General features: G+C 69.1%; 32 protein-coding genes and 8 pseudogenes (2 of these 40 only partly in view). 18 read left to right on the top strand and 22 right to left on the bottom strand.

What is annotated here, in order from left to right:
- The 6 genes from ACODT5_RS11175 to ACODT5_RS11150 all read left to right on the top strand — a co-directional run.
- On the top strand, window positions 1-1,313 hold the 3' end of the coding sequence (locus tag ACODT5_RS11175; protein ID WP_422519006.1) for an amino acid adenylation domain-containing protein. Its footprint begins 1,864 nt before the window's first position; only the last 1,313 of its 3,177 coding nucleotides appear in the window; its start codon lies off the left edge, out of view; the stop codon is at window positions 1,311-1,313.
- Between the two features lie 27 nt (window positions 1,314-1,340).
- Window positions 1,341-6,548, top strand: a complete 5,208-nt coding sequence (locus ACODT5_RS11170; protein ID WP_422519005.1) for an amino acid adenylation domain-containing protein — start codon at window positions 1,341-1,343, stop codon at window positions 6,546-6,548.
- Complete coding sequence (locus tag ACODT5_RS11165; RefSeq protein WP_422519004.1) at window positions 6,545-7,810, top strand: cytochrome P450; 1,266 nt, start codon at window positions 6,545-6,547, stop codon at window positions 7,808-7,810. The genes ACODT5_RS11170 and ACODT5_RS11165 overlap by 4 nt, the downstream gene beginning before the upstream one ends.
- Window positions 7,811-7,907: 97 nt before the next feature.
- Window positions 7,908-9,173 (top strand): ATP-grasp domain-containing protein, encoded by a 1,266-nt coding sequence (locus ACODT5_RS11160; RefSeq protein WP_422519003.1) that lies wholly within the window; start codon window positions 7,908-7,910, stop codon window positions 9,171-9,173.
- Window positions 9,170-10,489, top strand: coding sequence for an MFS transporter (locus tag ACODT5_RS11155; protein WP_422519002.1), 1,320 nt, complete (start codon window positions 9,170-9,172; stop codon window positions 10,487-10,489). The genes ACODT5_RS11160 and ACODT5_RS11155 overlap by 4 nt, the downstream gene beginning before the upstream one ends.
- Window positions 10,490-10,557: 68 nt before the next feature.
- Window positions 10,558-11,328, top strand: a complete 771-nt coding sequence (locus tag ACODT5_RS11150; protein WP_422519001.1) for a thioesterase II family protein — start codon at window positions 10,558-10,560, stop codon at window positions 11,326-11,328.
- Window positions 11,329-11,632: 304 nt separating this feature from the next.
- Here ACODT5_RS11150 and ACODT5_RS11145 read toward each other — a convergent pair whose 3' ends face one another.
- Window positions 11,633-12,079: a hypothetical protein gene (locus ACODT5_RS11145; RefSeq protein WP_479685662.1), complete on the bottom strand. Its 447-nt coding sequence runs from the start codon at window positions 12,077-12,079 to the stop codon at window positions 11,633-11,635.
- A 19-nt stretch (window positions 12,080-12,098) separates the two neighbouring features.
- Here ACODT5_RS11145 and ACODT5_RS46985 point away from each other — a divergent pair.
- Window positions 12,099-12,220, top strand: a pseudogene (locus tag ACODT5_RS46985) (RHS repeat-associated core domain-containing protein); the annotation flags it as partial.
- 257 nt (window positions 12,221-12,477) lie between these two features.
- On the opposite strand, the gene ACODT5_RS11140 reads toward ACODT5_RS46985, so the two are convergent.
- Both ACODT5_RS11140 and ACODT5_RS11135 read right to left on the bottom strand, forming a co-directional pair.
- Window positions 12,478-13,239 carry an enoyl-CoA hydratase/isomerase family protein gene (locus ACODT5_RS11140; RefSeq protein ID WP_422519000.1) on the bottom strand — a complete coding sequence of 254 codons (762 nt, stop codon included), beginning with the start codon at window positions 13,237-13,239 and terminating at the stop codon, window positions 12,478-12,480.
- A gap of 31 nt (window positions 13,240-13,270) precedes the next feature.
- Window positions 13,271-14,140 (bottom strand): cytochrome P450, encoded by an 870-nt coding sequence (locus ACODT5_RS11135; protein ID WP_422518999.1) that lies wholly within the window; start codon window positions 14,138-14,140, stop codon window positions 13,271-13,273.
- 1,395 nt (window positions 14,141-15,535) lie between these two features.
- On the opposite strand from ACODT5_RS11135, the gene ACODT5_RS11130 reads away from it, so the two are divergent.
- Window positions 15,536-15,982 carry a hypothetical protein gene (locus ACODT5_RS11130; protein ID WP_422518998.1) on the top strand — a complete coding sequence of 149 codons (447 nt, stop codon included), beginning with the start codon at window positions 15,536-15,538 and terminating at the stop codon, window positions 15,980-15,982.
- A 240-nt stretch (window positions 15,983-16,222) separates the two neighbouring features.
- On the opposite strand, the pseudogene ACODT5_RS11125 reads toward ACODT5_RS11130, so the two are convergent.
- A pseudogene (locus tag ACODT5_RS11125) lies at window positions 16,223-16,357 on the bottom strand (CorA family divalent cation transporter); the annotation flags it as partial.
- Between the two features lie 745 nt (window positions 16,358-17,102).
- Between ACODT5_RS11125 and ACODT5_RS11120 the strand changes: the two are divergent.
- From ACODT5_RS11120 to ACODT5_RS11105, 4 genes are read left to right on the top strand one after another with little or no spacing between them, the layout of a single operon-like run.
- The gene (locus ACODT5_RS11120) at window positions 17,103-17,501 is read left to right on the top strand and encodes an SseB family protein (protein ID WP_422519627.1); all 399 of its coding nucleotides are present in this window, start codon (window positions 17,103-17,105) and stop codon (window positions 17,499-17,501) included.
- Complete coding sequence (locus ACODT5_RS11115) at window positions 17,498-18,142, top strand: hypothetical protein (protein ID WP_243339077.1); 645 nt, start codon at window positions 17,498-17,500, stop codon at window positions 18,140-18,142. The genes ACODT5_RS11120 and ACODT5_RS11115 overlap by 4 nt, the downstream gene beginning before the upstream one ends.
- Window positions 18,143-22,888 carry a putative T7SS-secreted protein gene (locus ACODT5_RS11110; RefSeq protein WP_422518997.1) on the top strand — a complete coding sequence of 1,582 codons (4,746 nt, stop codon included), beginning with the start codon at window positions 18,143-18,145 and terminating at the stop codon, window positions 22,886-22,888.
- Window positions 22,885-23,313, top strand: coding sequence for a ribosomal biogenesis LAS1 family protein (locus ACODT5_RS11105; protein ID WP_422518996.1), 429 nt, complete (start codon window positions 22,885-22,887; stop codon window positions 23,311-23,313). Before ACODT5_RS11110 ends, ACODT5_RS11105 begins: the two co-directional genes overlap by 4 nt.
- A gap of 249 nt (window positions 23,314-23,562) precedes the next feature.
- On the opposite strand, the pseudogene ACODT5_RS11100 reads toward ACODT5_RS11105, so the two are convergent.
- Window positions 23,563-23,748, bottom strand: a pseudogene (locus ACODT5_RS11100) (CorA family divalent cation transporter); the annotation flags it as partial.
- 1,289 nt (window positions 23,749-25,037) lie between these two features.
- Here ACODT5_RS11100 and ACODT5_RS11095 point away from each other — a divergent pair.
- From ACODT5_RS11095 to ACODT5_RS11085, 3 genes are read left to right on the top strand one after another with little or no spacing between them, the layout of a single operon-like run.
- Window positions 25,038-26,021, top strand: coding sequence for a thioesterase II family protein (locus ACODT5_RS11095; RefSeq protein WP_422518995.1), 984 nt, complete (start codon window positions 25,038-25,040; stop codon window positions 26,019-26,021).
- A 54-nt stretch (window positions 26,022-26,075) separates the two neighbouring features.
- Window positions 26,076-26,837, top strand: coding sequence for a class I SAM-dependent methyltransferase (locus ACODT5_RS11090; RefSeq protein ID WP_422518994.1), 762 nt, complete (start codon window positions 26,076-26,078; stop codon window positions 26,835-26,837).
- Window positions 26,834-32,881 carry an amino acid adenylation domain-containing protein gene (locus ACODT5_RS11085; protein ID WP_422518993.1) on the top strand — a complete coding sequence of 2,016 codons (6,048 nt, stop codon included), beginning with the start codon at window positions 26,834-26,836 and terminating at the stop codon, window positions 32,879-32,881. The genes ACODT5_RS11090 and ACODT5_RS11085 overlap by 4 nt, the downstream gene beginning before the upstream one ends.
- Window positions 32,882-33,177: 296 nt before the next feature.
- Here the strand turns inward: ACODT5_RS11085 and ACODT5_RS11080 are convergent, their stop codons facing one another.
- The 4 genes and pseudogenes from ACODT5_RS11080 to ACODT5_RS11065 all read right to left on the bottom strand — a co-directional run.
- Window positions 33,178-33,378, bottom strand: coding sequence for a hypothetical protein (locus tag ACODT5_RS11080; protein WP_422518992.1), 201 nt, complete (start codon window positions 33,376-33,378; stop codon window positions 33,178-33,180).
- A gap of 206 nt (window positions 33,379-33,584) precedes the next feature.
- Window positions 33,585-33,770: pseudogene (locus ACODT5_RS11075) on the bottom strand (CorA family divalent cation transporter); the annotation flags it as partial.
- A 335-nt stretch (window positions 33,771-34,105) separates the two neighbouring features.
- Window positions 34,106-34,321 carry a hypothetical protein gene (locus tag ACODT5_RS11070; RefSeq protein ID WP_422519668.1) on the bottom strand — a complete coding sequence of 72 codons (216 nt, stop codon included), beginning with the start codon at window positions 34,319-34,321 and terminating at the stop codon, window positions 34,106-34,108.
- Window positions 34,296-34,433, bottom strand: a pseudogene (locus ACODT5_RS11065) (helix-turn-helix domain-containing protein); the annotation flags it as partial. The pseudogene ACODT5_RS11065 and the gene ACODT5_RS11070, both read right to left, overlap by 26 nt.
- A gap of 200 nt (window positions 34,434-34,633) precedes the next feature.
- On the opposite strand from ACODT5_RS11065, the gene ACODT5_RS11060 reads away from it, so the two are divergent.
- Window positions 34,634-35,062, top strand: a complete 429-nt coding sequence (locus ACODT5_RS11060; protein WP_422518991.1) for an ester cyclase — start codon at window positions 34,634-34,636, stop codon at window positions 35,060-35,062.
- A gap of 373 nt (window positions 35,063-35,435) precedes the next feature.
- On the opposite strand, the gene ACODT5_RS11055 is transcribed toward ACODT5_RS11060, so the two are convergent.
- Window positions 35,436-36,371 (bottom strand): alpha/beta hydrolase, encoded by a 936-nt coding sequence (locus tag ACODT5_RS11055; RefSeq protein WP_422518990.1) that lies wholly within the window; start codon window positions 36,369-36,371, stop codon window positions 35,436-35,438.
- Between the two features lie 152 nt (window positions 36,372-36,523).
- Complete coding sequence (locus ACODT5_RS11050; RefSeq protein ID WP_422518989.1) at window positions 36,524-37,534, bottom strand: zinc-binding dehydrogenase; 1,011 nt, start codon at window positions 37,532-37,534, stop codon at window positions 36,524-36,526.
- Window positions 37,535-37,645: 111 nt separating this feature from the next.
- Between ACODT5_RS11050 and ACODT5_RS11045 the strand changes: the two genes are divergently transcribed.
- Entirely contained in the window at window positions 37,646-38,236 is a 591-nt protein-coding gene (locus ACODT5_RS11045) for a TetR-like C-terminal domain-containing protein (protein WP_422518988.1), read from the top strand.
- 54 nt (window positions 38,237-38,290) lie between these two features.
- Here the strand turns inward: ACODT5_RS11045 and ACODT5_RS11040 are convergent, their stop codons facing one another.
- The 3 genes and pseudogenes from ACODT5_RS11040 to ACODT5_RS11030 form a co-directional block, all read right to left on the bottom strand.
- Entirely contained in the window at window positions 38,291-41,071 is a 2,781-nt protein-coding gene (locus ACODT5_RS11040; protein WP_422518987.1) for a SpoIIE family protein phosphatase, read from the bottom strand.
- 51 nt (window positions 41,072-41,122) lie between these two features.
- Window positions 41,123-42,550 (bottom strand): helix-turn-helix domain-containing protein, encoded by a 1,428-nt coding sequence (locus tag ACODT5_RS11035; protein WP_422519626.1) that lies wholly within the window; start codon window positions 42,548-42,550, stop codon window positions 41,123-41,125.
- A 222-nt stretch (window positions 42,551-42,772) separates the two neighbouring features.
- Window positions 42,773-42,958 (bottom strand): annotated as a pseudogene (locus ACODT5_RS11030) (CorA family divalent cation transporter); the annotation flags it as partial.
- 716 nt (window positions 42,959-43,674) lie between these two features.
- On the opposite strand from ACODT5_RS11030, the gene ACODT5_RS11025 reads away from it, so the two are divergent.
- Window positions 43,675-44,292 (top strand): hypothetical protein, encoded by a 618-nt coding sequence (locus ACODT5_RS11025; RefSeq protein ID WP_422518986.1) that lies wholly within the window; start codon window positions 43,675-43,677, stop codon window positions 44,290-44,292.
- A 19-nt stretch (window positions 44,293-44,311) separates the two neighbouring features.
- Here the strand turns inward: ACODT5_RS11025 and ACODT5_RS11020 are convergent, their stop codons facing one another.
- The 8 genes and pseudogenes from ACODT5_RS11020 to ACODT5_RS10985 form a co-directional block, all read right to left on the bottom strand.
- Window positions 44,312-45,472, bottom strand: a complete 1,161-nt coding sequence (locus ACODT5_RS11020; protein ID WP_422518985.1) for a hypothetical protein — start codon at window positions 45,470-45,472, stop codon at window positions 44,312-44,314.
- Between the two features lie 3 nt (window positions 45,473-45,475).
- On the bottom strand, window positions 45,476-46,588 hold the full coding sequence (locus tag ACODT5_RS11015) for an ImmA/IrrE family metallo-endopeptidase (RefSeq protein ID WP_422518984.1): 1,113 nt from the start codon (window positions 46,586-46,588) through the stop codon (window positions 45,476-45,478).
- A gap of 356 nt (window positions 46,589-46,944) precedes the next feature.
- Window positions 46,945-47,271 (bottom strand): thioredoxin, encoded by a 327-nt coding sequence (gene trxA / locus ACODT5_RS11010; protein WP_422518983.1) that lies wholly within the window; start codon window positions 47,269-47,271, stop codon window positions 46,945-46,947.
- 27 nt (window positions 47,272-47,298) lie between these two features.
- Window positions 47,299-48,232, bottom strand: a pseudogene (gene trxB / locus ACODT5_RS11005) (thioredoxin-disulfide reductase).
- A gap of 40 nt (window positions 48,233-48,272) precedes the next feature.
- Window positions 48,273-48,431, bottom strand: a pseudogene (locus ACODT5_RS11000) (phosphotyrosine protein phosphatase); the annotation flags it as partial.
- 323 nt (window positions 48,432-48,754) lie between these two features.
- Window positions 48,755-49,177 (bottom strand): hypothetical protein, encoded by a 423-nt coding sequence (locus ACODT5_RS10995; RefSeq protein ID WP_422518982.1) that lies wholly within the window; start codon window positions 49,175-49,177, stop codon window positions 48,755-48,757.
- Between the two features lie 17 nt (window positions 49,178-49,194).
- Window positions 49,195-56,409 (bottom strand): polymorphic toxin-type HINT domain-containing protein, encoded by a 7,215-nt coding sequence (locus ACODT5_RS10990; protein WP_422518981.1) that lies wholly within the window; start codon window positions 56,407-56,409, stop codon window positions 49,195-49,197.
- 282 nt (window positions 56,410-56,691) lie between these two features.
- Window positions 56,692-57,671, bottom strand: the 3' end of a protein-coding gene (locus ACODT5_RS10985) for an RICIN domain-containing protein (RefSeq protein WP_422518980.1). Its footprint extends 2,656 nt past the window's final position; the window shows 980 of its 3,636 coding nt (coding positions 2,657-3,636); the start codon falls outside the window, past its right edge — the gene reads right to left on this strand; it ends in the stop codon at window positions 56,692-56,694.

Here is a 57,671-nt window from a genome sequence, read left to right as displayed (position 1 = left end):
ACCACTACCCGCTCGCGCCGCAGCAGTACCCGCTGTTCGTGGCGCAGCACCGGGACGAGGCCTCGGTCCAGTACAACGTGCCGCTGCTGCTGGACCTGCCGGCCGACGTGGACGAGGCACGGCTCGCGGAGGCCTGGCGCGCACTGGTCCGCCGTCACGAGGTGCTGCGCACCGCGTTCCTGCTGAAGGACGAACCGGTACAGGTGGTGCACGCCGAGGTCGTATCGGAGCTGCGCGTCACCGAGGGGGAGCCGCGGCTCGACGAGCTGGTGCGCCCCTTCGACCTGGCGGCCGCGCCGCTGGCCCGGGCGGGCCTGCACCGGTCGGGCGGCCGGGCCGTGCTGTTCGTGGACCTGCACCACCTGGTGGTCGACGGACTGTCCCTGGGACACCTCTTCGGCGATCTCGACGCCCTGTACCACGGCCGGGAACTGCCGCCGGTCGCGCACCCCTACCGGGACTACGCCCACTGGGCGGCCGCCGGGGAGGGCAAGGGGATCGCCGAGGAGCAGCGCGCGTACTGGACCTCCACGTTCCGGGGCAGGCCCGCCCCGGCCGAGCTGCCCACCGACCGCCCCCGGCCCGCCCTGCGGACCCACGCGGGCGACTTGCTGCCGTTCGGGCTCGGGACCGGACGCACCGCCGCGCTGCGCACCTTCGCCGCGCAGCGCTCCGTCACGCTCTTCGCGCCGCTGGCGGCCGCGTACGCGGTCTTCCTGTCCGTGGTGACGGGGCAGGACGACATCACCGTCGGGGTGCCGGCATCCGGCCGTACCGCCCCCGGCCTTGACACCGCGGTCGGCATGTTCGTCAACACGGTGTCCCTGCGGCTGCGGCCCTCGGGGGACAAGCCGTTCGGCGCGCTCGTCGAGGAGGCGGCCACCACCGCCCGCGAGGCGTTCGCCCACCAGGACTTCCCGTACGGCGAACTCGTCCGCGAGGCCGGGGAGCCCACGCCCGGCCGCAACCCCCTCTTCGACACCCTGCTCGCGCTCCAGGCGAGCGCCCTGCAGGCCGCCGACTTCCTCGGGGAGCGCGTCCTGCTGAGGCCCCGTCACACAGGACAGGGCATGGCCGACCTGAACATGCAGGTCTTCGAGGAGCAGGACGACCTGCACATCGAGTGGGAGTACTCGACGGAGCTCTTCGACCGTGCCACGGTCGCCGCGTTCCGCGACACCCTCCTTGGCATCCTCGACCGGGCGCTCGCGCACCCGGACACGACGGTCGCCGCGCTGGGACGGCCGGCCGGCCCCGCCGCCACCGACACCACGGCCGCGCCGGAACTTCCCGGCATCGCATTCGACTTCTGATCCACACGCCGAGGAGCACCACCTTTCATGAGTTCTCACCTGACCGTCGGGCAGCGAAAGATCGCCGCCTCGCAGCGGCCCGCCTCGGCGGCGTTCTGGGCCGGCTTCCTCGACGGGTCCCGCGCCACCGGGTTCCCGGCCGACCGCCCCGCCGCCGCCCGTACCGGACGCACCCGCCCGGCCGCGGTGCTCGACCTCGATCCCGCGCTGGCCGAGCGGCTGACCGCCGTCAGCCGTGGCGACGACACCACGCTCCACACGCTGTTCACCGCGGCCGCGATCGCGCTGCTGAACGCGTACACCGGTGAGCGCGACCTGGTGGTCGGCCAGCCTCCGACCGTGCCCCAGCCCCTGGCCCGGGTCCTTCCGACCCGCCTCGAACTGCTCGCCGAGGACACCCTCAAGACCCTCCTGGGCCGACTGCGCCGGGCGACCCTGGACGTGCTCGCCCACCAGGACTACCCGGTCGAGCTGGCCGGCGCCGAGGTCGAGGTGGCCGTAGCGCTGGAGGGCCTGCACGCCGCGGAGGCGGTCGACGCGGTCGCCACCGACGTGCTGTTCCACGTACGGCGCACCGAGACCGGTTTCGCCGTCGAGGTACGGACCGAGGCGGAACGATTCTCCCCGCAGAACGCCGACCGCCTCGCCGCCCACTACGCCCGGCTGCTCACCGCCGCCCTGGCAGCGCCCGACACCGCGCTCTCGGAGCTGGACCTGAGTACCGAGGCGGATGCGGCCGTGGTCGCCGCGGCCAACGACACCACCGCTCCGTTCCCCGGCGACGTGACCCTCCCGGAGCTCTTCGCCCGCACGGTGGCGGCGACCCCCGACGCCGTCGCCGTCGTGTCCGGCGAGGTCTCCCTGACGTTCGCCGAGCTCGACCGCGCCACCACACGGCTGGCCCGCACGCTCCGGGAGCAGGGCGTGGGCCGCGAGGCCATCGTCGGTGTCCTCGCCGAGCGGTCGGTCGAGATGCTCGTCGCCATCCTCGCCGTCCTGAAGGCCGGAGCCGCCTACCTGCCCCTCGACGTCTCCCTGCCGGCCGCGCGCATGACGTACATGCTCGAGGACAGCAAGGCGGCGATCGTCCTGGCGCAGCGCGATCGCGCCGACCTGGTGCCGTCCTCCGTCACCGTGCTGGAGCTGTCCGCGGACACCTCCCAGGACGCCGGCGAGCCCCTGGAGACGGGGTCCGCGACCGACGCCGCGTACGTCATCTACACCTCCGGCTCCACGGGCGCCCCCAAGGGCGTGGTGGTGGAACACCGCAGCGTCGTCAACCGGCTCCACTGGATGCAGCGCGCGTACGCGATCGGCGCCGCGGACACGATCCTGCAGAAGACGCCCGTCTCCTTCGACGTCTCGGTGTGGGAACTGTTCTGGTGGCACATCGAGGGCGCCCGCGTCGCCCTGCTGGCGCCGGGCGGCGAGCGCGAGCCGGAGGCCATCGTGGCCGCCGTCGAGCAACACCGGGTCACCACCCTGCACTTCGTGCCGACGATGCTCGGCGCGTTCCTCGACTACGTGGCGGCCACCGGAGCCCAGGGGCGCCTCTCCTCGCTGCGCCGGGTCTTCGCCAGTGGCGAGGCCCTGGGCGTGCACCACGTGCGCCGCTTCGCCGAACTGCTCGGCCACGCCGAGCTGGTGAACCTCTACGGGCCCACCGAGGCGACCGTGGACGTCAGCCACCACCGCACCTCGGCCGACGACACCGTGGTGCCGATCGGTCTGCCCATCGACAACATCCGGCTCCACGTGCTCGACGGGCAGCGCCGCGAGCGGCCGGTCGGCCTGCCGGGCGAGCTGTACATCGCCGGCGACGGCCTGGCCCGCGGCTACCTCCACCGCGCGGAACTCACCGCGGAGCGGTTCGTGGAGAACCCCTTCGAGGGCGGGGCCCGCGCCTACCGCACCGGTGACCTCGTCCGGCGCCTGCCGGACGGGTCCCTGGAGTACCTGGGCCGCAACGACTCCCAGGTCAAGCTCCGCGGCTATCGCATCGAGCTGGGCGAGATCGAGCGCCGCCTCCTCGACCACCAGGGCGTCGGCGACGCGGTGGTCGTGGTGCGCACCGGGACGGACGGGCACCAGCGCCTCGTCGGGTACGCCGTGGCCGCCGAGACCACCGAGGACCGGCCGACGGAGCAGCAGCTGCGCGTCCACCTCGCCGGGACGCTGCCCGAGTACATGGTCCCGGCCCGCGTCGTCGTGCTGGACGCCTTCCCGCTGTCCCCGAACGGCAAGCTCGACCGGGGCGCCCTGCCGGAGCCCGCCACCGAGGCCGTCGGCCACGTGGAGCCCCGTACCGACAGCGAGAAGGCGCTGGCGGGCCTGATCGCCGAGGTGCTCGGCCGCGACCGGATCGGCGTGCACGACAGCTTCTTCGCGCTCGGCGGCACCTCCATCCACTTCGTCACCGTGCTGGCCAAGGCGCGGGGGCTCGGCCTGGCCTTCACCTTCCAGCAGCTCTTCGCCAACCCCACCGTCGCCGCCCTGGCGGCCGTCCTGGACGAAGGCGGCACCCGGGAGGAACTGCGCCACGAGTTCGCCCCGTTCGAGCTCATCAGCGAGGAGGAGCGGGGCCGTCTGCCGGAGGACGTCGAGGACGCCTACCCGATGTCGATGCTCTCGGCGGGCACCATCTTCCAGAGCGAGATGACCCGCGGCAGCTCCCAGTACCACGACATCATCGGCTACCTGATCAACAGCGGTTTCAACGCCGAGGCCTTCACCGAGGCCGTAAGGATCCTGGTCGACCACAACCCGATCTTCCGTACGAGCTACCGGCTGAGCGGCTTCCGCGACTACCTGCAGCTCGTCCACAAGTCCGTGGACCCGCCGCCGGTGTTCATCGCCGACGTCCGCCACCTCGACGAGGCGGCCCAGGAGGTCTGGTACGAGGAGTGGGAGCGCGAGGAGAAGGCCCACGCCTTCGACTGGGAGTACCCCGGTCTCATCCGGCTGCACGTCCACGTCCTGCGCGACGACCTGTACCGCTACAGCATCAGCCAGCACAACTCGGCGCTGGACGGCTGGAGCATCAACCTGGTGCACACCAAGCTGTTCGAGATCTACCACGCCCTGTGCACCGACGGCGTGTTCACCGGCGAGCCGGTCCCCAACCACCTGCGCAACTTCATCGGCCTGGAACAGCAGTCGATCAACTCGCAGGCGGACCGCCAGTACTGGCTCGACCGCCTGGAGGACCGGCCGCAGACGATCATCCCGCGGCTGCGTCCGCGGGACGAGGAAGCGGCCTTCCACGTCATCCTGCAGGACGTGCCGCTCCCGCGCGGGCTCTCCGACCGGATCGTGGCACTGGCCGGACGGCTCGGCGTCCCGGTGAAGACCGTGCTGCTCGCCGCCCACATGAAGGTGCACGCCGTGGTGACCGGCGAGCGGGACGTCATGACCGGCTACGAGCACAGCGGCCGCCCGGAAGTCGCGGACGCGGAGAAGGCGTGCGGCCTCTTCCTCAACTCGGTGCCGCTGCGGGTGGAAATCGCCGACGGCAGCTGGGAGGGGCTGATCCGGCAGATCTACGACGCCGAGACCTCGTTCCTGCCGCACCGCCGCTACCCGATGGCCAAGATGAAGCAGGACCTGCAGACCCAGGTGCCGCTGTTCGAGACCGTCTTCAACTTCACGCACTTCTACTCGCTGAAGAAGCTGCGCGAGCTGCCCGAGTTCTCGCTGCTGGACGTCCGCGCCGTGGCCATCACGGAGTTCCCGTTCCGCTCGGAGTTCTCCCGGCACTTCTACACCGACGAGGTGCAGCTGAGCCTGCACTACCACACCGACGCGTTCGACAACGATCACATCGTGCGCATCGGCGGCTACTTCATCGCCGCGCTCGACCGGATGACCGCCGATCCGTCGGACTCCCATGCGACCCGGCCGCTGCTCGGTGACGAGGAACTGGCCTCGCTGGCGGAGTTCGGCTCCCGCCCGCAGCCGGCCGTGGCCGACGGCGGGGCCCTCACGTCCGGCGCCGGCGTCGTCGTACTCGACCCGTCGGGCCTGCCCGCGGCGATCGGCGCCCCGGGCGACATCGCCCTGGTGCGCGCCGACGGCACCCGATCCGTCGTCGGCCGGGGCCGCTGGCTGCCCACCGGCGTACTGGAGCGGGCCGGTGACGGCGCCGACGAGCCTCAGGCGCCCGCGGTGGCGGTGGAGACCGCCCCGGAGGCCGAGGGCGAACTGTCCTCGGCGGCGCTGCGCGTGGCGGCGGTCTGGGGCGAGGTCCTCGGCATCGACCCCACGTCGATCAAGCTCACCGACGACTTCTTCGAGCTCGGCGGCAACTCGCTGGCGGCGATGCGTGCGGTGATGATGCTCAACGGCCTGGTGACGATCAAGGACGTGATGCGCAACTCCCGTCTGGGCGAGCAGGCCGACCTGGCCGAGAAGCTCACCCAGGACGAGGGATCCGGTGTCCTGGTGCGGCTCACGCCCGCCGACGACCGGCCCACCGCGACCCTCGTCTGCTTCCCCTACGGCGCCGGTCACGCGGTGCACTTCCGCCCGGTCGCCGACGCGATGCGGCGCAAGGACTCCTCCTTCGCCGTGCTGGGCGTCGAACTGCCCGGCCACGACCCCAAGTCCGGCGCCGACGAGCTGATGCAGGTCGCCGACATCGCGGGCCTGGTGGTCGAGGAGCTGCTGCGCCAGGAGCGCGGCAGGATCGTCCTGTGGGGCCACTGCGTCGGGTCTGCGCTGGCCATCGAGGTGGCGCGGCTGCTGAAGGCGCGCAACGTCGGGGTGGAGCACCTGTTCATCGGCGCCAAGCTGCTGTACGACGCCGCCGCCCTGCACGAGTCCATCGACTACGTCTCCTCGATGACGTACGAGGACATCAAGCACTGGCTCACCGTGGAGACCGGCTTCACGGGCTTCGACGAGCTCGGAGCCTCCTACGCCGATCTGCTCGTGCGCACCTTCCGGCACGACTCGACCAGCGCCAACGCGTACTACCTGAACGCGTACGGGGACGGCGGGGCGGCCGCCGCGCGGCCGGTGACCGTACCGACGACGGCCGTGTACGCGGCCGACGACCCGGTCACCGCCGGGTTCGCGGAGCGCTACCGGGACTGGGAGCCCTTCACCGGCGTCCCGCGCGTACTGGAGATGCCCGGCGGTGGCCACTACTTCACGCGTACCCGGCCGGCCAAGGTCGTCGAGATCGTCCTCGACACGCTCGCCGCGTCCGCCGAGCCGAAGGGGGAGGAGCGATGACGACGGCCGACGCACCGGCGGCCGCGCCGGTGGACCTTTCCACGGACCTTTCCACGGACCTCTCCTCCCCGGCGAACTTCGTTCCGGAACCGCCCTACCGGGTCTGGGCAGCGATGCGGGACCTGCCTCAACTCCCTTGGCAGGACCGGCCGGACGCGCCCGGCTTCTACTCGGTGACCCGGCACGACCACACCCGCACCGTCCTGCGCGACGTGGCCACGTACAGCTCCGAGTGGGGCATGACGCTGGACAGCACGCTCGGCGTCCGCGACCCCGCGGCGGGGCTGATGATCGAGCTGACCGACAAGCCGCGCCACGCACGGCTGCGCAAGCTGGTCACCGGGGCGATCACCCCGCAGTTCGTCCATTCGCTCACCCCGGTCATCGAGGAGCACGCCCGGCGGCTGGCCGAAGCGGCCGTACGGCAGGGCGAGGTCGACGCGGTCGGCGCGCTGACCGCCCCGATGCCGCGGCTCGCCATCGGTTCCATCCTCGGCATCCCCGAGGAGGACCGCGAGGCGGTCGCCTCGATGGCCAGCCGGGCCATCACCGGTACCGAGGCGGCGGGCGCCGCGGCGCCCACCCTGGCCGAGCGCCGCCGCTTCAGCGAGACCGGCAACAACGACCTCCTCATGTACTTCGTGGAGATCATCGAGGGGGAGCCGCACCGGCTGGACCCGAACGGCATGGTCCGGCGCCTGATGGACATCGAGATGGACGGCGAGCGCCTGAGCTCGGACGAGGTGCTGCTCAACTGCCTCAACCTGGCCATCGGCGGCTACGAGACCACGAAGAACGCCGTGGCGGCCGGCCTGCTCCGGCTCGCCACCACGCCGGGCGCCTGGCAGTGGCTGCGCGAGGACCACGGGCGGATCCCCGCGATGATCGAGGAGATGCTCCGCTTCGACACCCCCGCCATGCACCTCATCCGCACGGTGACCCGGCCGGCCGTGCTCGGCGGAACGGAGCTGAAGGAAGGGGACACGGTCTGCGTCTGGCTCTCGGCGGCCAACCGCGACCCGGAGGTGTTCGAGGCGCCCGAGGAGTTCCGCCTCGACCGCGCACCCAACAACCACCTGTCCTTCACCATCGGACCGCACTTCTGCCTGGGCGCCGTACTGGCCAGGCTGGAGATGCGCTCGCTCTTCACCGAACTGCTCACGCGCGTGGAGTCGGTGGAGGCCCTGTCCGGCCTGATCCGCCGGCCGTCGAACTTCATCTCCGGAATCGACCGGTTCGACATCCGCCTGCGTCCGGCCTGAGCCCACGCCCCCGCCCCCGACGCCCCGCCCCCGACGCCCCGGAGCAGTCGCTCCGGGGCGTCGGGGCCGCCGCGCCCATTAACAGAGAGAAGAGCCAATGCAGATGGAACTCCCCGCCGGCCGGGTGATCATGGTCGGCTTCGGCAAGCTGCTGCTGAACCAGATGGAGCAGTTCCTGCCGGAGAACAGCGTGGTGGTGGTCGAGGACCCCGACATCATCCGCAAGCGCGACGTCCACGAGGCCGCGGCCACGCTGCGCTGCGTCGGCTCCGTCGTCGCAGCCCCGTACCACCAGGACCTCGCGCTCGCCGAGGCCGTCGAGGAGCACCTGGCGGGAGAGCCCGTCGCACTTGTCATCGCCGGTCTGGAGTACGGCGTCCACGGTGCGGCCGTCCTCGCCGAACGCTGGGGGAGGCCCGGCGCCGGCACCAAGGCCGCCGCCGCGCTCACGGACAAGCTGGAGCTCCGTGCCGCCGCGCAGGCCGGGGGACTGCGCAACCCCGAATGGACCGAGGTGCACGGGCCCGCGGACGCCGAGGAGTTCGCCGCCGGCGGGCCCGTCGTCCTCAAGCCCGCGAACCGGCACGCCTCGCTGGGCGTCCAGCTGCTGGAGCCGGGCGACGACATCGCCGCCGCCTGGGAGCTCACCGTCGCCGCCCGCGACGACATCATGCTGCCCGACCGGGAGCTCGCCTGGCGCTACATGGCCGAACGCCGTCTGTACGGGCACGAGTACAGCGTCGAGGCCCTGGTGAGCGGCGGCCGGATCGTGTTCCTGAACGTCACCGACAAGCTCACCGCCGGCGGCCGCTACCCGGTGGAGCTGGGCCACGTCGTGCCGGCCGGCCTTCCGGACGACGTACGGCGCGGCTTCGAGGAAGCGATGACGCGCTTCGTCGAGGCCATCGGGTACGACACCGGCATCCTGCACGCCGAGTGGATGCTCGGCGAGGAGGGCCCGGTCCTCATCGAATGCGCGGGCCGGGTGCCCGGTGACTCGATCACCTTCCTGCTCGACGCGGCGTACGGCGGCAACGTGATCCGCGCGCTGGTGGAACTCCTGGCGGGCGGCAGCCCGAAGCTGCCCGGCGGCGCCCCGATGGGCGCGGCGATCCGCTTCCTGACCGCGCCCGCGGGCACGGTCCGGGAGGTGACGGGCATCGAGGAGGTACAGCAGCGGACCGGCGTGCTGCGCGCCGCCGTCACCGTGGGACCGGGCGACCACGTGGCCGAACTCCGCTCCTCCTGGGACAGGGTCGGCGAGATCATGGTGCTCGCCGCCGGGCCGGCCGAGGCCCGGACCGCGGCCGAGGAAGCGGCCGGGGCCGTCCGCATCACCGTGGACGCCGAGGCCGCGCTGTGACCGCCGGGCAGACGCAGGGCAGCCGTACGGGCGGCCGTACGGGCGGCCTGCGCGAGAAGCTGCTCGGTCCGGCCGCCGCGAAGGGGGGCCTCGCCTTCCTCGCGATCGGGCTGATCGACGCCATCGGCACGGGCATGTACCTGGCGGGCTCGGCCCTGTTCTTCACCACCGTCGTGGGACTGACCGTGGCCCAGGTGGGCATCGGCCTCTCGGTCGCCGGCCTCCTGGGACTCGCCGCCCAGCCGGTGATCGGATGGCTGGCGGACCGCTGGACCCCGCGCAAGCTCCTGGTGATCCTCAACGTCTACCGGGCCTGCGGCTTCATCGCGTACGTCTTCGCCGACGACTTCCTCAGCTTCCTGCTCATCGCGGCCTTCCTCGGCGTCGGCGAGCAGGCGGTGTTCCCGATCTACCAGGCCCTCGCCGAGCAGATGGCGGGTGCCGACGGGCGCGTCGCGATGATGGCGCGCATGCGCGTCGTGTTCAACGTGGGCTTCACCCTCGGCGGCCTGCTCGCCAGCATCGCCATCGCGGTGGGCACCCGGGCGGCCTTCAGCGTGATCGTCCTGGGCAACGCGGCGTCGTTCATCGTCGCCGCACTGCTGCTGAGCAGGCTCCAGTTGCGCAACCCGGCCGCCCCTGCGGAGCAGAAGGCCAAGAAGTCGCCCCTGCGGCTGGTCGCCCTGCGCGATCTGCGCTACGTGGCGGTCTCCGGTGTCAACGGCGTGCTGGTCCTGCACATGGCACTGCTCGGCATCGGCGTGCCGTTGTGGGTGAGCGAGCACACCAGCGCGCCGAAGGCCCTGGTCGGACTGCTGCTGGTGGTCAACACGGTGCTCGCCGTCGTCTTCCAGGTCCGGGCCTCGGCCGGTACCGAGAACGTCGCCGGCAGCGTCCGGGCGATGCACAAGGCGGCGGTGGCCCTGGTGGGCTCCTGCGCCCTGTTCGCCCTGGCGGGCTTCGACCTGCCCGTGGTCGCCGTCGTCGCCGTGCTGGTCCTCGGACTGGTCCTGCTGACCGCGGGCGAGCTCTACCAGTCCGCGGGCGGCTGGGGCCTGTCGTACGCATTGGCCCCGGACCGCTCGCGGGCCGAGTACCTGGCCACCTTCAACCTGGGGACGAGCACCCAGTTCGTGCTCGGTCCCACCATCGTCACCGTCGGCGTGATCGGCAACGGGACCGTGGGCTGGGCGGTCCTCGGCGCCTTCTTCCTGCTCGCCGGCGCGATCGTCGGTCCGCTCGCCAAGGCGGCCGAGAAGCGGCCCGCGCTGCGCCCCGACACGCAGCCGGACCCGGCCGCGGCGACCGCCGTCTGATCGCGGCAACCACCGCCCGAAGTAGCAGATGTGACGTCACACCAGTAATACGAGGAGTTGACCGGATCATGGCTGAGAGCAAGGCTCTGCGCCGACCGTTCCCCCGGCCGGGGGCGGCCATGCGCATCGTGTGCCTGCCCCACGCGGGCGGTTCGCAGAGCCTGTACCAGGCCTGGGCGCAGCTGCTTCCGCCCGAGGTCGAACTGATCGTCGCCTGCCCGCCGGGGCGGCTCGACCGGATCGACGACCCCTGGCCGGCCTCGATAGCGGACCTGGCAGCCGATTTCGCGAACGAACTGGCTCCCTGGCTGGACCGCCCCTGGGTGGCGTTCGGCCACAGCATGGGAGCGCTGGTCGGCCACGAACTCGTCCTGCGCGTCCAGCGGATGGGGCTCCCCGCCCCGGCGAGACTCTTCGCCTCGGCCTGCGCCGCTCCGAGCCTGCGCCGCGACCGAGGTCAGCACGTGATGACGGACGACGACCTGTGCGCCGAACTGGCCGGGCTCGGCGGCATCGATCCGGATCTGCTCGAGCTTCCCGAGTTGCGGGAGATGGTGCTGCCCGTCATCCGTGGCGACTACGAGCTGCTCGCCGACTACCAGCCGCGCCAGGGTGACCTGCTCTCCTGCCCCGTCAGCGCGTTCGTCGGCGTCGAGGATGCCGAACTGTCCCGGGAAGGGGCGGTCCGGTGGGGCGAGTGGACCTCCGGACCGAGCGAGGTGGTGGAGTTCGCCGGCGGTCATTTCTACCTCTCCGAGCAGCCGGAACGGGTGATCGGAGAACTGCTCGACAGGCTCCCCGTCGCAGGAGCTCGCAGGAGTCCGCAGGAGTTTCTGTGACGTGAGCCTCGCGCCGAAGGCCTGATCTTCCGCGGCCACTTCCGGCAGGCCACCGTGTACACGTCCTGGGTGAACGGCCGGTTCAACCCCAGGGAGCGCACGGTGGCCTCGTCCACGAGGCCGCCGAGCGTCTGCTGCCGGAACGTGTCGGCGGCAGCGAGACCGAGACGTTCTGGTCCCTGTCCCCCTGTCCCCGTGTCCCCTGGGCGCAGGCAGGCGCGGAGCTCCACCACGGCCCGGGTGAGGCGTCCTCGCGCCCCGGGTGGCCCCACCGCCGTGAGCAAACCTCCGACGACCGGGCCGATCAGATGGCGAACAGGCCGTCGAGCAGCGCCGAGGCCGAATCGACCTCGTCCCCGCTGTACCCGGTCCTGAACCACAACTCCTCCGCGCCCAGCGATTCGACGGCCAAGCCGATCAATGGCCGCCAGCACCTCGCGGTCGCGGCAGGGAATTCCCTGCGGGCTTCCGTCCCGTCTCCCGCTCCCGCTGGGCCCGAAACGCGCAGGGTTCGCCCGTCCGGGAAGTCCGGCGAGACGATGCGCACATCCACCGGGCCGACGGCAACGCTCTTCCTGATGTCGCGTGCCAACTCCAGGACGTCGACGGAGCAGTGCGGCGGGATCCCGGCCGCCGCCAGCCGCTCCTCGGGGATGTTGCCGAACTCCTTCGTCACCTGGAAGACGATTCTGAACTGCTGCGCGGTCATCGCCACGTCGGGCGTACTACTGCGCACTTCCTGATGCCTCATCCCGTCATTCCAGCTCATCCTGTGGGGCACCACCGCCTGGACCCGCGACAGCAGCACGTACACCCGCTCCGCTTCCCAGGCCAGTACTACGACCCCGAGACAGGCCGCTACGCCTCCCCGGCCCCCCTGGGCCTCGCTCCCAGGTGCACGAGGCACGCGTTCGGCGAAGATGCGGCGGATTGCCACTGGCTGGGGCCGTGAACCCGGCGGCAGGGATGGCTTCGCGACGTGAGAGCTGCAGGCCGGCGACTTCGCCCTGGGCCATGGCGGGCCCTGTGGCGGCAGGCTGGTATCTCCCCAGGACTTGAGAAGCGAGGAGGCGGTCGTGGTCAGCCCCCCCAGCGGCTCACGAGTCACCTGGTCCTGTTCGCGAGAGCAGGCGCCGCACCTGCCCGCAGTCACCGCCGATGCAACGCCCGCCTGGCGACAGCAGCCGTCAGCAACTCGTCGTCGAAGTGCGAGGCGACGGCAAGCTGAGTTGCGCCTGCGCGCGCGTTCAGCATGCTCTTCGTGATCCGCACGGTAGTCGGGTCACGACGAATGATCGGCTTCGCCCAGCGCGCGACTGCAGCGTCGAGATCACCGGCAGGCACCACCTCGTGCAGGATGGACAGTTGCTCCGCCCTGGCGGCATCGAACGCCTCGGCCGTGAGCAGGAGCCGGCGAACCCAGGCCTGCCCCGCCTCTTCCGCGAGACGGGGAAGGACACCGCCCCAGGCGGGCGGGACTCCGAGGCCAACCTCCGGCATCCGGAATCGAGAGGTGTCTGCTCCGACGCGCAGATCGCAGAAGACCGCGAGGCCGAGGCCGGCGCCTATGACATCGCCGTGGAGGCGGGCGATGGTGACAAGTCTCAGTTGCGAGAGCGTCGAGCACACCCGCTGGGCCTTTTCGGCGAGGGACCTCAGCTCGGAGCCGGACGGGTCTCGCTCCAGCAGTGCGGGGAACTCCGCGCGGTCACCTCCCTGGCAGAAATGGTCTCCCGCACCGGACAGCACCATCACGCGGACGGTGCTGTCGTCCTCCAGGGCGCGCAGGACCGCCAGCAGTTCGCTGAGCATCTGGCCGTCGACGCTGTTGCCCGTCTCGGGGCGGTTGAGCTGCACCCTGAGGATGGGCCCTTCGTCGGTCACCTGGAGGGTCTTGAAGTCCATGAACATGTGGGGTTCTGTCTCGTTTCTCGAGTGGTGGTCAGGTGAGGGTGAGTTGCAGGGACGTGATCCGTCGGAAGGCTACGCGGGGCGCCCATCGCGGGGGCCCGCTCAGGCGCGGCCGTATCGAGCGACTGAGGAGCGAGGTGAGCAGGGTGACAACTTCCAGCCGGGCCAGGGCGTTGCCTGCGCAGTAGTGGATTCCTGCTCCGAAGGCCAGGTGGGACGCTCCGCGACGGATGCCGAAGCGATGGGGGTCGGGGTAACGTGCGGGATCGTGATGGGCGGCCCCCACCATGAGCTGCACCATGTGGCCGGCCGGCACCAGGGTGTCTCCGAGCTGGGTATCCGTCTGGGCCACACGGCTGATCATGTGGATGGGGGCGTCGTAGCGCAGTACTTCATCGACGGCGCCCGGGATGAGTTCGGGGTCACGGCGCAGTGATTCCAGATGCTCGGGGTTTTCGAGGAGCAGGCGCACCGACGTGGACAGGACATGCGAGGTTGTCTCCAGCGCCGCGAGAATCATGAAGAGCGCGAGAGCGTGAACGGCTTCGTCTGCGCGTTGCCGGTCAGGTTCGATCGCATCCCAGGTCCGAAGCCACTCCGAAACCGGGTCGCTCCCCGGGTTCTTACGGCGCGCACGGATCAACTCGTTGAAGTAGGTTCGCAGTTGCCTCGTGGCGCTGTCGGAGAGGGCCAGCTGGCTCGGAGTGGGGAAGAGCTCCTGCGCGAAAACCTGGTCATGCGTCAGGGTGCGCAGGAGTCCGTAGTCGGTGGCAGGTATCCCCATCCACTCGCCGATGGCAATGATGGGCAGTTCTTCGCTGACGAGTGTGTGGAAATCGGCTGGCCCATGGCGCAGTTGGTCCGTGAAGTCGGTGAGCAGCCGGTCGACGGCCCGCTCCACGGACGGACGAAGGGCTGCGAGTGAGCTGTGCGGGAAGAGGCTCCCCAGAGACCGCCGTTCCCTCGTGTGCTGGGGTGGGTTGAGCATCGGCAGAGACGCGGCCATCTGCTGCGAGGCGGGTGAATTCCATCGAGCCGAGTGGTTTGTCCGCCAATCGGCGTCGGGAACGCTCCAAGCCTTGTCTCGAAGGATCTGGTCACAGAGATCGTAGGATGTGACAATGTATCCACCCCATGGCGCCGGGATAATCTCTCCCATTCTCGCGAGTTGCCGATAGGCGGGCAATGGATCCGATTGTCCCGCTTCTGTTCGCAACCGAGAAAAAATAGCCGTCAACGCCCGCCGGTCGACGCCGACAGTAGCCGTGGAAGTATTCACAATAACTCTTTCTTGCAAGATCGAACAGCGATAGCCAGTGCTGCCTACCCTCACCGTTGAACGTCCACGCAAAAGGAGAGTTTCCCCACACCGATCTGCGCCACACCGCACATTTGAGAGTTCGAAGGATTGTCGCTTTTGTGAACAGACGGCACAAAACGCCCTGGGTTCACACGTACTTCGGGGAAGGGCCGCAGGCCCTCAGGACCCCTGGTCGAGGAAGGCCTGATAGGGATCCCAGCCTCGACTGCGTGGGTAGTCGATTTGCTTGAGAATCCGCGGAGGTGCGATTACGGCCATGAGATTCTCGTACATCGTCGTACCTCGCCTCGTCGTTGGGCGTCGTTCAGCTGGGCGGTGTTGGCTTTGATCCATCCAGGCCAGGGAGCTCCGTACGCATCTCGCGCCTCATGGGTCGGCGACAGGCGTAATGCGGCCATGGGTCCCGAGAGATCCTGTGACTCAGGATCAATCCGGCGCCGACCACCTCTTGAAGCTTGATTTCCTGCGGGACAAGCCCGTCGACTCGAAGAATCGATTCGAGGATTGCTGCTGCGAGGTCCTTCTTGGACCGGAAGTGGAAACAGAATGCCGAGCCCTGATATGCAAGCCGAGAGTGAGACTCTCACAGCCTGAGTAGATCGCGTAAGCCTCGATCGGCTCACCGATGACATCTTCTGTCACGATTGCCATGATTATGCGCCTTGCGGCTCGTCGAGACTTCCTCGTGACGCTTCCTCCGAGCTTCCGAGCGGTGCCCGCTTTAGCGTCCGACGGTTGGCGGTTCGTCCGGTCGGGGCCCACAGCGGCGCCCCTGTCGCCGACCTCCTGGCGCCCGTGGACGGTGAGGGGGCGCCGGCCCAGAGGGCTCCTCCGGGAGGGCGGCCGGCCCGCCCAAGTCGACGCCAGGCTCGATCGCGTGCTTCCGCGGTCCGCCCACACCTTCTGAAGCGGTTCGGGGGCACGCCCCAAGAGGCCTTTGGCAAACCCGAATTGCTGGACCTTGTGCTCACCGTCGTGGAATCGGACCTCCTGATGCTCGACACCTACCGCCCGGGGATACACATGGTGCGCTGCCCCTTGTTCGCGTTCGCGGGGACCCGGGACACGGCGGTCGCCCCCGCCGACGTGTCCGCCTGGCAGGACACTGCCGCGGGCCCCTTCGAACTCCGGCTGCTGGACGCAGGCCACTTCTTTGTGTTCTCGCACGGAGGCCGGGCGCCGCGATCGCGCCCGGCCCGTCTTGGCGGTGGTGAGGTCGTCGAGGTGGAGGACCGGGCCAAGGACCGATTCGACTGGCGGGTGGTGGAGCAGGTCGCCGACCAGGTCGTACTCGTAGTGCGGGCCCCCAGTCCAGGTTCCCGTGCCGGACGGTGCGGCTTCGGCCCGTCGGGGACGACCAGCGCGTGGAGGTTGCTGTCTGTGATGCGCCGCAGCTTAGGTGAGCTCTGCACGGAGCGCTGAACGGGAAGCCTGGTGGGCTCGTTGCGGCGGACGCAAGGCGCCGACTGCCAGTCGTTTCTCCCCAATTTCTCCCAAGAGCTCTCCGACGCCCAAAAATGCCTGGTCACGGGCTTGTTGGGGCCACGGTGAGGAGATCATCCGCATCCATACTCCCCAGGGACTCCCACGGCCGGTTCTGGGTCGATCTGTGGCTGATGCGAAAGCAAACCGCGAAGGAGAAGTGGGCGGGATGCGGGGAGTCTAGAGCCAGTCTCGTCGCTTGAAAATTACGTACAAACTTACACAGACCACCGCCATTAGCAGGATGGCGAACGGATAGCCGGCCGCCCACTGGAGTTCGGGCATCGACTCGAAGTTCATGCCGTAGATGGTGCCGCTTTCACTGTGCTGCCCGTTTGTACGGCCGATCCTCCCCAGCCACTCCCCAAGAGGGCTTAGTTCTGACCGGATTCTCCCCAACCGCCGTTGCCCGGAAAGGCGGATCGCCCGCAGGACAGGGCCCGATCCAAGTGCCGGGACGAGCTACGCAACGTAGTGGAAGCGAGTCGGAGCAACTGTGGCAGGGGCGGTCACCGTGGTCACGATCCGCCTATGGCTCCGCGCGGAGTGAAATGCCCCGTTCAGAGGTCCTTGGCACCCGGGTAGTGGTGGCGAAGTTCGCTGAGTACCCGCTCGTCGACAGCCCTGACGTCCCACTACGAGCTGTCGAATTCGGTCAGGACGAGTACCAGCTCATCCTCGGCGGATCCACGTGCTTCGGCGTCGATCACCTGGAGGAAGGAGGGCGTCGGCGACAACAGGGTCAACGCGTCCATGCCCACGTTGGCAGAAGGCCACGGCCCTTGATCACTTCACAGGCCCCATCGGACAGGCGCCGGCCGGGCCGAACGCCGCCGGCGAGGTCGATGTCGGGAAGGCGGCCCGAGGCGAGCAGGCTGAACTCGGCCGCTTCGGCAGGTGCGTTGCCGCGCTGGGCGCGACCTGGGATTGCAGTCGAAAAACCGAACATGTGATGATCGCTGTCGTGACGACGAACGGGGAAAGCCAGGGGGGAGTGGCCCCGCAGCGTAGGCGGCCCATGCGGCTGGCCGATCTGGCTGACGCGGTTGAGCTGCCCGCCATGGCGGAAGCGAAGGTCACGGAGTCCGTCGAGGACCGGGAAGCCGCAGGCCGCCGGGAGTTCGCGGTGCTGCTGGGCGAGTTCCGGCGTACGGCGGTGCTGGTGCCGATCGATCCGTACGGCAGCCTGTGGACGGCGGAGCAGGGCGGGGTCCGGTGGATCTGCGCGTTCTCGGACGAGGAGGCGCTGGCCAGGTTTGCGCGTGCGCAGGGTGACGCGGAGCGGGAATGGGAGTACCGCACGGTCCTCGGTGCCCGGCTGCTCGACGTGATGGTGCCGATGCTGCGGGTTCCCGCCGGAGTGGCCCTGGACGCCGGCGGTGACGACGGCATGCTCTTCCCGCCCGTTGAGGGCCTGGTACCGGAGTCGGCAGTGGTGGATCTCGGAGGTGCGCGATGAGCGGTTCGGAGCCTGATCTCGAAGCACCCCCTGCCGCCATGCAGTTGATAGCGAGCGGCATCAACAAGGCGCATGGCGAGCTGAAGGACCTCGGCATGATCGGCGAGGCGTCCACCGGGCGCGGATTCTCGGATCTGTCGCTGACGGGGATGCAGTTGGGCCACGAGGGGCTGGCGGCGGGGTTCCAGGCGTTCTGCGAGCGCTGGGAGTGGGGCGTACGCGGCCTGATGATGCGCGGCAACGGCTTCGCGAAGGCCGTCGGCCTGTCGGCGGGTGCGATCAGCGAGCAGGAGCAGTACATCAAGGACACCTTCAAGATCGCGGTGAACGGTATGAACGGCAACCCGCATCTGACGGAGGACGAGGTCAAGGCCAAGGACTGGGACGAGATCCGGGACCAGCACCAGTGGGACGGGGCGGACTGGAGCGGCGAGTCGTTCTCCGAGGCCCACAAGGAGGTCAAGCAGAACTGGCAGGACACCGCCTACGACGTCGAGGACGGGCTGCTGGACTCGATGGAGAACTCGGGCCTGCTCGATGCGAAGCAGCGCGGGCTGATGGACCAGGAACTGCGCGAGACGCTGGAGCCGACGCAGGAAGCGGTGGACCGCGCGAAGCAGCCGGTGTGGGGGAGCGGGTAAGTGGTGGATTTCGGGGGGCTCGTCGACAAGGGCCTCGGCAAGCTCGAAGACGGATGGGACGCCGGCAAGGAGATCGTCGGCGAGGGCATCGACAAGGCCACGGATGCCGTCGGGGACGGTCTTGAGTACGTCGGCGCCGAGGACTGGGCGGACGCCGTCGAGGACTGGGGCGACCGTACGGGGTCCTCGCTGGGAGCGAAGGTCGGGGAACAGCAGCTCGGGCAGACCGAGGAGGCCAACGAGCTGATCCACGGCAACGTCGGCGCCATCACCGCCAGCGTCAAGAACCTGCGGGACTTCCAGGGCGCCTTCGACTCGGTGGGCCAGGGGATGAGGGGCCTCGACCCCAGTCAGTGGAAGGGCGCGGCGGCCAACGCCTTCCGGGAGAAGTTCCAGACGCTCCCCACGGACTGGCTGCACGCGGCGGACGCCTTCGAGGACGCGGCCAAGGCCCTGGAGACGTATGCCACAACGGTGACGTGGGCACAGGGCAGGGCGAAGGAGGCCATCGCCCTCTACAAGAAGGGGCAGGAGACCTCCAAGACCGCGGTCGACGCGTACAACAGGAAGGTCGACGCCTACAACGAAGCGCGTACCGGCGATGATCCGCTGCCCAAGCCGGGCCCGTTCGCCGACCCGGGCGGGGCCGACCGGAGTCGGGCACACGAGGTCCTGGACGACGCGCGCCGCCAGCGCAACGAGGCGGCCGACACGGCGAACAAGGCGGTCGCCGCCGCGCTCGCGAACGCACCGGCGATGCCGTCGGCCACGGACCGGGCCAAGCTCAACCTGGCCGACTGGGGCATGGGCCAGGGAGTGGAGGCGGTGCACTTGGGGGGCGGTGTCGTCAAAGGCGTGGTGGGCATCACCAACTTCGTCCGCGCGGTCAACCCGCTCGACCTGTACAACATCGCCCACCCCGCCGAGTACTACAAGAACATCAACCTGACTCTGGCCGGTCTGGCGTCCACGGCGGCGCACCCCGACCGGGCACTGAAGAGCGCGTGGGAAGCGGCCAAGGGAGACCCGAGCGAATTCCTCGGCCGGCTCATCCCCGAACTCATCGGTACCAAGGGAGCCGGAGTCATACGCGGCGGCATCCGCGCCGGGATGCGCGGCGGCATGGACGACCTGGCGAAGTCGGGGGCCCGGCAGACGGTCGACGCGGACCCCGCGAAGACCTCCCGCCCCCCGAACGCCGTCGAGAGCGGGGCCACCGACCCCATCGACCTGGCGACGGGGGCGATGTTCCTGCCGCAGACGGACATCGTCCTGCCCGGCATGCTCCCGCTCGTCTTCCGCCGTCGTGCGGCATCGGACTACCGGGCCGGGCGCTGGTTCGGCCCCTCCTGGGCCTCCACCGCGGACCAGCGCCTCGAAATCGACTCCGTGGGGATCGTGTTCGTGTGCGAGGACGGCATGCTGCTTTCCTACCCGCACCCCGCTCCGGGTGTCCCGGTCCTACCGAGCCACGGCCCCCGCTGGCCCCTCGACCGCGATGTGCACGGCGATTACACGGTCACCGACTCGGACACCGGACTGGTCCGGCACTTCGCCACCCGCCCCGACGGGGTCCTCGCGCTGCTCGCCCAGCTCGACGACCGCAACGGGAACTGGATCACCTTCGAGTACGACGGGGCCGGCGCACCGGCATCGATCGTGCACCACGGCGGCTACCACCTGAAACTCACCACCGGTGGAGGGAGGATCACCGCCCTGCGCCTGTCCGGCGGCGCCGACGACGGATCGGACCAGGAGATCCTGCGGTACGGCTACGGCGACGGGAACCTCACGTCGGTCACCAACTCCTCCGGGCTGCCCCTGTCCTTCACCTACGACGGGCAGGCCCGCATCACGTCGTGGACCGACACCAACGGCAGCCGCTACGACTACGCCTACGACGCCCTGGACCGGTGCGTCTCCGAGGGCGGGGTCGAGGGGCACGTCGCGCTGCGCCTGGACTACGGCGGCACCGACCCCGAGACGGGCCTGCGCGTCACCACCATGACCACCGGCGGCGGGGCCGTCCGCCAGTACGTCGTCAACGCCGCCCACCAGATCGTCAAGGAGACCGACCCCCTCGGCGCGGTCACGCGCTTCGAGCGCGACCGGTACAACCGCCTGCTGAGCCGGACCGATGCCCTCGGCCGTACCCACCGCTTCACGTACGACGCGATCGGCCGGCTCACCGCGACGGTGCGCCCCGACGGCCGCGAGGCGACCGCGGAGTACAACGCGCTCGGGCTCCCGACCCGCGTGGTCAATCCGGACCGGACGAGCATCCGCCAGGCGTACGACGCCCGCGGCAACCGCACGAGCGTCACCGACCCCTCCGGGGCCACCACCTGGTACACGTACGACGCGGCAGGGCGGCTGACCGGCATCACCGATGCCCTGGGGAACACGACCCGGGTCGGCACCGACGCGGCCGGCCTCCCCGTCGAGGTCACCGACCCGCTCGGGGCGACGACCCGGACGACGCGGGACGCGTTCGGCCGCCCGACGACCCTGACGGATGCCCTGGGCCACACGACCCGGGTCCGCTGGACGCCCGAGGGCCGGCAGGCCCTCCGGATCGCGGCGGACGGCAGCGAGGAGTCGTGGACGTACGACGGCGAGGGCAACTGCCTCACCCACACGAACGCCATGGGTGTGGTCTCGCGCTTCGAGTACACCCATTTCGACCTCATGGTCGCCCGCACGGGGTTCGATGGCGTGCGTTACGAGTTCGCCTACGACCACGACCTCCGCCTCACCCAAGTGCGCGGTCCCCAGGGGGCGACCTGGGACTACGTGTACGACGACGCCGGCCGCCTCGTCTCCGAGACCGACTTCGACCAACGGCCCCTCACCTACGAGCGGGACGCCGTCGGGCGGATCACCGCCCGGACCGATGCCTCGGGCCGGACCCTGCGCTACGAGTGGGACGATCTCGACCGCCTCGTCGCCAAGGACGCCGCCGGAGCCGTCACCACGTTCGCATACGATTTCTCCGACCAGCTCGCGGAGGCCGTCAACAGCGACGCCGCGATCATGTTCGTCCGGGACCGGCACGGCCGTCTGATGTCCGAGACCGCCGACGGCCGCACCGTGTCGTACGCGTATGACGGGCTCGGCCGGCGTGTCAGCCGCACCACGCCGACCGGGGCGGTCAGCACGCGGGCCTACGACGCGGCGGGCCGCCGGATTTCACTCACCACCTCCGGCCGCACCCTCGCCTTCGAGCACGACGCGGCGGGGCGCGAGACCGCCCGCCGCATCGGCGGCAGCACCCTCCTCGTCTCGCGGTTCGACAGCGTCGGCCGGCTCAGCGGCCAGGAGGTCACCTCCGGCGGCCGGAGCATCCAGCGGCGCGACTACAGCTACCGCGCCGACGGCCACCTCACGGGCGTCCACGACCGGCTGTCCGGCCTCCAGACGTTCGAACTCGACCCTGCGGGCCGTGTCACGGCCGTCGATGCCGCCCAGTGGACCGAGCGGTACGCCTACGACGAAGCGGGCAACCAGACCGAGGCCTCCTGGCCTGCGGCCCACCCGGGGCAGGAAGCCACCGGCAGCCGCGCCTACACCGGCACGACCATCACGCGCGCGGGCCGCGTCCGCTACGAGCACGACGCGTTGGGCCGCACCACCCTGCGGCAGCGGACGCGGCTCTCCCGCAAGCCGGACACCTGGCACTACACGTGGGACGCCGACAACCGGCTGACCGCCGTCACCACCCCCGACGGGACCCGCTGGCGCTACCGCTACGACGCGCTCGGCCGCCGCATCTCGAAGCAGCACCTCGCCGACGACGACACCGTCCTGGAACACATCACGTTCACCTGGGACGGCGACACGCTCTGCGAGCAGACCGTCCAGGGAGCCCCGGGGGCCGACCGCATCACCCTGTCCTGGGACCACCAGGGTGTGCGCCCACTCACCCAGGCCGAGCGCAGGTTCGCGGCGGACGCCCCCCAGGAGGCGGTCGACGAGCGGTTCTTCTCCATCGTCACCGATCTCATCGGCACCCCCAGGGAGCTCGTCGACGAGTCCGGCGAGCTGGCCTGGCACACCCGCAGCACCGTGTGGGGGTCCACGGCATGGGCGGCGTCGAGCACCGCCTACACGCCGTTCCGCTTCCCCGGGCAGTACTTCGACCCCGAGACGGGGCTGCACTACAACCGGTTCCGCTACTACGACCCGGAGTCGGGGCGCTACGCATCCCCCGACCCCCTCGGAATCACCCCGGCGCCCAACCCCGTCGCGTACGTCGGCAATCCACACCGGCGCAGCGACCCCCTGGGACTGTCACCATGCCACGGCGGCGTGGACTACATGGAGGACAACCGGATCCCCGCCGGCGATCCGGTGACCCACGGCCCGACGGGAACGCTGATCGGCACCGACGGGCAGAGCACGCGCAACTTCCACAACGTGGCGAACGCCGGTGAACACGACGTGGTGGCGCACGGCAGCCCGGACGGATGGTTGGAAATGCCCGACGGCCCGGTCAACGCGGGCCAGCTCGTGGACGCCGTGACGAACAATCCCCACTACAATGGTGGACCTCTCAGGCTCATGGTGTGCCATTCCGGTGCGGACGCTTCCTGGGTCGCCCAGCGCATCGCCAACGAGCTCGGCACCACCGTGCGCGCGCCGACGGACCGCGTCGGCGTCGAAAGACTTGGGGGCCCGGGGCAAACGCCACAGATCGACAGGGGCGGCTACTGGAGGGTATTCCTCCCCATGCTGGAAGGAAGATGACCCGAATGGAAATGATCGGCTTCTACCGGGAGATGGACCCGGAGAACGATGCCGTGTTCCGCGAACCCATTGGGGAGAAGGTGCGGGATCAGGCGCCCTATCCGAAGGCGGAGGTGAAGCGGTACCTCGACTCCGGGCATCCGATCTTCGACATCATGGAGTTGACGATTGACGTCATCGGGGCCGCATTCCGCGTGCCTGGCGGATCGTCGCTGCTGTCCGACGGCCGTTTCGTCTGGCGAGTGGACCTCGCCGCTTACGTCGAGCGGTACAACCTCGACCTTCCGGCGGAATTCGTCGAGCACGCCGGCAGCCACGGGTTCTCGATGCCGGCTGAGGACCTGCCGACCCTGCGCGCCGTCTCCAAGGCTGCGTTGAGCGCCCTGGGGTTCCGCGTGGTCGGCGGCGCGGGGCCGGCTTCCTAGAGACTGCCCCGTAAATGATCTCTGGGTCGATGTGGATGCGGTTGTTCGCTGTGCGGCCCGCTCGTCCAACCTGGTGAGGGCGAGGCTGTGTAGGCGCACGCCGCCGATGACGGTCGGCGCCGCCAGAGGGTCAGCGCCAGGGTGCGGGGGGAGTGCCCTGCCGGATTGCCTGGCGCATTCTCCCCAGCGGGCCCAGCGGGCCGCTCTCGACGTTCGCGCTGGCTAAGTGGACTAACCGTAGCGAGCCGGCTACAGCCAGTCGCGCTTCTTGAAGATGACGTACAGGCTGACGCAGACCACTGCCATCAGGAGGATCGCGAAGGGGTAGCCCGCTGCCCAATGGAGTTCGGGCATCGTCTCGAAGTTCATGCCGTAGATGGTGCCGACCAGGGTGGGGGCGAAGAGGATGGCGGCCCACGAGGAGATCTTCTTGAAGTCGTCACCCTCACACCGCTGACCTGCGGAAATCAACTGGAGAGGCCCTCTGGTCTGCACCGATCCGTCTTTCCGGCCCTTTCGCCGTGCTGCCCGTTGATGCGGCCGATTCTCCCCAGCCGCTCCCCAACGGAGCCTCATTCTCCCCAGATTCTCCCCAGGGGTGGCTGTCGCCGAAGGTGCATTGCCGCTGACCGGAGCGAGATCCGGGTGCCGGGATAAGGCTACGCGTCGTAGTGGAATCGAGGCGGGGCAGCGATCGCTGACGCCTTCGTGGGGCGAAGGCTTCGGGAACGATGGGGATTCTCTCCCTCGGCCCCGCTCCGTCTGCCAGGCCCGGGTACGTGACGCATCTCCGGTGACGGGAACGACGAACCGATTCGCCGGCTGGCCCAGGATCTCGCGCAGCAGCTGTCCTTACGGGCTCGTGCATGGTTGGCGGCGGCGGGTGGAGAACCGCGACTTGCCGTGCGGATTCACCTTCGCGCACCGCCGGCCAGGGTGGCGGTCTGCTCGTGCCGCCACACGTCCGGCGGTCTGGGCACCCAGGCCCTGACAGCCGGCATCGGCGAGGATCTCCACGGCCGGACCATCGGCCAGGAGTCTGACCAAGCCCAACTTTCGGGCGTGCGTGATGTCCGCACAGCTCGCAGGCTCGGCCGGGCCGCAGAACAGCTGCCGCCCGGCGGCGTCCGTGACGACCGTGGACTTCACGGCGTTCGGCTTGTTCTTCCCGGAGATGAACTTCTCCCGGTCCTTGCACCGGCGGCCGGGCGGCGGACCCGGATCCCGGTCCCGTCGATGATCCCGGTCTGCCCGCTCGCACCGAGATGGCCGACTACCTCAGCCAACGTGCGCAGCCGGTCATCGGGTGCGACGGTGCAGCCGCGCTGAGCCGGCAGCGGGCTTACTTCACCGATCGCGCGCGTGATCGTGGTGAGGTCGATGTCGAACCAGCAAGCCAATATGTCGTGGGTGGCGCCGTGGAGAGACGGACGAGGGCGGCCAACAAGCGGTCGATGAAGACCAGCGTGGACTTCGCTCCGGCTTCCAGGGCTGTGCGGCGAGGACGCGACGCAAGTGCAGCCTCATGCCGCTCGTGCCGCAACGGGCCTATCTCCGAAGCGAGTTCAGTATTCATGCCGGGTCGCCACCCCCCCCGTGATCCGCCGGCTACGCCCGTGCCCGGCCCCCCACCACGCCAACCATGATCAACGACCAAGGTCTCCACGCGCCACCGCCAACCATGCGCGAGCTCGTCAGGGCGTGCCGCGGAAGCGGCTGGAGGGGTGCCTGGTCGGCCCATTGCGGGCTGTGCTCGGCGGCCTGGCGGGTGCGGCTGGCGACGTAGGCGGGGATCGGGCAGAGAGCTTCCTCTGCGGCCCGACGGTCGAGCAGGTGTCGGTGGTCGCACGGGGCTTCCTGAAGATCGCCGTTTCTTTCGGCCGGAGTGGTCGTTGCACCCGAAGATCCATTGGGGTGACTGGGCGTCACCAGTAAATCGAAAGTGCGTGCCATCCGTGAGTGTCATCTCCGAGAACTTATGGCTTCCCCCTGAACGTTCCGTGGCGTCCCGGCTCGGCGCCCGGCTCTTCTGTCTCCCGCACGGCGGAGCGGACGGGTCGGTGTTCCGGTCCTGGCACGGCTTGGCGGGTCCCGGGATCGAGGTCGTGCCCGTTCAGTTGCCGGGGCGCGGGATCCGGATGGCGGAGCCTGCCGAGAAGTCGATCGTCCGGCTCGGCGAGCGGCTTGCCGGGCCGATCGCCCACCGGGCCGACGACCTTCCCTATGTGCTGTTCGGCCACAGCATGGGGGCCCTGCTCGCCTACGAACTCGGCATCGCCCTCCAGGATGGTCCCCGTCCACCGGCGGCGGTGGTCGTCTCCGGCACCGTTCCGCCGCATGTGCCCCGCAGCACCCCCGCGATGCACCAGCTCCCGGACGAGGAGTTCCGCAGCCGTCTCGGCGCGCTGGGCGGTATTCCGCAGGAGCTGCTCGCCGAGGAGGAGTGGCTGGAGCTCTTCCTTCCGGGGCTGCGCGCCGACTTCGAGGCGGCCGAGACCTATCGGACCCGGAGCACGCTGTCAGCCGGTGTGCGGCTGATCGCCCTCGGCGGCGCCGACGACCCGGCGGCCCCGCCCGCCGAGGTCGAACGCTGGCGCGAGCTGGGCACCGATGTGACGGTCCGGATCTTCGCAGGTGACCATTTCTTCCCCTTCGAGTCGACCGACCAGGTCCTCGCCCTCGTGTCGGCCGTCTGCATGGCCCGCTGATCCGCTGATCCGTACCCCATCCGTATCGGCATCGTGAATCAAGGAATGTCTTTCATGACCAACAAATCTTTACGACGAGGGCGCTACGGCGTCGACGGCCCGGGCTGGCTCCTGGCGCTCGGCGGAGGGGTCGTGGCACCTCTGGCGGCGGTTGCCGCAGGCGGACCCCGCCGACTGCTGTCGATTCCGGCGGTACTGGCCGTCCCGGCAGGGCTGTACCTGCATGCGACCGTTCGGGGCAAGTTCCTCGTCTGGGAGGAGCAGTTGGACGCGCTCGACCTGCAGGGCGACGAACAGGTCCTGGACCTGGGCTGCGGGCGCGGAGCGGTGCTGACCGCTGTGGCGCGCCGGGTGCCGAAGGGTCGGGTCACCGGGGTCGACATCTGGCGCTCGGTCGACCAGTCCGGCAACAACCAAGGGGCGGCCGCCGGCAACGCCGAGCTCGAGCAGGTCGCGGACCATGTCGACCTGGTCACTGCGGACATGCGCCAACTCCCCGTCAGTGATGGTCAATTCGATGTGGTGGTGTCCAGTATGGCGATCCACAACATCACCAGCGCGCGAGGGCGAGAGGAGGCTGTGCGTGAGGCCTACCGGGTCCTCAGGCCGGGCGGTCGGGTGCTCATCGCCGACATCTTCCACGCCCGCCGCTACCTCGAGACCCTGCTCGCGGCGGGCGCCGTCAACGCCACCTGCACCGACGCCGGCCACCGGATGTGGTGGAGCGGGCCCTGGGTCCGGACCCTGCTGGTGAGCGCGGAGAAGCCGGCCGTCCAACCTGGTGACGACGACCGAGACGGGAAGCGGCAGTCATGAACATCTCCGTACCCTTCCCGCAGGCGTACGGCCGACGACCGAGCAGCTTCGTCGACCTGCTGCGGTCACGGGCCGCGCGGCAGCCCGACCGCCTCGCGTACGTCCTCCTCGACAGCCACGGTGAGGAGGAGTCCCGCCTCACCTACGCGCAACTCGACCACCGCGCACGGGTGGTGGCGGCGACTCTCCAGGAGGAAGGCAAAACCGGCGACCGGGTGCTGATCCTGCACCCGCCGGGCGCTGACTACCTGAGCGCGTACTTCGGCTGCCTGTACGCGGGGGCGATCGCCGTACCGTGCTACCCGCCGCACTCCCGCAACCTGGCCCGGCTTCGGGCCGTCGCCGCGGACGCGGCACCCGCCGCCGCACTGACTGGTGACCGGATCACGGCCGGCGTCCGCAGTCAGCTCCTTGACGCACCCGAGCTGCGGGCCGTCACCTGGCTGCCGACCGGCGCCCTCACCGCCGACGCCGGGCAGTGGACCGATCCGCTCGTCGGCACCGACAGCCTCGCGTTCCTGCAGTACACCTCGGGCAGCACCGCCGCGCCGAAGGGCGTGATGGTCTCGCACGGCAACCTGCTGCACAACTCTGCCCAGATCCAACGGCGCACGCGGACCTTGGAGGACTCCTGCGTCGTGAGCTGGCTGCCGCCGTACCACGACATGGGACTCATCGGCGCCATCCTGCAGCCCCTCGTCGCCGGGTGCCCCGGAGTCCTGATGGCGCCGGGCACCTTCGTCCTCGACCCCCTCCAGTGGCTGCGTGCGATCTCCACCTACGGCGCCACGAGCTCCGCGACGCCCCCCTTCGCCCTGGATCTCTGCGTCGAACGGGTCGATCCCGCCGAGCACGAGCCCCTGGACCTGAGCACCCTGGACACCGTCATCGTCGGCGCGGAGCCCGTACGGGCCGCGACGCTGGACCACTTCGCCGACCGCTTCGCCCGCTGGGGGCTGCGCAGGGAAGCGCTGCGGCCCAGCTTCGGACTGGCCGAGGGCACCCTGATGGTGTCCTGCGGGGAGCGCCTCACCCGCTCGTCCGCCGTCACGGTCGACACCACCGCCCTGGAGGCGCACCGCGTCGTCCCCGGCACCGCCGACGCCGGGCCCGGCCGGAGCCGGGACGTCGTCGGATGCGGCTCCGCCGTCGACGGGCAGCGACTGCTCGTCGTCGATCCGGACACTGCGGCCGTCTGCGGCCCCGAGCAGATCGGTGAGATCTGGGTGGGCGGCCCGAACATCGCCCACGGGTACTGGGGGCGGCCGGACGAGAGCGCGGCAGCCTTCGAAGCGGAACTGGCCACCGGAGAAGGGCCGTTCCTCCGGACCGGCGATCTGGGGTTCATGCGCGACGGCGAACTGTTCGTCACCGGCCGCAGCAAGGACCTGATCATCGTCCGCGGCCGCAACCTCTACCCGCAGGACATCGAACGCTGTGCGGAGCACAGCCATCCGGCCCTGCAGGCCAACTCCTCGGCCGCCGTGGCCGTCGACGACGGCGGGGCGGAACACCTGGTGCTCATCGCCGAGATCCGACGTGGGGCGGAGCTGCCGCCCGCCGTCGAGGTCGCACGGGACCTCAGCCGGGCGATCGCCGCGGAGTTCGACGTCCGCCTCCACGGCTTGGTCCTCGTGCGTACCGGCACCATCCCCAAGACCTCCAGCGGCAAGATCCAGCGGCGGGCCACCCGGCAGGCCCTCCTCGACGGCACCCTCGCCGTCGCCGGAGAGTGGACCGCGAGTGCGGACACAAGCCCGGCACAGCCCCTCGCCGACCACCGGCGCAGCGCCGTCGAGGCCTATCTGACCCGGCTGGTGGCGACCCTGGTGTCGGACCACGCGGACGCACCCGACCGGGAGCGCCCGCTGCTGGACCTCGGCCTGGACTCGCTGGCGACGCTGCGGCTCGTCGGCCGGATCGAGCGCGACCTCGGCGTGGACGTCTCCGACGCCGTGTTCGATGGCGATCCGAGCATCACCGCACTCGCGGCCACCGTCCTCCAGCAGCGCCCGTCGGGGCTCCCCCTCACCGACGGGGGCCTGCTGATTCCGGCCGAAACCCTGCTCTCCGCCCCCGCGACCACCACCGAACCGGGCGCCACCGGCATGTCGGCCGCGTCCACGTCGGCCGCCGCCGGGGCCGCCGAACCCGCCGTCCCGCACACGCCCTTCCCACAGACCGACACCCAGCAGGCCTACTGCCTCGGACGCACGGGCGCGTTCGAGCTGGGAAACGTCTCCACCCATGTCTATCTGGAGTTCGACGCCCCCGATCTCGACCTGCCCCGGTTCGAGCACGCCTGGCGGCGGGTGATCGACCGGCACGAGATGCTGCGGGCCGTCATGCTGCCCGACAGCAACGAGCAGCGGATCCTCTCCGACGTGCCCCCTTACGAGATCGGGGTGACCGATCTGCGCGGCCGTGAACGGCACGAGGCCGAGGCGGAGCTGGCGGCCACCCGGGACCGGCTGTCGCACGAGGTACGTCCGGCCGACTGGTGGCCGCTGTTCGAGGTCGCCGCCACCCAGCTGGACGGCGGCCTGCGCATCCACCTCAGCGTGGATTCGCTGATCGCGGACTTCTCCTCCGGACGGTTGCTGTTCGACGACCTGTCCCGCTTCTACGACGCACCGGACGCCCGGCCGCCGGCCCCGGAGAAGACCTTTCGCGACCACGTACGGGCCGAGGCGGAGCGGCACGACGGGGCCGCGTACCGGCGCTCGCGCGACTACTGGTGGAGCAGGCTGCCGCAGCTGCCGCCGGCACCGCAGCTGCCCGCCGCCGCCCGCGCCGGATCGGTCGACCGGCCGCGGTTCACCCGGCGGGAGACCACACTGCCCGCCGAACTGTGGCAGGGCCTCAAGGAACGGGCTGGCCGGGCCGGGCTGACCCCGACCGGACTGCTGCTCGCCGCGTACGCCGATACCATGGCCACCTGGAGCGCCAGTCGGCACTTCACGCTCAACGTGCCGCGCCTCACCCGGCCCGTGCACGACCCCGCGTACCACGAGGTGTTCGGCCAGTTCGCGTCCTTCACCCTGCTGGAGGTCGACTTCCGCACCGGCTCCACCTTCGGGGACCGGGCGCGCGGGCTGCAGCGGCAGCTCAGGTCCGATCTACGGCACCAGGACGTCAGCGGTGTGGAGGTGCTCCGCGAGCTGATGCGGCTCCAGGGCGGATTCGACCAGGCGCTCATGCCCGTGGTCATGACCAGCAACCTCGCCTTCGCCACCGCGGCGAGGACACCGCTGGAGGAACTGCTCACCCCGGTCTTCGCCGTCTCGCAGACCCCGCAGGTGTCCCTCGACGAGCAGGTTCATGAAGAGGAGGGCACGCTTCTCCTGAACTGGGACGCGGTCGACGAGCTCTTTCCCACCGGACTGCTCGACGACATGTTCGCCGCGCACACGGCACTGCTGCACCGGCTCGCGGCCGACGAGGACACCTGGTCGCAGAGCAGGCCGCTCGCCCTGCCACCCGCACAGGCGGAGCGACGCCGGAGGAGTGCGGGCCCGACCCGCGCCGTCCCGGACATCCAGGTGCAGAACCTGTTCGAACGCCACGTGGCCGCCCGCCCCGACGCCCCCGCGGTGATCGCCCCGGACCGGACCCTGTCCTACGCCCAGCTCGACACCGCCGCCCGACAGGTGGCCGACTGGCTCTGCGCGCACGGTGCCCGGCCCGGCCGACTGGTCGCCATTGTCATGGACAAGGGCTGGGAGCAGGCCGTCGCCGCCTACGCGGTGCTGTTCTCGGGCGCCGCGTACCTGCCGATCGACCCGGAGCTGCCCGGCCCGCGCATCCGGTATCTCCTCGACAAGGGCGAGGTCGACCTCGTCCTCACCCAGTCGGAGCTCGACGACACCCTGGACTGGCCGACCGGACCGCTGCGGTTCTGCCTGGACCGGCCGCTGCCCGCCGTCACCGACACACCGCTCCCCTCCGGCGGCAGCCCGACCGACCTCGTGTATACGATGTTCACCTCCGGCTCGACGGGCGAACCGAAGGGCGTGATGGTCAACCACCGGGCACTCGTCAACTGCCTGCTGGAGACCGTCGAGGCATTCCGGATCACCGAAGGCGACCGCTGCCTCGCGGTGACCGCGTTGCACCACGACATGTCCGCCTTCGACCTCTTCGGGGTGCTGGGCGCGGGCGGCACGGTGGTCGTGCCGGGCGCCGCCGACCGCCGCGACCCGGCACACTGGACCGAGCTGATCGCCACGCACCGGATCACGGTGTGGAACTCGGTGCCCGCCATGATGGAGATGCTCCTGGAGAGCGCCGGCGCAGGCGACCGGCTCGCCTCGCTCCGGCTGGCCATGCTCGGCGGCGACTGGATCCCCCTGACGATGCCGCAACGACTGGCCGAGTCGGCGCCGGGCATCGAGGTTGTCTCCGTCGGCGGCCCGACCGAGACAACTCTGTGGAGCATCTGGTACCGCGTCGCCGAGGTCGATTCGGCCTGGCGGAGCATTCCGTACGGCACCCCCCTCGCCAACGTCCGCTACCACGTGCGCAACGAGCAACTGGGGGAGTGCCCGGACTGGGTGACCGGCGAGATGTACGTCTCCGGCACCTGCCTCGCCGACGGCTACTGGCGAGACCCCGAGCGCACCGACGCGGTATTCACCGCCCACCCGGACACCGGGGAGCGGATGTACCGCACCGGGGACCTCGGCAGGTGGCGGCCGGACGGCACCATCGAGTTCATGGGCCGGGCCGACTTCCAGGTCAAGATCCGCGGCCAGCGCATCGAGCTCGGTGAGATCGAGGCGGCACTGCTCGCGCACCCCGCCGTCGCCTCGGCCGCCGTCACCGCGACCGGCCGCCCCGACCGGCCAGGCCACGACGGCCTGGTCGCCTACGTCATCGCCGAGTCGCCGGCCGGCGCCGCAGAGCCTGACGCGGCCGACTTCGAGGAGGCCCGCCGCAGCGGCGTCACCCTGCTCGACCCGTTGAGCCGGGCCGCGTTCAAGCTGGCCCGGCACGGCCTGCGCCGGGAACCCGACCGGCCCCGGGTCGTCCTTCCGCGGGTGCCGGAAGGGCCGTCGCGGCGGCGCAGCGACCGGGCGTTCCTCGCCGAGTCGATCAGCCTCGCAGAACTGGCCGACTGCCTGGGCGTATTGCGCCAGGACGAGGTGGACGGGCTGGCCAAGTGCCGCTATCCGTCCGGCGGCGGGCTCTACCCGGTCCAGACGTACCTGCACGTGAAGGCCGGTGCGGTGTCCGGCCTGCCGGCGGGGACGTACTACCTCGACCCGCGGGAGAACGCGCTGGTCACCCTCGACGAGGGCGCGACGGTCGACGCCGGGATCCACGCCGCGCACAACCGCGCCGTCTTCGAGGCCGCCGGCTTCAGCGTGTTCCTCGTCGCCGACCTCGACGCGATCGAGCCCATGTACGGCTCGATCGCCCGCGATCTGTGCCTGCTGGAAGCCGGGTACATGGGCCAGCTCCTGATGGAACGGGCGGCGCGCACCGACATCGGCCTCTGCCCGATCGGCGCACTCTCCTTCGACCCGGTCAGGCCGCTGCTCGCGCTGGGCGAGCGCCACGTGCTGGTGCACTCCATGCTCGGCGGCCGCGTGGACCGCAGCGTCCCCGCACGGCCGACCGAGCCTGCCGAGCCGCTCACCGAACGGCTCCGGGGGTGGCTCGGCGACCGGCTGCCCGCGCACATGGTCCCCGACCACGTGTTGACCCTGGACAGCTGGCCGCTCAGCGCCAACGGCAAACTCGACCGACGTGCTCTGCCCGCCCCCAGGCAGGCCGGTGACGCGCCCGGGTTCGTCGCGCCGCGCACACCGACCGAGGAACAGCTCGCCACCCTCTGGTGCGAAGTCCTGGACGTGCCCCGGGTCGGTGTCCGCGACAACTTCTTCGAGCTCGGCGGGAACTCCTTGGCCGCGACCCGGCTGGTCGCCCGGATCCGCGACGGGTTCAGGGTCGCGATCAGCCTGCGCGAGATGTTCACCTCCCGTACGGTCGCGGACCTGGCGGTCACCGTCGACCGGCTCAGGAGCGAGGCGAGCGGGTGAGCAGGTAGCTGGTAGGCAGGTCAACGACGGGATCTGACCGCCCGCCAACAGGTCCAGGCCGCCCAAAACCGCACGCTGTGAAGGCCAGTGCGTTCCGGGCAGTCGCTACGCCCGGTCGCGGTACCCGTCTCTGACAAGGAACGAGAACCGGCGAACGCGTCGAGGGCTCCAGACTGATGAACGAGATGCACACGTCGGTCCCCTCAAGGAACGGCCCCCGAAACCGCTGCTCCCTGGCCACCTCATACCCCCGTCCAAACCTCGATCCCCACGACCGCCTTCCTTGTCTGCGAGGGTCACGGTGATGCGCTCGCATGCCGGCTGGGGGACGTGGCCAGGGGTCCGGCCGTGCGCTCGGCGTTCGCCGTGAGCTCGCTGACCATGAGCGGGCGGCGGTCCAGCAGGTCATCGAGGCCCCATCCCGCGAGGGTCTTGTGGGTGAAGGTGCGCGTGGCGGCCAGCGCCCTATCGTCCGAGTGCGGGAGGCAGTCAGTCACAGGGCGTGACGACCGACCTGCGCGCGACACTCGGAAATCGGCCTGAGTGGCAGCGTGGCAGCTCCAGCAAAGTGGTCAGCGGGTGCAGGACGACAAGTTCGTGGGGATCTATTCTCCCCAGCCGCTCCCCAGAGAACGCCTCGCTTCCGATTTCCGATGGTGCGGATGCAAATTGGGTATCCGGGCGGCGTCATCGCTTGCCGGGCCTAGAGCCAGTCCCGACGCTTGAAGATGAGGTACAGACTCAGGCAAACTACCGCCATTAGGGCCACGGCGAAGGGGTATCCGAATACCCAGCGCAGCTCTGGCATGGCTTCGAAGTTCATGCCATAGATAGTTCCAACAAGTGTGGGTGCGAACAAAATTGCTACCCAACTAGAAATCTTCTTGAAGTCGTCACCCTCACGCCGCTGACCTGCGGAAACCGCCGACGCAGGCGGTCTGACCTGCAGCGATCGACCTTTCCGAGTCTTTCACCCTGCTGCCCGTATATGCAGCCGATTCCCCCCAGCCGCCCCCCCAACGAGGCCTCATTCCCCCCAGATTCCCCCCAGCGGAACTGTCTCGCCAAGAGCGGCGCCGCAGGTCGGGGGCCGTCCAACGTCGCTCACGACAGCTTACTCAGGGGAGTGGCGGCGGGGCGGGAGCAGGTGGCAAAGCGGGGCTGGAGGAGCTCGGCAGGTCTGCTGTTGCTCGGGGCCGCCGTCGTACGCTGCCCAGAGTTCCGTCAGTCGACTGGGAGTGTCTCGTAACTGAGCCGCAGCGCGTCTTGTACGTCATCGTGTGCGCGGCCGGGATCGCCGGCGATGTCGGCAAACTCGTCACCGCCGCGCAGGAACGGGGCTGAGAGGTCGTAGTTGTCGCTACCCCGCGGGGATTCGACTTCCTCGACAGCCAGGTGATCGAGAACCAGATTCGACCAACTCGGGGTGTCCGAGGGCATGGGCGGCGGTGTGGGCGAACTTGCACGCCGCCGCGTAGATCGCGTATGCCTCTTCACGTTCGTAGCCGGTGGACATCTCGGCGAGGGCCCGCGCCTCGCGGAGACCTGATGGCCGCCCCGCCAAGCACCTCCCAATCGCGGGCGATTCCCCCTGGTTACCCGCCCGAATGCGGTCCACTACGGCCAGCAGTCGAATTCCGTCGCACGAGCGGCGACGGTTTGACCTTGCCGCGACGTCACGGTTTCTACTGAGTGCCATCCGGCCCGAAGCGCTGAACGAGCTTGCGGGACGATCCCCCGAGGACACCTGGGATGACCACCACCGTTGAAAAGAACATGGCCTTGCTGCGCACCGCGTACCGGCTTGTGGAGAGCGGCGAGTTCGAGGAGGCCGCGCAGATGCTGACCGAGGACTTCAACGCCAACGTGCCCGGGTGCCCCGACCCGCTGCAGGGCCGGGAGATCTGGCATCAGGGCACCAAGATCATGAAGGACGCGTTCCCCGACCTGAAGATCAGCGTCCAGGGCATGCTCGGCGTCGGCGACAAGGTGACCGTGCTGGTCCACTTCGAGGGCACGCACCAGGGCCCGTTCCAGCAGTTCGAGGCCACGGGCCGCCAGGTCAGCTACCGAAGTGTCGAGGTGTATCGCTTCGAGGGCGACCGGATTGCGGAGGAGTGGGTCGCTCCGGACCTGCTCAGCCTCATGCAGCAGATCTCGGCCGCCCCCGCCGACCGCTGATACCGGCCGGTCCGAGCGCACGGTCTCGTAGCGCCGGGCCGGCTTCTCCCGCATCGCCGCCTCGGTCGACCAGTCGTCCTCCGGCGGGGCCTTGACCAAAGCCACAACTCCGGACATCGCTTCCCGCGGCACGGCCTCCTCCAGTGCAGCCCGCAAAGTGGCCACGTCCAGCTCACGGTTGAGGATCATGGACGCCTTGCCCAGGATGCGGGCGCCTTCTTCAGCTGCGGCGTCGCCGCCAAGAGCCGTCCACCGGCACGGCGCGTGGGAACGCATTCCTCGTCGGCAGCCGCTGGCCGGGCATCAGGGCCGGTACGTGCTTGCCGTTGGCGCCGTGTGGACCGGTGGGCGATCCGCGCCGGAGCGGGAGAGGTCAGCCGAGTCGTTCCTTGAGTTGGGCGTACAGCTCGGTGACGGCGTCGTCGGCGGCATGGGAGACGGGGAAGAGGTTGAGAAAGGCGTGGATGAGTCCCTCGTAGGTGCGGGCGAAGACGTCCACGCCGGCGTCGGTGAGGGCTTCGGCGTAGGCGTTGCCTTCGTCCCGCAGGGGGTCGTACTGGGCGGTGCCGATCACTGCGGGGGCGAGGCCGGTGAACCGCTCGGCGCGCAGCGGGGAGACCTGCCAGGAGGCGCGGACGGCGGGGTCGTCGCCCGCGTAGAGGTGCTGGATGTCCAGGACATCCTGCTGGGAGAGGACGTAGCCCGTGGCGTTCTCGGTGCGCGAGGGGTAGTCACCGACGAAGTCGGTGGCGGGGTAGACGAGGAGTTGTGCGGCGAGCGGTCGGCCTTCGTCGCGGAAGGTGAGGGCGACGGCGGCGGCCAGGTTGCCTCCGGCGCTGTCACCGGCCACGGCGAAGCGGTCGCGGCGGCCGCCGTAGTCGTCGATGTGATCGGCGACGTGGTGGGCGGCGGAGAGGCAGTCGTCGTAGGCGGCGGGGAAGGGGTGCTCGGGGGCCAGCCGGTAGTCGACGGCCACGACCACCGCGTGCACGTCGCGGCACATCCGCCGGGTGACGTCGTCATGGGTGTCGAGGTCGCCGGTGAGCCAGCCGCCGCCGTGGAAGAAGACCACCGTGGGAACGGGTCCACCCCGGTCGGGCCGGTAGACGCGGACGGGGATCGGCCCGGCGGGTCCGGGGACGGCGGTGTCTTGCACCGAGCCGACCTCGATCGGCTCTGGCAGCGCGAGGCCTGCGCCCATCTGGCGGTTCATCTCGCGCAGGACCTCGGGGTCGGTGTCGATGATCCTGGGGGCGGGGTGGGCGTTGACCTGGTCGAGTACGGCGGCGATGGACGGGTCGACGGGCATGGGGCACCTTTCTTCGGCGGGACGTGTCGGGACACGCGAGGGAGTGGCGGATTCGGGTCTTTGCCTCGCATCGTGCGGTCACGGTGCGGATGCCGCTACCGGAGACGGACGGGCGAGCAGCGCGCCCCGGCGGCGCGGGTGGGAGACGGGGGTCAGGGGCGCAGGATCAGGCGGATCGGGTTGCCTTCCTTGGTGCGCAGGCGCTGGACGGCCTTGGCGGCGTCGGCGAGCGGCAGCACGTCGGTGATGGAGCGGGAGAAGTCCAGGCGGCCGCCTTCGGTCAGGGCGATCAGCTGGGGGACGGCGTGGTCCTCGGAGCCGTAGTGGCCGAGGATCCGGTGCTGGAGGTAGCTGAAGAGCGTGCCGTTGGCGACGGTCAGCGGCTTGATGGTCAGGCCGACCAGGACCAGCTGCCCCTGGGGCGCGAGGACGGTCAGGGCCTGCTCGCGGACGGCGGCGACGCCGGCGAAGTCGAAGGCGACCTCCAGTGCCCGGTAGCCGGTGGCCTCCAGGATCTGCACGCGGAGCCGGGGGTCGGCCGGGTCCAGGGCCAGGTCGGCCCCGAAGTCCAGGGCCCGCCGGCGGGCGGCCGGGGCCGGGTCGACGGCGATGATCGGATGGGCCCCGACCGTGCGCAGCAGCTGGACGGCGTGGGCGCCGAGTCCGCCGACGCCCCAGACGCCGACGGCCTGAGCCGGGCGGACCCGGGCGGTGGTGGTGACGGCTCCCCAGGGGGTGGAAACCGCGTCCGGGATGATCGCTCCCTGTTCGAAGGGGATCGAGTCGGGCAATGCGAACAGGGTGTCGATACTGGCCTGCGCGTACTCGGCCCAGCCGCCGTCGTAGTCGACGCCCCGGGTGAGGAGACGGTCGCCCCGGACCTCGCCCGCCTGCAGCACGACCCGCTGCCCGACAGTCCAGCCGGTCACTTCCGGTCCCAGCGCGGCGATCGTCCCGGCGACCTCGTGTCCGAGGGTGACGGTGTCGCCGTGCAGGTGGGCCGGTGTGAGGGTGCCGTCGATCAGGTGGACGTCGGACAGGCACACGCCGGCCGCCGCGACCTTCACCAGGGCCTGGCCTGGCCCGGGGGCCGGCTTGGGCACGTCTTGGACGGTCAGCGTGCGGGAGGGGATGTGCAGCCGTGCGGCGCGCATGAGGGCCATGGCGGTTCGTCCGTTCCGGTCGGTGGCGTGGGCGCTATTGCAAGTCGTCTTGCTTTAAAACGTACGCCTGCCGGTTCTGTATCGCAAGAGGTCTTGCGTTAGGCTGCCGTCATGACGGGCGAAAGAGGCGAAGGGCAAGCACCGCCGCTCAGGCGTCGTGGTGAGCGGATGCGGCAGGCGGTTCTGGCCGCCACCGTCGACCTGCTCACCTCGGAGGGGCTGGCCGCGACCACGGTGGCCGCCGTCGCGCGCGCGGCCGGCGTCCACGAGACCTCCGTCTACCGACGCTGGAAGACCCGCGAGAATCTGGTCTTCGACGCGCTGGCCACCCATTCCGACACGGCCCTCCCGACTCCGGACACAGGAGAGGTGCGCGAGGACCTGTCCCAGCTGTTCACGGCGCTGGCCCGGTACCTCTCGACGCCGGCCGGCGCCGCACTGCTGCACCTCGGCACGGTGCGCGGTGAGAACGACCTGGAGGAGGGGAGGCGCTCCTACTGGAACGCCCGCCTGGAGCGCGCCGAAGCACTCGTCCGACGAGGTATCGCCCGAGGAGAACTGCCCGCCGGAACCGACCCCCACCTCCTGGTCGAGGCCATCACGGGCCCCGTCCTTGCACGGGTACTGCTCACCGGCGAACCGCTGGAGGACACCCTGGTCCCGCGCCTGGTCGACCTGGTCCTCGACGGCGCGCGCGCCTGACTCGTGGTCGCGCCCCCGATCGGCTGATGGCCCTGACCCCGCTGCCTCAGGTGGTCACAAGGCCTCGTCGTCCCATTGGTCGAGGAGGTGTTCGACCATGTCGGCTCCTGGTCCTTCTTGGTTGTCGTGGAGCGACTGCTCGGTCCAGATCACCTTGCCGCGTGGGGTGTGGCGAGTGCCCCAGCGTTCGGCAAACTGGGCGACGAGGAACAGGCCGCGACCTCCCTCATCGGTGGTGGCCGCGCGCCGCATGTGCGGGGAGGTGCTGCTGCCGTCGGAGACCTCGCAGATCAGGCTGCGATCGTCGTCGTACAGCATGCGGACGCGGATGGGCTGGGTGCCGTAGCGGATGGCGTTGGTGATCAGCTCGCTGAGGATCAGCTCGGTGGCGTACCCGATCTCCCCCAACCCCCATGCGGTCAGAGTGCGTCCGCAAGCGGAGCGGACCGGAGCCACGGCCGCGGGGTCGGAAGGGACGTCGTCCCACTCGGCGACCCGGGCGGGGTCCATCAGCCGGGTGCGGGCCACCAGCAGGGCGACGTCGTCGTCGGGGTGGGCGGGCAGTACGGAGTCGAGGACTGCGGTGCACGTCTCGTCCGGCGTACGGTCCGCACCCGCGGCCAAGGTGACGCCCAGCAGCTCCAGGCCCGTGTCGATGTCGCGGTCGCGATCCTCGACCAGTCCGTCGGTGAAGAGCACGAGTCGTGACCCTTCGGGCAGGAGAAGGTCGACGCTCTCCACGGGCAGGCTGCCGCCCACGCCCAAGGGCGGGGACAGGGGCACGTCCGGGAAGGAAACGGTGCCGTCGGGGAGGACCAGCGCGGGACCGGGATGGCCGGCCCGGGCGATGCTGACCCGGCCGGCGACCGGGTCGTAGACGGCGTACACGCAGGTGGCTCCCGCGAGCGCCGCGCCGTCACCGCCTGCTGCCTCGTCGCTGTCGATCTGGCTCACCAGTTCGTCCAGGTGCACCAGGAGGTCGTCGGGAGGCAGGTCGAGCGCGGAGAAGTTGTGCACCGCGGTGCGCAGACGGCCCATGGTGGCGGCCGCGTGCAGCCCGTGGCCCACGACGTCGCCCACGACCAGCGCCACCCTGGCGCCGGGCAGCGGGATGACATCGAACCAGTCCCCGCCCACCCCGGCCTGCGCGGGCAGATAGCGGTACGCCACATCGAGCGCGGAATGTGCGGGCACCCCCTGTGGCAGGAGGCTTCGCTGCAGGGCGACGGCCACGGCGTGTTCGCGGGTGTAGCGGCGGGCGTTGTCGATGGCCAGCGCTGCACGGCCGACCAGCTCCTCGGCGATCGACACGTCTTCCAGCTCGAAGGGTTCGGGCTTCTCGGAGCGCCAGAAGCTCGCGACGCCCATGAGGACGCCCCGCGCGCGCAAGGGGATCACGATCATCGAGTGGATGCCGTGGTCGATGATCTTCCGGGCGATGACGGGATCCTGCTCGCGCCACTCGGTCGAGCCGGGCAGGTCCGCCTCCAGCACCGGTTCCCTGGTGCCGAAGCCGATCGCCTGCGGGGCGGTGGCCACGAAGTCGATCACCTTGCCGACCTCGTACAGGGGGTGGTCGTCCCGGATGCCGGTGACGGCCGTACGGCGAAGGGTCGTGCCCGTCGGCTCCTCGCCCTGGAGGATCGGAGCGACCAGATCGACGGAGGCGAAGTCGGCGAAGCGGGGGACCGAGAACCGGGTCAGCTCCTCGGCTGTCCTCACGACGTCGAGCGTGGTGCCGATCTCGGTCATCGCGTCGTAGAGCAGCTTCAACCGTCGCTGGGCCACGGCAGCCTCTCCGGCGACGACCCGCAGCTCGGTCGTGTCGCGCAGCGTCACCACGCTCCCGGGCGGTCCACCGTACGGCTCCGTCGGTCGCACGTTCACCGCCAGCAGCCAGTCGCCCGCGGCATGCACCTCGTCGGTCGCCTCTCGGCCGGAGAGCAGCAGTTCGGCCAGTGGTGGAGGCAGGCCGAGGTCCGTGATCTGGCGCCACTCCGCGTCCCCGGGCAGGTCCAGAAGCCGCCGCGCCTCGTCGTTGGCCAGTACGAGGCGTCCGTCGCCCCCGACGATGAGCACCCCCTCGCGTGCCGCGTGGAGCACGGCATCGTGGTGCTCGTACATCCGCCTCAGTTCGGCCGGCTCCAGACCGTGCGTCTGGCGCCGCAGTCGCCGGCTCATGAGAGCCGATCCGGCCGTCGCCAGGAGCAGGGCGCCGGCTGCGGCGACGAACAGGAGCGGAAGCTGGTGAGCGACCCGCTCGTTCACGCTTTCCACGCTGATGCCGACGGCCACCAGTCCGACGACCGCCCCGTCCGCGTCGATGACGGGGACCGTTGTGTCCACGGCCTTGCCGAACGGCGTGAGGAACGTGCTCGTGTACGTATCGCCTGCGAGCCCGTGCTCATAGCTGCCGGTGACGTGCTTCCCGATCAGGTTGGGGTCGGGGTGGGTCCAGCGTGTCCCGGCCGGGCTGAACACGACGACGTAATCGACTCCGGACTTCCTACGGGTCTGCTCCGCCCGCGGCTGAAGCAGTGCGGTCGGGTCGTCGGACTTCATGGCCGCCAGCGTCTCGGGCGCGCTCGCGAAGGTCTGGGCGCCCACGAAGGAACGATGACGGGCATCCTCCATGACTCCGGCCTGTGCCTGCAGTACCTGCGCCACCACTGCCGCGGCAACGAGCAGCACCACGATCGCGAGCTGCAGCACGAACACCTGGCCCGCGACGCTGCGCACCCTCGGCCGGAACCGACGACGCTGCCCCTTGGCAGGCGGTGACGCCTCGGTGCCGGCAGGGTCCCCTCGTGCCCCGAATGGGCCGGTAACCCTCATAACGCTCTATTTCTAGCACCGGCCGCGGCCCGGGGCGACCGCTCGCTTGCCTCAGTCCTGCTGTCGTTCGCCGGGCAGCCAGTGGAGGGCGAACCAGAGCTCCATCCGGACGTCTGGGTCCTGGACGTCGGTCTCCAGGAGGTCGGCCACGCGGCCGATACGGTGGCGCACCGTATCGCGGTGCACCTGGAGCGCGGTGGCCGTCTGGTCCCAGCTGCAATGCAGTGCGAGCCAGGTGCGCAGCGTCTCCAGCAGCACGGTGGGGCCGGGCTGTGCGGCGGTGTCGAGCGGGGCGAACCGGGCGCGGGCGAGCGCCCTGGCGTCGGCGGCGTTCACGATCCCGTGGACGCTCTGCTCCTCGGCGCGATGGTGCACGACCGGCTCACCTGTGGCCAGGGCACGCCGCAGTGCGCGCCCGGCCTGCGTGTCGGCGGTCGGCAGGTCGACGGTGGCCACGGGTGCGCTGAGGCCGAGCGTCCAGCCCAGCCGGGCGGCGGCCTCGGCGTCGATCGAGGGTGCGCCCGGGACCAGGGCGCGCAGCGCGTCGCCGTCCAGGTCGAGGTAGGAGGTGCTCAGCGCGGTGCCAAGTGCTGCGAGCTGTACGGGGTCGCCGCCGACGGGCACGCTCGAGCCGGCCTCCGGCCTGGCGCGATGGCCGTGGACGACGACCCAGCGACCGCCGGGCGGCGCGTCGGCAGGGAGGAGGACGGGGGCGACGTCCGCGGGTGACGCTCCCAGCATCAGCCGGACCAGCGCGCCGGCGCTGGCGGTGTCCGCGCCGAGGGCGTGGCGGGGGCTGGTGAGCAGGGAGAGCAGGACGGTGGCCACTCCGGTCGCCGCGCGGTGCACGACCGTGGGCGGCGTGGTGGCGGCGATCCCGACCACGAGCGGCCCGATGCTGCCTTCCCTGCCGGGGAGCGTGTGCACGGTGAGGCGGCTGCCCGCGTGGTGCTCGGCCGCGGCGGTCGGCGGCTGGGTGCGTCCCGACCTGGCGAGCCGTGACCGGGACATCGTGCGTACGGCCAGGTCGAGCAGCTGCTGCCGGATGGCCGGGGCGGGCCGGGGGCCGGCGCTGAACAGGTCACGGCCCTGCGCGTCGATCAGCACGGTCCAGGCGCCGAGGTGGGTGGAGAGCTGGTGCAGGACGGCGGGCATCGCATCGGGTCGGGCCGCGGCGGAGGCCAGGGCGGACTGTGCCTGGGAGATCTGCCGCAGGTCGCGAGTGCTGGCCTCGGCGATCGCCCCGTAGAGGGAGCGGCCGATGGCGACGAAGGGTGTGGCGACCGGGACGCGCAGCAGGGGCAGGGGGTGCCGCTCGCAGGCGGTGACCAGGTCCGGCGGCACCTCGTCGTAGACCGGTGCCACGCCGAAGCCGAGCGCGGCGGCTCCCGCGCCGACCACGCCGCGTACGTAGGCGTCGATGCCTTCGCCGGTTTGCGGGAGGCGCACGCCGGCCGTGAGGAGCAGTTCGCCGCCGATCAGGTACTCGGGCGCAAGGTGCCGATTGCCATTCGTTTCTCCCCGGATTCCCCCCAGAGCTTGCCAGCACGCAAAAGGGGCTGGTCACAGGCTTGCCGGGACAGGGTGAGGAGATCACCCGCATCTATTCCCCCCAGGGACTCCCCACGGCCGCTTCTGGGTCGATCCGTGAGTGATGCGAAAGTGAAGTGTGAAGGGTGACTGAGCGTGATGTGAGGGGACTTAGAGCCAGTCCCGCCGCTTGAAAATCACGTACAAACTGATGCAAACCATCCCCATGAGGCAGATCGCAAGGGGGTATCCGAAGCTCCAACCCAACTCAGGCATGGACTCGAAGTTCATGCCGTAGATGGTTCCGACGAGTGTGGGTGCAAACAGGATGGCCGCCCACGAGGAGATCTTCTTGAAATCGTCGCCCTCGCACCGCTGACCTGCGGAAATTGCCTACGTATGCGGTCTGACCTGCGGCGATCTACCTTTCCGAGTCTTTCACCCTGCTGCCCGTATATGCAGCCAATTCTCCCCAGCCGCCCCCAGCGGGGGCTCATTCCCCCCAGATTCCCCCCAGCGGAGGCAGCTTCTGGCGGCGGATTGCCGCTGGCTGGGACCGTGATCCCGGCGGCAGGGAGGGCTACGCAATGCAGGAAAGGGAACGGTACAACCTGGCGATGCGAATGCCTCAGGGCATGCTCTCGGCCACACTCCGTCTGGCGCAGTTGGAAGAGGAGGGGGGGGGCAGGCGGCGATGAAGACTCGGACACATGTAGGCATGGCCGCTTGCGGTGGCTAGGCTCGCAGTCGTTCGTTGGTGGCCGCCGTGGACGCTTGCTGGTCGGCCTGTGACGGGTGCTGGCCGTTTCGCGATCATCCGAGGAAGTGGCCGCCGGGAGTACGAGTGCCCGCACTAGCCTGGCCATCCGTGCTGAGGCGTTCCCGTGTCTCAGGCAGGGGAAGGCTGGTTAGCCGTCTCGGTCCCGCTTGGCTGTGGCCAGGAGGGGGCTGGCGAGTGGATCGTGTGAACGTGAGCCGCTCGTGCTTCCGGTGATGGGTGCCTGAGGGTAGGCAGGGGCGTGCAGGCGCACCGCGGACGAGGGCATCAGTTCGAGACGAGAGCGGGTTGGTTCATGTCGGTCGTGGCGCGAGAGCAGATGGATGTCGTCGCAGGTGCGCTCGCTCCCTGCGACCTCGTGCCCCGCGAGGCGAAGCTCGCGTTTGTCGAAGCCTTCGGGACGGAAGCTGTCGTGGCCTATCGGTATGACGCGATCGAGCGGGAGCGGCGGGCAACTGAAGGGATGCCGCCGCTGACGCGACCTGACGTGCTGGATCTCCTCATGTCGCTGCCCCTGGGCGAGGCGGTTCCTGCCGGCTCCTTGAGTGAGAGGGAGCGGCGGGTGCTGAAGTCCCTTCCGAAGGGTGCGGCGGTCCGCAGAGACGGGTCGATCACCCGTCGGGCGGCGCAGCCTGTCCATATCGACATGGCGTTCGTGCCCGGCCGCAGCTGGGAGTCGGGGATGGAGAAGGCCGAGCGATTTACTCCGTTCTGTTCTCGCGCGGTGGTGGTGGACGGCGTATTGCGGCGCAAGGATGATGCCGTGCTGCGCGCGGACTTCTACGGCATCGGCCTGCTCACGCTTCAGGGGGACTCGGTGGAAGTGGTGGTGCCGCCGCGGCCCTTCGTGCGCAGACGCCATACCGTCGCCGGCTGGAAGTTCCTGGAAGACGTCCACCGCCAGCTCCCCTGAGCATCCGGCCCGCGGCTCGTTACGGGGTGACGGGGAGTGTCGCCCATGCTTTGAGCGGGGAGGGCGCCTGGAATCCGGACCGGGGGCTGGCGCCCAGCCCGATGCGCTGGTTCTCCAGTGCGTAGCGGTCGATCGCGGCCGCACACTTGTCGCGCCACCACGATTTACGCGGGGTGCCTGGCTGGTAGCCGGCCATTTCGGTGACCCAGTCGCTCCACGTGAGGACGGTGTGATTGTCGGCCTCGCGCCGGGTTTCGCCGTCCGGTAGGAGGAAGCGGTCGAGTCCACGCCCGTCGCACTGCTCGCAGGAGCAGGTTGCGGGATCCACGTTGCTGTACAGCTTGGCGAGGGACTCGGAGCCCTTGAAGCACATGAGCTCCGGCATCAGCACGTTCGGATATACGGGGCCTCCAGGCTTGCCGACTTGCGCCTTCTCGCCGGGCGGGATCGCGTGACGAAGGGAGCTTTGAACGCCGACGCCGGCACAGAAGGCGCCATGCGCGATGGCATCGAGTGCTGCCAGGTCAGTCCGGAGGAGCGACATGTGCGCGACCTCGGTCACCAGGCGACGCAGATTGGCCGGGATGCCCTTCGCCTGCTCTAGCGGGTCGAACTGGCCGCACAGGATGATGGCCTTCGGGTGCCGGATCTTCGTGCAGACCGCTATGAGTTGACCGATGTTCTCGCGGTTCAGCCACGTGACGTTGATCGGGAGTGTCACGACGGTATCGGCGCGTTCGATCTTGTTGGCCTCGCGCATCACTGCCTTGAGCGTCTTGGAGTCCGCTGGCGGAATGTATCCAGTCGGAGTCAGCGCGGCGCTCGCACCTCGCACCTTCTGGAAGGCCAGGGAGGTGTCCACTGAGGCGAACAGCTCGTCGGTGGGCACCATGAACGGCTCGTCCGCGGTCGCTACGTAGGTGGTGTAGGGGGCGCTGTCGATCAGCAGGGTGCCTTCGTAGCCGGCCGTGCTGCGAAGGTGGAAGGCCCGCTCGTCGGCTTTGGCTCCGGTCATCACGACGCCGCTGAAGTCGTCATCGAGCGCGTGGCGCGGCCGCGGTAGATTGATGGCGTTTTCGTGGAGCAGCACCCGCCCTTGGAGACGCGGCACGGCGGCAACGGTGTGGTCGAGCGTCTTCAGGGCGGGTGGTCGACGCCTCGGGGACGGGGTGTTGCTCATGAATCACCTCGCAGAAGAGTCCGGCACGTCCTTGTGGCCGGACGGAGAAGAAGCGCACAAGTAGATCTCGTGGAACTCCTCGCGACCCAGGCCGGCCAGGTGGGCGGTCTCGGTCGGACTGAGGTGGAGCTGCTCCTCAAGCCGGGTGACGGCTTGAGCGAGGTGGCGCGGGGTTTCGCGCCGGATGGTGGTCGGCTCGTTGGTGCGGTAGCCGAGGGCGGACAACTCGACCACGAGCGTGCGGTAGTGCCATTCGCTGATGACTCCCAAGTCCATGGCGCGCCTGATGAGAGCCGCCATGGACACCCCCCACCGGGCCTTGAGATCGAGCAGGCGGGACACGTCGATGCCTGGCTTCAGCTCGGGCAGGACTGCGTCGTGGGGCATGAGGAACTCGGCGGCGAACCGGTTGGCCTGGTCCTCCTGTACGCGTCCCTCGCCCGGCTCGCCGTGCATCACCAGATGGCCCAGCTCGTGTGCCAGGCTGAATCGTGAACGATCCCCTGGTGCATGCGAGTTGAGCAGGATCAACGGGTACCTGCCGGGGGGCCACTGGCTCACGGCATCGAGCTCGGTGGTGCAGAGGTCCCGGACTACGACCAGAGCGCCGGCATCTTCGAGCAGGGCGACCATGTCCTCGATGGGGCCTGCGGGGACCTTCCACTCCTCGCGCATCGTCTCTGCCGCATCCGCGGGAGTGTCGAAGTCGTTGACTTCCACGCGCCGAAACCGGTCGTTGCGATGGAGGTCCGCTGCCCGGGCCAAGCTGTCGACCTGGAGCCGGGTGAGCGTCAACGTTGCATGGATCCGACGCAGGGCGGGCGCCCCCAAGGAGGCGCGCTTGCGGTGGTGCACCAGTCCGACGCCTGTCCCGGCCGTGTCAGTGGCGCGGCACAGGGTGTCAGCGGTGTAGCGCAAGGCATCGGCGAACAACTGTACGCGCCCGTCCTTGACGGGGATGCGGCCGGCTTCGGCTCGGCTGACGTACCCCTGGGTGATGCGGCTGCCATCAAGACGTGTCATCTCGTCGGCAAGTTCGGACTGTGTCCAGCCGCGTGAGTCACGGGCCAGCGTGAGCATCCCGGGATCCGCAACCAAGCTCTTCTGGTCGCGCACGTGCTCACCTCCAGCCCTGGCGAGTTTAACTCCCCAAAGAGTACACGGTTTTATGCCTTAGAATATTCCGCACATGATCCGAGGCCTGCCGCGTACCCATGCATACCAGACCTCACTGACGGTCCAACTCTGCTGCCACGTACCGACTTTTGATGCCAAGCGTGTGGTGTCGGCCGCCGGCGGGTGATCGCACCCCGCTCCGGTGTCACTTTGCGCTGGGAGAGCCGCAGTTCATGTCTCTGCTTCCGTGCTGGCTGGTGGGCCCGCACCTATGACGTGGACTCCCCGCCCCCGAACGCGCAAGCGGTGACCAGCACATGCTGGTCACCGCTTGCGATCGGACCGCCGGCTTCGGGTCAGTCTTTGAGTAGGTCGCGCAGTTCGCGCTCGATGGCGGCCTTGGGCTTGGCGCTGACCATGGTCTTGGTGGCCCGGCCGCCGACGAGGACGTTCATCGTCGGAATGGACATGACGCCGTATGCGGCGGCCGTCTCCGGGTTCTCGTCTATGTTCACGTTGACGATTCTGATCTTCTTGTCGTGTTCGGCGGCGATGGCTTCCAGCGACGGGGTGAGCTGGCGGCAGGGGCCGCACCAGGGCGCCCAGAAGTCGACGAGTACGGGCTTGTCGCTCTGGAGGACGTCTTCGATGAAGGATGCGTCGGTCACGTTCTTGAGGGCCATGGTACGGCCTCCTCTCGTGTGTGGTGGTTAGTGCGCGTCGGCGAGGGCGGCGAGGTAGCGCTCGGCGTCGAGGGCTGCGGCGCAGCCGGTGCCGGCGGCGGTGATGGCCTGGCGGTAGGTGTGGTCGACCCTGCGGTGAAGACGCCGGGGAGGCTGGTGCGCGTGGACGGGGAGTGGACCTTGAGGTAGCCCTCGGTGTCCAGGTCGAGCTGTTCGGTGAAGAGTTCGGTGCGCGGGTCATGTCCGATGGCGATGAAGAGGCCGGTCACGTCGAGGTGTTGGGTCTCCTCGGTGATCACGTTGCGGACCGTGAGGCCAGCGAGCATGCCGTCCTTGTCTTCCAGTTCGGTTATCTCGCTGTCAAAGAGGAAGCAAATCTTGTCGTCCGAGAAGGCTCGGTTCTGCATCACCGGGGAGGCGCGCAGGGCGGAGCGGCGGTGGACGATGGTGACGGAGCGGGCGAAGCGGGTGAGGAAGGTGGCTTCTTCCATGGCGGTGTCGCCGCCGCCGACCACGACGATGTCGCGGTCGCGGTCGCGGAAGAAGAAGCCGTCGCAGGTGCGCACCAGGGCACCCCGCGGCCGGACAGCTCTTCCTCCTTCGGGAGGTTGATCTTGTGGTAGCCGGAGCCCGTCGCGATGATCACGGTCTTCGCGCGGTGGGCGGTGCCCTCGGAGTCGGTGACTTCCTTGACGGTGCCGGTCAGGTCGACGGAGACGATGTCGTCGTCGATCATCTCGGCGCCGAACTTCTCTGCCTGGGCGCGCATGTTGGTCATGAGGTCCGGGCCGTCGACGCCGTCGGGGAAGCCGGGGAAGTTCTCGACCTCGGTGGTCGTGGTGAGGGAGCCGCCGACGAAGATGCTGCTGCCGAAGAGCAGGGGCTTCAGCTGGGCGCGGGCGGTGTAGAGGGCTGCGGTGTATCCGGCGGGGCCGGAGCCGATGATGATGACGTTGCGTATGCCGTCGTCAGCGGTGGTGGCGGGCGCGTTGCTTACGGGATCAGGCCTGCTTCTTGGCGTCGATCTCGGCGATCAGGCCCTCGATGAGGCCCTTGATCTCGTCGCGGATGGGGCGGACGGCCTCGACGCCCTGGCCTGCCGGGTCTTCGAGCCGCCAGTCGAGGTAGGTCTTGCCGGGGAAGTATGGGCAAGCGTCGCCGCCCCAACGGCCGCAGCGAACCGTCGCCCTGTGCATCACCTGTCCGCTGACGTTGCCGTCAACTACTGCCGTCAGGCATCTCAGCACATGCCAGAGGCCCCACCGGAAATCAACCCGGTGGGGCCTCTCACATTTCTCTGCTGTTCAGTCGGATGTTTCCCGAGGAATTCCCTTCAATGCATCCGCCCGCAGCTGCTACTGAATCTAGACAACCGGGCGCTCAGGTAGCCTGTTATCTACCAAAACGCGCTCTCGATCATCGCTGAAACTGATAGCAGGAGAGACTCGCCCCAGGGCGCGCTTACAACTGTCCGCTGCAAGGATCAAGCAACACTTTCCGGGAGCTTCCTGAACGCCGAGATTGCATTATTGAGCTCAACTTTAAGAGCTTCACGATTCGACTCTAGATTTCGACGAATCTCCTCACTGGGGCCGTCCTGCTCGGCGGACGTCTTGAACCGATCCCATGCTTCGTACGTGCGCCGCGTGTGTCGAGTGAGTACATCCGAAAGCAGTGCCTGCTCCCGGAATCCCAATCCCTTTCCGGGCGGGCGGAGATAGAGCAGAGAGTGCTCTGCGATAAATCTACCTACAAGCGCCGAGACATCGTGTCCCAAGAAGTCACAGGAGAGCATCGCGATGGCAAGGTTGGATGGAGTTGATCTAGCAGGCCCCCGCAGGGAATCCGGAACCTCCCACTGCTCTCGCGGCTCGTCTAGCCACTCCCAACCATCAGGCCGAGACATGATTTACCTCCTTCTCGTCACCCATATCGCTGAATCAGCCAGGCTTGCGCCTCGTGATTATTCTTTGGAATTCCAGCGATTCCGCCCGCCTCCAATACTTGCGCACAATAAGTCACGCATGCTTGATTCGGCATGTCGTATGCGGGGTAGACCCCGCGCTGCGTCTTAGCCATTGCCGACTCGGCATACGCCATAGCGGCTTGAGGATTAGGCAAGGAAATCCTCAGGTTGATCGTGATGGCCGGCAGTTCAGCGGCAGTGAACTCAGTCACTCCGTTGTCCGGGTTGCCGAGGCTGCCATACTGGTGAGTGCTGAGAACCTCATCGCCATCCCGAACCGTGATCAACGCATGCTGCCTGCCATCCGGGTAATTAGCCAAGTGAACTGTGGCTTCACCACCGCAGTTATGAACCAGGACTGGCTTCGCGCCCGCCAGCACATAGTACGTGTGGAAGTCGTCGACGGTGAGGTTGTGGGTGGTGACGGTGTGCGGGTAATTGCGGGTGGCCGTGACCGTGAGGGTGGTGCCATTGGGCTGGCGGAGTTGTTCGCCGGTGGTGAGTTCGCCGGCGTTGATCCACTGGTGGCGGGTTTCGCTCCAGTAGGGGTGGTGGTAGGTGGAAGTGATCTTTGCCGGCGGTCCGCGGGGGCTTGCCTCGCTGGTGAGGGTGAGGTCCGTGAATTCCTTGTCGTCGGGGGTGGTGATGGTGGTGGTGACGGTCTTGGGGAGGGTTTCGCCGGTCTGCGGGTCAGTGGCCATGACCACGTCGCCGTCCTTCACGTCCTCGATGGCTTTGGCCGTGCCGTCGGCCATGAGGACCTGCACGCCCGTGGGGAAGCTGTTGCAGCTCGTTGCGGCGGGCGGCGTGTCGCCTCCGCTGCTCTTGGCTGCGTCTGCTTCTTCCGCCGCGGCTCTGGACTGGGTTCCCGCGCTGTCGCTCGCGGATTCCTTGGCGGCTTTCTCCGATGCGGCTTGGGCTGCCTTGGCTTCGGCGTCGCGCGCTTCCTTGAATGCCTTCTTCGCTGTGCTGTAGGCCTCGGCTGCCCGTGAGGCCTCACGTTCGGCTTCGTGGATGGCGTCGTAGGCCTTGTTCAGCTGCCTGTAGACCTTGAAGGCCTGGATGCCGATCTTGATTGCCTTGAAGAGCTTGCCCCAGGGGACGAAGTTCAGGGCCGTGTTGATGCAGGCCATCACGTCGCCCTTGGTGAAGCAGTCCCTGGCGTCGTTGAATCCGATCAGGTCGCCGACCATGTCGACGACCTCGTCGACCAGCTCGTCGCGCTTCTCCTTGGCCTTGCTGACCTTTTCGTTGGCATCGTCAGAGGGCTTCTTGGACGGCCCGGCCTCGGGCTTCGACGACGGAGGCGGTGCTTCGCCGGTATCGGTTCCCTCACGGCAACCCGTTTCGCCCCCGCATTCCCATGCGAGGCCACTCGGGTCCGACTTGTTGATCGGGTCGTTGTTGGAGTAGGCGTAGGCGTTCCACTGTTGCGGGTCGCCGGCGTCGATGATCGGGTCGGGGCTGATGAAGCGGCCTGTGGCGGGGTCGTATTCGCGGGCGCCGAGGAGGGTGAATCCGGTGGATTTCTCCTTGGTGCCGCCGACGAATCCCTTGTCTCCGGCCCAGGCCCCGGGGGCGGGCTGGGTTCCGCGTTCGTTGCCGAACGGGTCCGATGCGCGGCGGATGTAGGTGAGGTCGGAGGCCTTGAACTGGACTCCGCCGGTGCCGTGGTGATCCGAGCTGTGGTAGGTGAGTGTGGAGCCGCTGGCGGTGCTGGTGGTTCGGGTGACGGAGAGGCCGCCGGGGGCGCCGTAGGTGCGGACGTTGGAGACCTTGCCGCTGGCGGTGTCCAGGGTGATCTGGTCGGCACCAAGGGCGAGGGTCGTGCTGGTGGGGTCGCGGCGGATGAGCTGGTTGCCGCCGGTGTCGTAGAGGTAGCTGGTGCCGGCGCTCTCCCCGGTGCCGACGATCTTGTCGAGCTTGCCCTGGCCGTTCCAGGTCAGGGACTTGGTGCCGGCGGTGGTGGTGATGCCGGCGGTGTTACCCACCGCGTCGTAGGTGTAGGAGGTGACCTGGGTGCCGGACGGGCCGGTCTCGGTCGAGGACATCAGCGCGTGCGGGCCGCCCGTGCCGCCACCCGTCTTCGGGTCGGTGGACGGGGTGTTGGGGCCGGTTCCAAAGGTCTGGGTGACCGTCGTGTCCTTGGCCGCGTTGCCGGTGGGGTCCTTCTTGATCAGCTTCTTGCGGTTGCCGAGGTTGTCGTAGGTGTACTGCTGCCAGTACGGGGCCGGGCCGCCCACGCTGGGCTTGCCGGTGCCGTCGACTGCGGGTCCGGCAGCGTTGGTGCACCCGCCGATGCCGCGGACGCTGGGTGCGGGGGCCGTGGTCTGGGTGCCGGTGTCGGTCCAGGCCTGGGTCAGGCGTCCGAGGTAGTCGTGGGTGAAGCACTGCAGGTCCCGGCTGGTGCCGCCCCGTGTGTCACCGATCGAGGTGAGCTGGCCGACCTTGTTGTACGTGTAATCCAGCACGTCCACGTGCGTGGAGGAACCTTGTCTGTCCAGGAAGCTGCGGACAGGACGGCCGCTGCCGGCGTCGTAGTCGACCGTGGAGACGATCTGCGCGCCGGCGTTGCCGACGGTGGTGCGGATGGCCTGACCATAGGGGTCGTAGCGCATGTCCACGACGTACGGGGTACGGGCGAGTCCGATCTCGCCGTCGAGGGAGGTGAAGTTGCCTGCGATGTCGGTGCCGTACGCGAGTGTCTCGGCGTTGAGGCCGGCCTTTGGGATACCCGGCAGGGTAGTCGTCTTCAACTGCCCGTAGGCGTCGTAGGTGTTGGCCGTCTCGTAAGTACCGGCCAGGGCCTTTTCCACTGCGGGAATTGTGACCTTGGTGCCGAGGGGGCGGTAGCCGCCGTCGTAGCCGGTCACCTCGGTGACGTAGGCGCTGCCTGTCTTGCCGCCCACGTAGCGGGTGGTGCTGTCGGGCTTGCCGAGCTTCTTGCTGTCGTAGGTGAACGCGCCGACCTGTTTGGCCGGGTCGACGGCCTTGCCCTCGTACGTGGCGACAGTGCGGCCGAGGATGTCCGTGACTGTGGTTGCGCTCTTGCCCCGGGCGTCGGTGCTGGTGGTGAGGTTCTTCTTGTCGTCGTAGAGCGTGGTGCTGGTGCCTGCGTCGGGGTCGGTGGTCTTCACTACGCGGCCGAGGAGGTCGTAGGTGAAGCTCCACTCGTTGCCGGCGGAGTTCTTGCGCGACAGCTCCTGGCCCTGGGTGTTGGACAGGTAGGTCGTCTGGTCGTAGGTACCGGTGGGGGTGTTGGCCTTGTACTGGCGCAGGACCGAGGTGGTGCCGTTGGTGATCGTCGATGTGGCGAACCCGCCGGCCGGCGGGATCCGGCGGACCTCGTCAGCTCCCGGGTATTCGGTCTTGGAACGTGACTGCTCCACGCCGAACGACGTGAAGATGGACGCGGTGGACCGGCCGAGGCCGTCGAAGACGTTGATCGTCTGGGACGGGATCTTGCTGTCGGGCTGGACACCGTCGTTGGGCAGGAACAGAGCCGCGGAGGGCGCGTCCTGGTCGGTGTAATAGGCGGCGCTGGTCTTGGTCTGCCAGCCGTGCGAGTCGAACAGCGCGTCCGTGATCATGCGCCCGGCCACGCCCGAAGGGGCGCTCGCCTGGGTCTGGCGGACCCGGCCGAGACCGTCGTAGATCGCATATGAAGACGTGTAGGTGTCGTCGTTCATGAGCGCCTGACTCAGAACGGCGGACGGCGCGTTCGTGCCGTTCATCGCGTACGAGAACTTGCGGACCGGCAGGTCCTTCGTGGAGTCCTGACCGGGCTGCCAGATCTTCACGATCCGCCCGAGGGCGTCGTACTCGCGTTCGGCGACGTGGTTGTTCTCGTCGGTGGTCTTCAGCGGCTGCGAGCGGCCGATGTCGAGGGTCGTGACGGACTTCCAGCCCAGCGGGTTGGTGTGCGTCACCGTGCTCGGCAGGACGCCGGTGGCCGGGGAGTATTCGGTCGTGTTGACGGCGCCGCCGGGGTGGGTGGCGTCGGTGCGGACCTTGTTGGTGTTGCTGGTGACGCGGCCGTAGGCGTCGTAGGTGGAGGTGGAGTTGAGGCGGTAGACCGGCTTGCCGGTGCTGTCGTACTTCTCCAGGACCTCGGTGCCCGTGCCGTTCGCGGTCGCTCCGACCTGGCCGTAGGCCAGCCCGTCGAAGTAGGAGCGGGTGTCGCCCACGGTGTTGGCCGCGGTCGGGGTCTGCCCGCATGCGCCGGACAGGACCAGAGTGCGGGAGGCGAGCTCCGTGACCGCCCCGCCAGGGCCGGTCGGATACTCGAACGTGGTGCACAGACGCTGGTCCGTACGGGCCACGTCGCTGTTGTCGTCCACTTGGAGCGGACGTGTGGAGAGCGTGGAGTCGTACGTGGACGAGCGCTCGCCGGTGCGCCAGCTGCCGTTTGCGAGCTTCGCGCGAGTGGTGACCTTCGCCGTGTTCAACGCGCGGGCCGTGATCGGGGGCATCCCCGCCGACTGGGCGCGGGTTGCAGTGACCGGGCCGATCCACGGAGTGGTGACCTCGTCAGAGACGGCCGCCCCGCCGTCGCGGTCGTAGGTCTGGGTTTGGCGGACGAAGCCGGACAGGACGTCTTCGTCCTTGATCGTCCCACCCTGCGTGTCATTGACCGACACGCTGCGCTTGGCTCCGTTGGCCAGGACGTCGCCGTCCATGCCGCGCAGGTAGGTGGCGACGTTCTTGGTGCGCGGGGCTTCGCTCGCGTTTCCGCTGCCCGTCTTCGTAGTGACGGTGGCGTAGCCGCGGAACTGGTCCCAGGTGCGGGTCTTGGGGTCGGCGAACTCGGAGTCGTTGCGGTGCCAGGCTATGCCGCCGCCGTACTCGTAGTTGGTGACCTTGCTCACCTGGCCGCCGACCTTGTCCTGCTCCGTGACGGACTGGACGACGACCTTGTGGAACCAGTCGTTGACCGGGTCCGCGAAGGACTGACCCGGCAGGTACCACTTGACCGGCATGCAGGCCATCGTGTTGCCGTCCTCGGAAGACGGCATCGTCCCCGCGAGACGCGAGCACTCGGGGGCCTTGTAGACAACATTGATCTGCCCACCGGTCTCGGTGGTGATCGTCTGAATACGCGGACGCCGGTAACTCGGAGCCGAGGCATCCGTACCGTCCGGGCGCCGGACGACGCCGTCGACGCGATTGGGAATCTGGGTTGCCTGGAACAGGACCGCCGGAAGCTTGATCGCGGTCTTCTTGTTGGTGGCGTTGCGCTGGATCGAATCGAGCCAGAGCGTGGGTGACGTACCGTCGCCCGGGTCTTGGAAGGAGTGCTTGAGGTCGTACCAGTCGACCGTGCGCCAGGCCGTTCCCATCCAGACCTGAGTGGCGATCTGGGTGAACTTCTTCGTGGTGAAGTACGTCGGGGAGAGGTTCAGGCACTGGCCGGTGGCCGGGCACTCCTGGTCGATGGGGGTGTCGGGCCAGGACTTCGCGTTCGCCTTCACGCGCTGGGCGGTGTCCGTGCAGGTGACGGTCCCGATCACGACGCAGCGTTCGGCGTTCTTGATGTTGATCTGGACGGCCGGCTTCGCCGTGCCCTTCGCGGTGATCTGCTCGGGCAGACGCTGCCCGTAGCCGATCCAGACCGGGTAGGAGCCGCGCTGGTACTTCGTGTTGGTGCCGGTGCCGCCGTTCTGGCCACCGCCCCGCCCGTAGAAGTTGTCCTCCTGCTCGTAGCGGTAGGACACCAGGTTCTGGTGCGGGTCCACGACGTAGTCGAGGTTCCACTGCCAGCCCAGCTGCTGCCACGTACCGTTCGCCGGAGTCGTCGCGCCCAGGCACTTGTCCTGACCGCTGTTGAAGTAGACGGGGACCGTGGAGACCGACTTGGCCTCCGGGTCGGTGCCGTCCCCGCCGGGCAGGCGGTTGGAGCCGAAGTAGTACTGGGTGCCGTCGGTCGTGGTGACCTTGAAGCCCTCGCCCTTCCAGGCGGCGTTGCGCTGCCCGGTCAGACGTTCGATCTTCGTGCCGTCCTCACCCTGAAGGTGGTAGACGCACGACGTGTCGTCGCGGACGATCTGGCCCGAGTGGCCCGCCAGGTTCAAGGACAGGATGTCGCCAGCCCAGCACTCGTCACCCGACTCGGCTATCCCCGCGTCCTTGCAGCCCTTGTAGGTACGGGAGATCGAGCCAGGACTCCAGTCCCAGCCCTCACCGAAACCGGAGGCCTGCGCGTTCGTCGACGCCGTACGGCCGTCGATCGAGGACGAGTCGTAGGCCAGGCCCACATCCGGACCCGCGCCCGCGATCGCGGACGGAACCTCGACGGTGTAGCCGTAGGTGAAGTTCGCGGCATTCGCGCCGGCCTGCCAGGACATCGACGGCGCGATCGGCGTCGCGGTGAAGTCACCACTCGCACCCGACGGACCCGCCTCCACCGCGAGGACCACGGCCTTCGGCGCGAGCACCTGAGGCGTCGGCGCGGGAGCCGACTTCGCGCCTGCCGAAGACTTCGACGGACTCGGGGTGGTGGTCTTGGGAGCGTCTACCTCCACCACGAGGCGGCCAGCGGAGTCCCGGTGCGAGGCAACCGGGGTGCGAGCCGTACAGCCCGCGGCAGCCGGAGTGGTCAGGGCGCAGTCGGGCAGCCGCACCACACGCGCACGGTCACCCCAGTTGGCACCGGCCGTCTTCGCCCACGACGCGACATCGAACCCGACCCGGACCTTCCCCGAAGCGGATTCGCCAGTGGCGTTGGTCAGAGCGATGAGCGCACCTTGGACCCCGGCCGCACGGGTCTTCGCCCCCTCCTTGACTTCCACCCGCAGCGAACCCTCACCGGAACTGCTGTCACCGGCGGCAGGCGCGATCGCGAGCTCCGAGACCTTGACCGAAGGACTCGGGCCCGTACCGGGGGAGAGCCAGACCGGCAATGCGCCGGCTTGAACGGGGTTCGCCTCATCGTCGGCTCGCGATGTGGTCGCCGAACCGAGCGGAACGATCGCTGAGCCCGTCGCGGTCTGCGCCTTCGCGTCAGGACTCCACGGCTTGCCGACGGGCGCTTTGCCTGCGATCGGCTTGGCATTCGAGCCCTTGACGGGCTTGGTCTGCGGGAGCGCCGTATTCGGCGGCACCCACACCTTCGGCGGCTTCGCCACCGCTTCGACCGCGGGCAAGCCCAGGCCGGAGATGAGCACCGCAAGCACGGCGACCATCGTGATGCGTGGCCGTCTCGCGCGCGTGCGCGAAATCGGACCACTTTGACGAGAAAGCAAAATCCCCCCACAGGAAAGAAATGAGAAATATCCGGGCCCGGTAGCGCCCGAATCCAACGCCTCTCGATAGAGGCAAATCTATTCGCGCGTGATTCCTGTCGAATCGCGCAGTCACATTTCGTCGGGTTCAGACCCTGGCGATTCCGCCTTGGGTGCACCCCCCTCGTCGGCTGACCCCCTCGGGATGAGAGGGTCAGCCGACGAGGCACATGACTACAGGTACCAGCTCTGGGTTGGGTAGTTCGGGTCCGGGGCGTGCGTCCACTGCTGAGCGGGAGCTCCGTCGATCTTGCTGGAATCGGCGATTTCCAAAGTTTTTCCGCTGTTGAGGTTGGTGAGATTCAGATTCCCTGTAGCGCCAATGGACTGGATGGTCCATTTCTGGGTTGCTATTCCCTTGCAGGTCCACTGCTGGGCGCGGGCCCCGTTATCGGAGCTGGAGTTGTTGATTTCCAGGCACTTGCCACTGTTGGCGTTGACGATCTCATAGACGCCCTCGGTGCCGGTGGGTCGGAATTGCCATTTGGCGCTGACCTGTCCAAGGCATGCCCATTGTTGGGCCGCCGCGCCGTCGTCCTTGCTGGAGTTGTTGATTTCCAGGCAGGAGCGGCTGTTGGCGTTGTGGATCAGGCCGCCGGAGGGCAACGTGGGCGCCTTGCCGTTGTCGGGCAAAGGCGCGGGCGCGGGCAGTGGCGCGGTCCCGAGGCTGGTGGTGGTCCAGCGCTGGGCGTCGACGTCCACGCAGTTCCACAGTTGCAGTTGGGTCTTGATACTGAGCGTGTTGTTGGGACGTTCCAGGCAGCGCTGGGCATTGACGTTGAGGTAACTGCCGTTGGCGCGGGCCTGCCACAGCTGGTTGGGCGTGCCCTTGCAGGTCATGAGCTGGATGGGCGTCTCGTTGTCGGTGCCGCTGTTTGTGGCCTCTACACACTTGCCCAGAATGCGGAGAGTGCCGTCGTCACGTAGGGCGACCTGTTGCGCGGCGGTTCGGTTGCAGGTGTAGATCTGGATCTTGGTGCTGTCGGCGGTCTGCCCGTTGTCGGTGTCGATGCACGTGGTGGCGGCGCTGGAGACAGTGATGGGGCTGGTTGCGTCGGGAGCGGTGACGGAGGCCGCGTACGGGTATACGGCGAGGTTGCCGGCGCCTCCGTACAGGCCCTGGCCCATCGGGTTGGCCGCGCCTTTGGCCTGGT

Origin of the sequence: Streptomyces tatrensis (genome assembly GCF_049310065.1) — a bacterium.
In the GTDB taxonomy this organism is placed as follows: Bacteria; Actinomycetota; Actinomycetes; order Streptomycetales; family Streptomycetaceae; genus Streptomyces.
Note: the sequence above shows the minus strand (reverse complement) of the source record. Positions and strands in the feature narration are given on the sequence as shown.

What these genes read in the sequence shown, in the direction of transcription:
- ACODT5_RS11040 (WP_422518987.1), bottom strand. Translation starts at nt 41,071, where the DNA reads ATGAGGGTTACCGGCCCATTCGGGGCACGAGGGGACCCTGCCGGCACC.
- ACODT5_RS11050 (WP_422518989.1), bottom strand. Translation starts at nt 37,534, where the DNA reads ATGGCCCTCATGCGCGCCGCACGGCTGCACATCCCCTCCCGCACGCTG.
- ACODT5_RS11120 (WP_422519627.1), top strand. Translation starts at nt 17,103, where the DNA reads ATGGCGGAAGCGAAGGTCACGGAGTCCGTCGAGGACCGGGAAGCCGCA.
- ACODT5_RS11170 (WP_422519005.1), top strand. Translation starts at nt 1,341, where the DNA reads ATGAGTTCTCACCTGACCGTCGGGCAGCGAAAGATCGCCGCCTCGCAG.
- ACODT5_RS11045 (WP_422518988.1), top strand. Translation starts at nt 37,646, where the DNA reads ATGACGGGCGAAAGAGGCGAAGGGCAAGCACCGCCGCTCAGGCGTCGT.
- ACODT5_RS11165 (WP_422519004.1), top strand. Translation starts at nt 6,545, where the DNA reads ATGACGACGGCCGACGCACCGGCGGCCGCGCCGGTGGACCTTTCCACG.
- trxA (WP_422518983.1), bottom strand. Translation starts at nt 47,271, where the DNA reads ATGGCCCTCAAGAACGTGACCGACGCATCCTTCATCGAAGACGTCCTC.
- ACODT5_RS11085 (WP_422518993.1), top strand. Translation starts at nt 26,834, where the DNA reads ATGAACATCTCCGTACCCTTCCCGCAGGCGTACGGCCGACGACCGAGC.
- ACODT5_RS11055 (WP_422518990.1), bottom strand. Translation starts at nt 36,371, where the DNA reads ATGCCCGTCGACCCGTCCATCGCCGCCGTACTCGACCAGGTCAACGCC.
- ACODT5_RS10995 (WP_422518982.1), bottom strand. Translation starts at nt 49,177, where the DNA reads ATGTCTCGGCCTGATGGTTGGGAGTGGCTAGACGAGCCGCGAGAGCAG.
- ACODT5_RS11020 (WP_422518985.1), bottom strand. Translation starts at nt 45,472, where the DNA reads ATGAGCAACACCCCGTCCCCGAGGCGTCGACCACCCGCCCTGAAGACG.
- ACODT5_RS11025 (WP_422518986.1), top strand. Translation starts at nt 43,675, where the DNA reads ATGTCGGTCGTGGCGCGAGAGCAGATGGATGTCGTCGCAGGTGCGCTC.
- ACODT5_RS11160 (WP_422519003.1), top strand. Translation starts at nt 7,908, where the DNA reads ATGCAGATGGAACTCCCCGCCGGCCGGGTGATCATGGTCGGCTTCGGC.
- ACODT5_RS11070 (WP_422519668.1), bottom strand. Translation starts at nt 34,321, where the DNA reads ATGCCCTCGGACACCCCGAGTTGGTCGAATCTGGTTCTCGATCACCTG.
- ACODT5_RS11060 (WP_422518991.1), top strand. Translation starts at nt 34,634, where the DNA reads ATGACCACCACCGTTGAAAAGAACATGGCCTTGCTGCGCACCGCGTAC.
- ACODT5_RS11115 (WP_243339077.1), top strand. Translation starts at nt 17,498, where the DNA reads ATGAGCGGTTCGGAGCCTGATCTCGAAGCACCCCCTGCCGCCATGCAG.
- ACODT5_RS11145 (WP_479685662.1), bottom strand. Translation starts at nt 12,079, where the DNA reads ATGAGGCATCAGGAAGTGCGCAGTAGTACGCCCGACGTGGCGATGACC.
- ACODT5_RS11105 (WP_422518996.1), top strand. Translation starts at nt 22,885, where the DNA reads ATGACCCGAATGGAAATGATCGGCTTCTACCGGGAGATGGACCCGGAG.
- ACODT5_RS11150 (WP_422519001.1), top strand. Translation starts at nt 10,558, where the DNA reads ATGGCTGAGAGCAAGGCTCTGCGCCGACCGTTCCCCCGGCCGGGGGCG.
- ACODT5_RS11090 (WP_422518994.1), top strand. Translation starts at nt 26,076, where the DNA reads ATGACCAACAAATCTTTACGACGAGGGCGCTACGGCGTCGACGGCCCG.
- ACODT5_RS11140 (WP_422519000.1), bottom strand. Translation starts at nt 13,239, where the DNA reads ATGTTCATGGACTTCAAGACCCTCCAGGTGACCGACGAAGGGCCCATC.